The organism is Enterococcus canintestini (assembly GCF_001885735.1).
Taxonomy (GTDB): domain Bacteria; phylum Bacillota; class Bacilli; order Lactobacillales; family Enterococcaceae; genus Enterococcus_C; species Enterococcus_C canintestini.
In genome coordinates this window covers 1-57,671 of sequence record NZ_JXKG01000013.1, presented here as the reverse complement: position 1 = coordinate 57,671, position 57,671 = coordinate 1, and the positions used below count along the sequence as shown (strand labels likewise).

Here is a 57,671-nt window from a genome sequence, read left to right as displayed (position 1 = left end):
GGGGACAATCATTAATGCAGCTGTTGATCTGATGGTTAATTTCGCTAATGCTTTAGCCTCACGAATGGATGATATTGTGGGGGCTGCTGCCAATTTAATTGCTAGTTTTGTGAATGGAATTGCTAACCATTTAAATGAAATTATTGATGCAGCGGTTAACTTGATAGTGCAATTTTTGGAAGGAATTGCTAGTAAAATCGGCGATATTGTCAATGCAGCAATGGATCTGGTTGATGCAATGGTACGTGGTGTCGTCCAAGCCCAAAAAAGGTTAATGGATGCAGGTATCGAAATGATTAATGGTTTTGCTGACAATATTCGTAATCGTCAAGAAGATATTCGAAATGCGGCAATGAATTTGCTTGATGCTATTATTGGTGTTTTTGTACCAGATAGTTTAATGGATGCAGGTAAAGCAATTATTGATGGTTTTCTAGGTGGGTTACAATCTGGTTTTGAAAGCGTAAAAGATTTCGTTGGGGGAATTGCTGACTGGATTGCAGAACACAAAGGCCCGATTTCTTACGATAAAAAATTACTAATTCCAGCTGGGAATGCTATTATGTTGGGGTTAAATAAGGGACTGAAAAATAGTTTTTCTACTGTACAGGCTACCGTGTCTAGCATGGGAGATCAATTGTCAGATAGTCTTGAAACAGATTTATCTCCACTGAATATAGCAAATGTTTTACAAAAAGGAAATATAGGTAATGGTCGCGCTTTTGTTCAAGAAGAGCATACAACAACAAGTATCCATAATAATCCTATTTTTCATATGCAAGTGGAATGGAATAACAAAGAAGATATACGTAAGACTCTGCAAGAGATAGCGTGGGTAACGATGATAGATGAAAAGGGAGGAATGTAAATGATTCAATTCAACGGAAAAAACACAGATGATTTCCACTTGATTTTAAACCCTGATGTTTCGTTTACAGCTCCCAAGAGAAATGAACAACAAGAAAAAATAATCGGATTAGACGGAGAGATTTTTTATGGAGATGATACGTTCTCAAATGTGGAACAATCATTTCCTTTTCAATATATCGGAGATGATATAGATCGTGATTCAGTTCTTATATCCAATTGGTTGAATATGGATAATCGTTGGCATGAGCTGCAATTTAAAGGGAGACCAGATCAGGTGTATTTAGCCAAATATACAGAACAATTGAATATTCAACGGACACTAAAATATTATGGGAAAGCTATTTTGACTTTCACTATAAAGCCTTATTTTTTCTTGAAATCTGGACTTTCAGAGCTGAATTTGGGTTCGAGTATTACGAACCCTACTAATCGTTGTGCACACCCTCGATTAAAAATCATAGGTACTGGAAATATGACAATACAAATTGGGAAAGAAAAATTGTCATTAAAAAATGTTGATGGAGGAGTTATTGTGGATAGTTTGTATAACACAGTCACAAATCTAACTGGTACAAAAGCGGCATGGGATAAAGTGACTAGTTATCCGTTGCCTGTAATCTATCCGGGCAAGCAAAATATCCTAGTTACTGGAACTATCAATAAAGTAACAGTGATTCCAAGATGGGAGATGTTGGTCGGATGAAATATCCAATTTTGTATGAAGCAACTGAAACTGATTTTTTTCATTTAGGATTAGGGCCATTAACAAACGCGGTAAAAGCGATTGTAACGGAAGAGAGGAACGGAAATTTTATTTTAGAAGTAACTGTTCTGATAGAGGATACTATTTTTCCTAACATACAAGAAAATCAAATTTTAAAAGTTGATAGTGGACATTTTTTGAAAGATCAACAATTTAGAATCAAACGAATTGTTCCAAATCATTCTGGAAAAGCTGAGATATATGCGGAACATATCAGTTATCTTGCTTCGGAAATGGCATTAAAACCGGAAATGACATTGCACAATCTTACTGGGCAACAAGCGTTAGAATCATGGGCGAATGGGCTTATCGGCAATCATCCATTTGTTGTTCAAAGCGATATTGAAACCGTCCATTCGACAAATTGGAGAATCGATAAGGTGCAAAATGCTCGTCAAGCATTGGGCGGAGTGAAGGGGTCAATATTAGATACTTGGGGTGGCGAATACCAATTTGATAATTATCATATATCCCTTTTAAAGAAGCGTGGAAAGCCAGCTAATGCTGTTTTAGCGTATGGCCGCAATATTACAGACTTTGAGCAAGAAAAAAATATTACCAACACGTATACCTCTTTATATCCTTTTGCCGTAATACAAGAAGAGCAAAAAGAAAAAATTTTAACGGTACCGGGTTATATTGTGGATGCTTCAAATTGGAATAAGTTTCCAAACCGGAAAGTGTTACCAGTAGATTTTAGTTCTGAATTTAATGGACAAGAAAAAAATCCAACCCCATCAGAATTGAGAAAATTAGCAGAACAATACATTCAAAACAATGAAATAGGCCAACCAAAGACATCTATTCGGGTGTCTTTTTTAGATTTATCCAAATCGGTTGATTATAAAGAATATGCTCCTTTAGAAGAAATCAATTTATGTGATGAAGTAACAGTTATTTATCCTAAACTGGGTATTCATACGGTCGCAAAAGTTGTTCGCACAATATGGAATGTTTTAGATGAATCGTATGATGAAATAGAAATTGGGGAAAAACGAGCCTCTTTATCAACCATTCTTCAACAACAAGAAATTGCTATTCAAGAAGCTGTGGCACAGTCTGGGATGGCATTATCGTCAGCAGATGGTAGTAAAACTATATTTCATGGTTTGTTTGGTGAAAATGGACTAGGAGAACCTAAAGCAACAAAAGTTGGTGATGTCTGGTTTAAACCTAATGGGAATGAAATAGAAATGTATGTGTGGAATGGTACTATTTGGCAAGAAACACTAGGGAAAGATAAACTGGAAGAACTCGAAAAAGAATTTGAGCAACAACAATCTGAATTAGAAAAAGCCAAACAAAGTATTGTAGAAACCAATTCAAAAGCCCAACAAGCGTTAATTGATGCAGGCTTTGCTAAAAATGGCCTATCGGCAGTTGAAAAACAGGCAACGGAAGCCTTAAAACAAGCCGAAGAAGCCTATAATCATTTTTTAGCAACGGATGCAAGTATTACGGAATTGAAATGGACAACTTCACAAGTTGAAAAGGTGACCAACCAACTGACAGGGGAACTCTCACAAAAAGTGAGTCAAACCACTTTTGACCAGTTAAAAGGTACGGTAAAAAATCAAGAAACATTATTAAATCAGACGGCAGAAGGATTAGAAGCGAAGGCATCTATTACGTCAGTTGACGCGATCAACAAATTGGTCAGTCAACATACCACTAATTTAACGGTCCAAGGGGACAAATTACGTTCGTTAGTAACCGAAACAGATGGTGTGAAAGTAAAGCTGTCCCAACTTGAACAAACCTCTGCGGGATTCCAACGAACTGTTTTAGACCAACTAAAAGGCGTCACTTCCCAACAAACACAGTTAGCAGATCAATATACAAGCGTGATAGAAACAATCGGAGGGTTGAATGGCAAAACGAAAAATATAAATGCTGGCTGGGAAATTGGGTCTATTGCTCGTAATGGGGGGAAACCGTTTGATTTTCCTACAACTGTTCGTTCCACAGGGTTTATCGAAGTTGAAGCAGAAAAACCCTATATGGTTGTGGACGGTCAAGGCGATCTAGTGATAAGTATGATGGTATTTTACGATGAAAACAAACAACTTGTTGCCTATAGAACAGAACAAACGGTTTCAAGAGCAACGAGTAGGTCACGCTATTTGAAAGTTGTTGTTCCAAATAGAGAGCAACCATTAAATGCAATTGATTATGCCGTCATTCAAAGTGCACAACCACAGAAAGTAGATATACCGATTCGATCACAACTGTTACAAATGTCAGATCGTTTTAATATTACCGTACAAAAAGGTGATGTTATTGGTCAGTTGAACATAGAAGCAGGACAAACACTGATACAAAACAAACAGCTTGTATTGGATGCAGAAACAACCATATTAACTGGAAAAGCATTCATTCCAATGGCAATGATCAAAGATTTGCGCGTAGACGCTGCCACGATATACGGTACGTTAGATGCCTCAAAAGTCCGGACAATCAATCTAGATGCAGCAAATCTTAGTAGTGGCTATATCAACAATGACCGCCTGCGTTCACGGTCGATTACTGCGGATAAACTGGCAGTCAATGCGATTCAAGTTGGATTTAACAATTATAGTCAAAATTTGCAATTGGATCCGACTGCGTTAAGCTTTTATTCTGGAACCCGATTGTCGGGTAAATTGACGAGTGAGGGTATGGAGTTTTGGTATGGTACAAGAAAAATTGGACGTATGGGAGAAAACTCTAAAGTTGGTAACAACAATATTCGTGGTATTGCGATGGACTTGGAGTACACAGGTGACTATATTGTGTGGAGCTATCAGAAGAAAGCTAATGCCGATACGTATACCTCAATGATGTTACTTGATCCTAAAGGGAAGTTTACTGGAAAATCAGGCATTCATATGGATGCCGATGTTTATCTGTCGAGAATCAAACCTAATTATACTGATGCAAAAGAATTTTTAGAATTTTCAACGGTAAAATACAATAATTACTCCTATTCCGGTTTACTTAATGCTAGTGGAAAATCAGGAATATTTATGGGAGGTAACTGGTTATACTTGTTGCACAATAATTTGGTGATTCCTGTAGAGGATATTAGGAAAGTGATTTATACACTTAAAGGATTAGGAAGGGTGTCGATTCCAACAAATATCGCAAGGAATGGAACAGTAAATCGATGGAAAGATATTACTTTTTAGTGGAGGGAAAGAAATGAAATTAACGGTACTTCAAATTTTAGAATTAGAAACAGGCTTATTTGAACTAAGCGAAAAGGAATTGCCAATTGCGACAAGTTTAAAAATCAATCAGGCAATCACGAATTTAGGAGCAGTTACTCACTCGATTCGTGAGACTGCAAAACCTATCTTGGAATTGGAACAAAATCAACAAAATGAAAAGTTGAAAGAATTATATCAAGAAGAGATGGGGGTTGATCTTCCTCAAGTGAGTACAACAGATTTTGGAGAAATAACCATTCGTGCGAGAACACTGCATCAACTGTCGCCAATTTTAAAAGAGGAGGAAACATCCGATGAAAATTAGAATGACTGAAATGAACTATGTTTTTAACGAAGAAGACGAAACAGAAGCGATCGAAGTACAGTATCAAAGCTATGTAGATGGCAATAACTTTAGTGCACGTGTGGTTTTGACGGAAGGAAATTTTGACGAGATGACACGCAGCCAAGTAGATAAAGCAGCCAAAGAAAAAATTATTAGCTGGTTGCGACCGAAAGAATCCGAGTAATCGGGAGCTTTTTTATATTGAGAAAAGAAGGCGGTAACTATGGATATGTTTGCGTATTTTAGACACTTTTTAGAAACGGAAGATGCAAAAGTTTTGTTTATTTTGGCGCTCATTTGTGCAGCGATGACATTGGATTTTCTATTAGGAACGATTGCGGCAAAAATTAATCCTTCGATCGAATTTAAATCGAAGATTGGAATCAATGGGATTTTAAGAAAAATCGCCAGTATTTTTTTACTCGTTTTTTTTATCCCATTGTCGGTCATTGTTCCCGGAGGAACGGGGATTGCTTTGTTATATACCTTGTATTTGGGCTATCTTTTGATGGAACTGAAATCCATTTTAGAAAACTATCAAAAAATGGGTGGAGCAACAGATTTGTTTCAACGGTTTTTAGATAGTTTTAAATCGAATCATGATGGAAAGGATGGGCGATCCTAATGTGGGCTATTTTGATGAGTGATGTGACTTATTTTTTGGTTTCTTTCCTCTTTTTTTTGGTATTGGTGGCTTTGTTTTTGGCAATTTATCAATGCTTGAAAAGCTATCGTATTGACCGACTTGCCAATGAATTGTGGTTGAAACAACGTTATACAGAGATTTTTATTCATTCTTTACCGGAAGACTGTGATTGTGCGTTAGTCAAATCACAGTTAATGGATACATTTAAGAAAGAGCGCATCCCATTTACATTTGAAGAAATTGACAAACTGATTGAAGCTGCTAAACAAGATTATTTGAAAGGGGAATGAACATGCTGAACGGTATTGATGTTTCAAGTTGGCAAGGGGATATCCAAGTTCAGAATATGGACTTGGATTTTGTGATTGTCAAAGCTACGGGAGGAACTGGTTATATTAATCCATATTGTGATAAAGTGTATCAACGGGCAAAAAAAGCAGGAAAACTCCTAGGATTTTATCATTATGCACATGAGATTGGTTCACAAGGAACTGCGGTACAAGAGGCGGAGTTCTTTGTAAAACAGACAAAAAATTACTTTGGAGAGGCGATTCCGATTTTAGATTGGGAATCGGATAATAAACATGATGTGAAGTGGGCGAAAGCATTTTTAGATCGAGTATATGCTAGAACTGGAGTTAGGCCACTGTTTTATACCTACACAAATATAATCAATAGTTATGATTTTTCAAAAATAGCAAGAGCAGATTATGGACTTTGGATTGCCAACTATGGATTGAACGCTGAAACAAGTGGATTTAAACAACCACAACCGCCAAAATCGAATGGGTGGTCTACAACGGCTATGTTTCAATATAATACGCAAACCCGATTGCCAGGCTATGGTGGACTTTTAGATGCCAATGTATTCTATGGGGATGTGAACGCATGGAAAGCTTATGTAGCAGTTAATGGTAAGCCAGAAAAGCCAACCCCAACGTCCGAACCACCAAAACTTAATCCTACACCAATAGGAGGAATTAAAATGAAAGAATTTACGTTAAATACAAATGTCAATTTGCGTACAGCTGCGACAACATCAGCGCCTATTATCGCACTTTTGAAAAAGGGACAAAAGGTCAAGTTTAATGATATTGTGTTAGCTGGCGGCTATCTGTGGGCTGTTCAACCCCGGACAGATCAATTCAAAAAAGGGTATATCTCTCTTGGGGAAATTAATTCGTATGGTTTGATTAGGTAAAAAAGTTTAGCTCAGGTCTCTTTAATGAGGTCTGAGCTCTTTTTTTGTTAATGAGTTGAATGATGCCTCAGAAAAACAAGGAATTAATTTTTCGAATATTCTTCAAACAGCTTTAAAAGACGAGCTAGGAATAAAAAACTAGTTTTTGAAAGAGAGTTGGACTTGATTCTTTTTTGTACATCAAGTATATTAACTATAATGATGAGTAAAGTGTTCATATTTATTCTCTCAGGCCCACGTTTTGTGGGTCTTTTTTATTAATATGTACGCCCCACGTTAGATGAGAATTTTCTCATAAATTGACCCAGACGAAACTGGGATTTTTCTATTTTGACCCAGATTTGACCCAGATAAGTTGAAATTCTATGAAATTTAGAAAAATACGAATTTCTAAAAATGTTGATGTATCAAGGGTTTTGAATGTTGTTAAAATTATAAAAGTGAGCATTTCCGGCTGACCAAGCTAAAGAAGCTTTAGCTAAATAATAAAAATAAGACCCCTCGTTGTGAAATAGATCTCCTAAGTTAGCAAGAACTAGCTTAGTGAGGTATTTCTACGAGGAGTCTTTTTTATTAACCTAGATTAACTGAGTAATCCGCAAGATGCGTACATACTATTTTCCTTACCCCTCTGACCTAGAAGCGCGACTTACTACTAGTAGTAAAAAAATGAAGATAATACTTACGGTAAGATAAACATGATGATACCCTGCGATATGTTGGTTTTGTGCTAGAAAACTGCGCTGGTTAATGACACCTAAAATTGTTACTAGAAAACTTTGACCTAAGGTGCGGCAAAGTGTAATAAAGCCAGAAACGCTACTTAAATTTTCTTGAGTCGCATAAGCTTGAGCGGAAATTACACTGACAGTAACCCCTGTGCCAATGAAAAAGCCAAGAAAACTTGATAGTAACAATAAAGCACTGTAACCAGTTGAATTGGGTAAGAAACTGAGAATTAAAAAGCCAGCCAGAGCACCCGCTAAGACAAGTTGCAGGAGCTTTTTTTGTTTATAACGTAAGAGTAATTTGCCTGAATAATAAGAACCAAGTATAAAAAAGATAGATGATGGTAAGAGTGCAAGACCACCTAATGTAGCGGATAGATGTAATTCAGTTTGTACCCACAGCGGTAGATAAACTTGAAAGCCAATTAAAGCGCCATTAATTAGGAAGACACAAATTGTAAGTAAACGAAAATTACTAATCTGAATGGTTTGAATTGGGACAATCGGAACCGTTGTTTTCGTTTCTTGTCGATAAAAAAGAAAAAGTGTCAGCAATCCTAAAATTAAAAGTGCGCTCCCTATAAATATTTGGCTCGCCATCAACTGGATGCCACTTAAGGTAATCAGTAGACTGACAATAAGTGCACTATATTGCACAAGACTATTTTGAGGAGAAGGAGCATAAATTTTTTCTTCTTGATAAAATAGTTGAACTAACGTTAAAACAATTAAGATAAAGGGAATATTAATAAAAAAGATCCAGTGCCAGCTAAGTTGACTTAAAATGACTCCACCCAGTAAAGGCGCAATAAGCGAGGCAATTCCCCAAGCTGAATTATTTAAGCCCATCACTTTTCCGCGGGTTGAAAGGTCAAATAACTCACCAATTAACGCAAAAGTCATCGGCATGATTCCACCTGCACCAATTCCTTGGATAACACGAGCTGTCAGTAAAAACCAACTAGAAGGGGCAAAGCCACATAAGGTTGTACCTAATAAAAAGAGTAATAAACCAGTTTGAAAAATTCTTTTTTTACCATAATTATCTGCCATTCGTCCAAAAATTGGCGTTGCTAGGGCGCTTGAAAAAAGATACGTTGAAAAAATGAGAGCAGTGAGATTGGGATTTCCCAAGTCATTGGTAATCGCTCTGGTGGCAGTTACTACAATCGTGGCTTCAATTGCAGTTATTAATGTAGCGATATAAATTGCGACAATCATCCATTTTGTCTTTGTTTGGTTCAATTCCAATTCCTCCTGTAAAACAATTTATTTGACGAAGTTCATTATATGATTTATTATTTGCTTGCGCAAGTAAATAAACTGAAAAAGGAAGTGCCGCCGATGGAGAACGATAAAAATGAAAGTGATAGCTTAAAACAATTAGCTAGTGTTAGTCGTCGCTATATTAAATTAGTAGATAATTATCTTGCTCCACATCAATTAAACTCCAGTTTATATTATTACATTTTAAAACTACATGACTATGGAGATTTGCCACAAGAAAAGTTGGTTCAACTGACAGGGGTCAATGCGAGCAATGTCACACGAGCTATAAAAAAACTAATCGATAGCCAGTATTTAAAACGAAAAGAAAATCCCAATGATCGTAGAGGCTATGTTCTTTCCTTAACACAAGAAGGACACGCGATATATCCGATTATTATTGAAGCATTACAACAAGCAAACATAGCTTTTTTTGCTCCTTTAAACGCCGAGGAACAAAAATCGTTTATCGACTCACTTAATAAGTTAAGTGATTAGGTTGAAAGGATGATTACCATGAAAAATACAGAATTACTAAATAAAATTGTCACAATTCCAGATGACTATCAATTAGCAGAAGAACGACATGAAACCCGTAATCGCCACAAGGTAACTATTTTGCGATATCAAAAAAATGGGATTTTTGAACTAAATGGTCCTCGGATTATTGCGGTTTTTTTGAAAGATACTTTAGTGAGTGTTAAAAATCTTGCGGTAGTTCCTGAAGGTAAATTACCGTCACCTGAACGCGCCCGTGCCCTTGCCGAAGATATTTTTGCTAAAAGTAATCGTAGTTATGCAAGAGGATTGTCATTTATTCGCATTGAACACCAACAACGGGAATTTATTGGAGAAGATAAAAAAACTCATCAATTTCCGGTTTTATGGATTAAATTTAGTCATACCAATGGTAGCTACAATTGGGTAACGTTAGCAGCAAATGGTCAACTAATTGAGATGGAAATTGATTCACGCTGGGATTATTTCCGTGGTCGTCGTAAAACTGAAATGTGGGATAATGACGATTGGGTGTTAGCCAGAGAAGGAAAAGGACCGCAATTAAATAGCCCAAATGCATTAGCTTAAATGAGGTGAGTAAGATGAATGAATTGCAGTATGAAAACAACTTAGCGCTTTTAGGGCAGTTACGCGATCAGCTCCAACGACTAGAAGAAACAGGTTACATGACAGCTTACTATAAAGGCTACAGTGCTAGCGGAGCCACATTAGAAGAAATTAAAGAAGAAATGCAAATGCTGGAAGCGCAAATTCATAAGTTAGAAGAAGAACTAGATGATTTTGAATGGTAAGAAAGAAGGCATAACCATGGATTATTGGGAAATGATTGCAGCTGTAGTTACGATACCGGCAGATTATCAAATTGCAGAAGAAGAAAATCAGATTCGTAATGGTAAGTTGGTGCATATTTTTCGCTTACAACCAGAAGGAAAGTTTAGTCTGAATGGCCCGCGTATTATTGGCATCTTTGAAGATGATAATTTAATAAGTTTAAAAAATTTAAGTACGTTGCCTAATGGTGAATTATTAGAAGATGATGTCGCTGTAGAACGAGCCGAAGAAATAATTGCAGAGGTAAACTGGGAATATGGAAGTGATAATATATTTTTGCGGGTAGACTACCAAGAGCGCAATTTTTATGCAATCGATGGACAAGAACAATTTTTCCCTGTTCAGTGGGTTAAGTTTGCAGCCTCATCTGGTAATTATGCATGGGTAACATTAGGTGCAGCAGGGGAAATTATTGAAGTGGAATACGAGTCAGAATGGGATTATTTTCGTGGTCGTCGTAAAACTGAAATGTGGGATAATGACGATTGGGTCCAAGCCTATTATGGTCAAGGGCCACAATTAGCCAGTCCCAACGCATTAGCGTAATGAAAATGAAAAGAATTTCTTGGTGCAAAAAAGTTTAGAATCACACATAACAGGAAAAAAAGAGAATTCTCAACTGTAACAAGTTAGAGGATTCTCTTTTTTTGTAGCTAAAGAAATCAGAATAGGCTGAAATCTGAAGAACAATTGATTAAATTCCAGCTTATTACTTGATCGCTAAGCGAGTTCATTTAACTTTTCATTTTATTTTTGAAATGACAGTAATGTTAGTTTTTTGATAGTTAAATAAATGTCACGTTTTTTGGTCAAGTTTTATAATAAAAATGTAAACGAAAGGAAGGAAAGATATGAAAAAATTACTAATTGTTCTGGTGGCACTATTAGGGATCGGTTTTATTGGTCTAAAAGTTGCTGACTACTTTATTATGGGTGGCGAACAATATTATGTAAAAATCACAACCGATGGACAAAGAGAAGACGTAAAAGCTGATAACGGTGAAAATGTCACACAATATAAATACTCTTTACCTGGTTATGATAAAGATGGCAATGAAAAACAAATGGACTTTAATGCATTTAAAGATCGTCCTTTAAGAAAGAATGCCTATTTAAAAATTACTTGGAATAAAAATAAAGGCGTGACTTCATATGAAGAAGTCAAAGAATCTGAATTACCCACAGCAGCAAAAGAAAAATTAGAGTAGGAGAAGTTATGGAAAATATAGTAGAAATCAACAACGTCAAAAAAACTTATGGTACAGGTAACGAAAAGAAAACAGAAGCATTAAAAGGAATTTCCTTTGATGTAAGAAAAGGTGAATTTGTTGGAATTATGGGAGCCTCAGGTTCTGGTAAATCAACATTATTAAATATTTTATCCACTTTAGACAAACCAACAGCTGGCAAAATTACAATCAATCAAAAAGATGTAACGAAATTAAAAGGCAATCAATTAGCAGATTTCAGAAGTGAGGAAATTGGCTTTATCTTCCAAGATTTTAATTTATTAGAAAATATGACTGCAGCCGAAAATATTGCAGTGCCCTTGTCATTACAAGGTGTAAAACCAAAAGAAATTAAACAACGAGTGAAAAAAATTGCGGAACGATTGTCCATTACGCATATTTTAGATAGTTATCCTGCTGCCATTTCCGGTGGACAAAAACAACGGGTTGCTGCGGCACGGGCTTTGATTACCCAGCCAACAATTTTACTAGGGGACGAACCAACTGGTGCCCTTGATTCCAAAAGTGCCCGGGATTTATTGGATACGATGGAAGAATTAAATGAAAAAGATCGCGTTTCTATTTTATTAGTCACCCATGATCCTTTTTCAGCAAGTTATTGTCAACGTATTTTATTTATTAAAGATGGTGTGATACACCAAGAACTAAAACGAGATCTTCAGACGCGAGAAGAGTTTTATCGTGAAATCTTAGCGCTTCTAGCGGAACAGTAAGGGGGAATTTAAATGCTTTTTAAATTATCTCTTACAGGAATTAAAGGAAAATTGCGAGATTACTTAGTGCTATTTTCCGGCTTGGTAATGGCTTCGGCGATATTTTACATGTTTGAATCAATGGCAACTAACAAAGCCTTTTTAGAAAGTAACTCAATTATCTCATCGGTTGTAATGATTTTTCATCTCGGTTCGGTGTTATTGGCTATTATTACCTTAGTCTATATTCTATATGCTAATTCATTTTTGATGACGATGCGGCAAAAAGACTATGCGATGTTTATGATGTTAGGCGCAAAAGGACGAAAAATTGCCCAACTCATTTTTGTGGAAACTCTATTTATTGGTATTTTAGCGACAATTGCTGGTTCTGCAATTGGGATTGGATTATCAAGTATCGTTAATCAGTTATTAACCAAACAATTAGATGTAAAAGTAACACACTTTTCACCCTTTAATACAGAAGCTTTAATGATTACATTCATTTTTTTCATCATCTTATTTTTAGTATCTGCGGTAATTAACGCTGGCTCAATGATTAAAAAACCGATTTTAACTCTCTTACGAGCAAGTGAAACACCAACTAAGAGTCAACGCAAAAATAGTTTATTATTTGTTGAAACTTTTTGTGGGATTGCCTTTTTAGCAGTCGGTTACTGGATGATGGCACAAGTAAATACATTAGGGTTTATAGCGTTAGTAATTGCATTAGTGACGATTATTTTAGGAACCTATCTAGTTTTCCATGGTGTTTTGATTTTCATTTTGCAACTTTTAAAACGCTCTGACCGCTTAGTTTTGAAAAAATTAAACGGCTTTACTTTTTCTCAGTTAAGTTTCCGTATTCAAGATTATACACGCATGTTATCAATGGTTGCTATGTTATTTGCTTTGGCGTTAGGTGCTTTGACGGTGGGGCTAGGTTTCCGCAATGAGATTCCTAAAATGACCGACCAAACTTCATCTTATGATTTAGTATTAAATAATGCTCAAAAAGCAACGCAAGATCAAGTAGATGCGTTAAAACCAACTGAAAATACCACATACTTGCAAAAAGAAGATGATAAAACTGTTTATTATCTAAAAGATGAATTTAATTCACACCCACTGACTGCGGTAGTTTATGAAAAAAATAAAACTAGAAAAACAGAATATGATGGGGATAAATTAGCTGCAGACGTACAAGCAATGGATGGTTTACGTTCTTTAGAATTACCAAGTCAAAGAACCAAAGAACATCAAGTTATTGACCGTCAAAGTTTTGAAGCACTCAATTTACCAGTAACGAAATTACAAGTGGTAAAAGTGAAAGATTTCATGACTGCTTTGCCACAATTAAAAAAACTAGCAACTGAAAATGTGACGAATAATAAAGAATTGAGTGATCCAGCATCAATGGGGAGTCTTAGCCAAAAAGTGGACGCCTACACAGCTTTTAATGGGATGTTTTCTGGCTTTGAATTTATGGGCTTTTTCTTAGGCATTGCCTTTTTGACTATGCTAGCAAGTTGTTTAATGTTTAAAATCTTATCTGGAGCTAATAGTGACGTTCGACGTTATGCGATGCTAAATAAAATCGGTACCCGAAAAGGTTTATTAAAAGCATCTCTACGCAAGGAAATTGGAGTTTTGTTCCTTGTACCAGGAATTCTTGGTGTAGTACATGTACTGTTTGGTTTACAAATGTTTACGACTTTATTAAGTGAACCCTATGGCGATATCGCACTGCCATTCACTATTTTCTTTGTCCTATATTTTCTATATTATGTACTCACAATTTGGTTATATAGTGGGATCGTTTTGAAAAAAGTTAAATAGTTCTAGCAAATTTAAAGACCGGGATAAGTGATATTGACCTCAAAAAGCTAGATTTTTAAAGAGGGTATGACAAAAGCAGGTTGCTTCTGTCATACCCTCTTTTTTGCAATAAATATTTAATAATGAAGTGAATTTTTTAGGAAAAATAAAAGACTAAAGGAACACTTTGAATGTTTCCTTTAGTCTTATTTTAAAAATACTAGCCAAAAGAAGTCGGCTAGCGCTAAAAAGCAACTTTTTAATAAGGTTTTATAATATTTTGCGCGGTAAAAAGCCAGAGTTTGTGCACTAGTCTTTCTACTTGCATATTTAAAGTGGGAAAAACTAGTATGCCAACTAGTAACATAACAAAAATGCTGGAAATAATGATAAAAGATAAATGTATTTTTTTGTGCATGAGAATGACTCCTTTTAATTACAACTTATTATAAGGAGTTTTCTCATATTTGGGTAGGAACAATAGTGTAAGAAAAAACTATGTTAAAAGTCATGCTGCCCTTATGTTAAAAGGTCATAGATAGGAAGCAGACTAGTGTAAGTTTCTTCAATATATTGCATTGCTTTAGCCGGAGTGTGCCACAAAGGGCTGTCTTTTTTTATGACTCGGCCAATTTGAAACTCAGCTTTTTTGACAGTATTTAAGCGGATTAGAGCACTTTTTAAGTTTTCAGGAGTTAATGGTAATATTTCTGGCTTCGTATGATCTAAACTAATCACGCTGTCTTTTGGTAATGAATCAAAAATGGTAGGATGTTGTAGTAAAATTTCTGCCATTTCTTTTTGATTTTTTGGTTGATCAATAATAGCTAACCACATAAAAACATATTCTGGCCAAATGCCTATTTGAAAATGAGCGTTCATTTTATAGCCTCTTTTACCTTCACTCATAGCAGCCCAGGTATTTTCAGGCGGATGAACAGTTCTTCTGCGATGTTGGGCAATGTGTAGGTAAAAAGGTCGGTTAAAATTTTGTGATAACATTTCGCAAATTGGTTGTCCAATGGTAGTAAAAACAGGTTGAATTTCACTGCGAATAGCGTTCATTCGCTCATCCAGTCCAGTAACAGTAAAGACATTAAAACTATTTTCGTTAAACATTTAGTAACTCCTTTTTTATAATGAATAAGTTAAAGATAGCATATTAAAAAGTAGACATAAAATAATCTAATTTCTTTGCAGATGATGTTTATAAAAGTTTGTTTATTGTTAACTTTGTTTAGTATTTGCTCTTAAAAAGTGAAGTCTAGCAATCTATTCGCTATGAGGTGTTTAATTTATGTTAGTTCAAAAAAAGTTCTTGAAAGTGTTTACATTTGTTTTATATTATGATAGATTGAATATATAAATAAAGTGTGGATTGTTACTAATACGATTAGGCAAGAACCGCAAATATAGAAAAAGATAGTGCCTATCTTTTCTATATTTGCGGTTCTTTTTTGGTAAAGGAGTGAGGAGATGTATGAAATAGCACAGATACTAAATAATAATGTAGTTATTATTTGGGATCATGGGCGCCAAAAGGCTATTGCGATGGGAAAAGGTATTGCATTTCAAAAAAAGAAAGGAGACTTTATTGCAAAAAAAGATATCCAAAATTTATTTGTTTTGCGAAATGAGCAATCAGAACAAAATTTTTCAGCGTTACTAAAAGATGTTCCAATTGATTTTATCACAACGAGTTATGAAATTATTGAGCATGGAAAACTAAAGTATCGATTTCCTGTCCAAGAATATATTTATGCAACGCTCACTGATCATATTTATTTTAGTTATCAACGGATTATGAACCATGAGTACGTAACGAGCATGTTACCGGATTTAAGTGAACAATATCCAGTTGAATATCAAATCGCAAGAGATGCATTAACAATAATAAAAAATAAACTCGCTATTATTATGCCAGCTGGAGAAGTTGCAAATATTGCATACCACTTCATTAATGCAAAAGGGATAACGACTCAAGGCCGTTCTTCAAAGTTATCCGTTATAAAAGATACATTGACTGAAATTAGTCAGTTTTTACAAGCGCAAGATATTTCACGAGATGAAGACGGTAATTTATATGATCGGCTAATGATTCATATTAAATATGCTATCGATCGTGAACCTGAAGAATTAAGTAGCGATGATTTAGCGGAACATTTTCGCGAAAAATTAATCAGTCAATATCCACAAGCTTATCAAATTGCTGGACAAATTTTTAATATTATTACAAGTAAAGCTGGCATTATACTGAGCTCTAATGAACAAGTCTATCTAACAATTCATTTACAACGATTATTACAAAGAAAGCAGGAAAAAAGATGAAAAAAGACGAAGTTGCCATGATTGGTTTTGAAATTGTTGCTTATTCAGGAGATGCACGATCAAAATTATTAACTTTATTAAAAGAGGCTAAGTTAGGAAATTTCACTGAAGTTCAACCCACAATTGAGATCGTCGATGACTTACTAAAAAAAGCACATGAATCACAAACAAAAATGTTAGCCACAGAAGCAGGAGGTGAGGAAGTAGAACTAGGCTTTATCTTTGTGCATGGACAAGACCATTTAATGACGACCTTATTATTGCGGGATGTTGTAATGGACATGATAGAACTTTATCAGCGAACAAATGTATAAGAAAAGAGTATGGAGTATTTTTAGTAACCAAATTGGGAGGTAAAAAAATGAATAAAATCATTCAGACGATTGAAAAGTGGAAACCTTTTTTTGAAAAAGTGTCAAAAAACAGCTATTTATCCGCCATAAAAAATGGTTTTGTCTCTTGTATGCCAGTAGTTATCTTTTCAAGTATTTTTTTATTAATTGCCTATGTTCCTAATATTTTTGGCTTTTATTGGTCTGAAAATACAGAAGCAATGATTATGACCCCTTATAATTTTACCATGGGATTTTTAGCGGTTGGGGTTGTTGCGACTACGGCAAAAGCACTAACGGATAATTTTAATCGAGACATGCCTAAAACAAATCAAATTAATATTATTGCGCCAATGGTAGCTTCTATTTGTGGCTTATTATTATTAGCAACAGATCGGCTTGAAGGTGGAATTTCAACTGGATATCTAGGTTCCAGTGGATTGTTAGCAGCTTTTATTGTCGCATTTGTTACCGTAAATGTTTATCGTTTTTGTGTTAAGCGTAATATTACAATTCGCCTACCAGAAGAAGTTCCGCCTAATATTTCTCAAGCTTTTAAGGATATTATTCCTTTTGGGTTTGCGATTATCATTTTTTGGGTATTTGATTTCGCCTTTCGTTCGGCTTTTGAAATGAATTTTGCTCAAGGTGTTATTACTTTTTTCCAACCGCTATTCACGGCAGCTGATGGTTGGATCGGGCTAGCTATTATTTATGGCGCGATGGCTTTCTTCTGGTTTATTGGTATTCATGGACCATCCATTGTGGAGCCCGCCGTATCAGCCATTTATTATGTTAATATTGCAGCCAATGTGAGTGGTTTTCAAGCTGGAGAACACGCAACCAAACTATTAACACCTGGATTACAATATTTTGTAGCAACGTTAGGAAGAACAGGTGCTACGTTTGTTGTACCTTTCTTATTTATTTTCTTTGCTAAGTCAAAAGCTAATAAAGCAATTGGGAAAGCAGCTGTTGTTCCAACTTCTTTTGGTGTGAACGAACCTATTTTGTTTGGTGGACCACTTGTATTAAATCCTGTTTTCTTTATCCCTTTTATTACAGCACCAATAATAAATGTATGGCTGTTTAAGTTTTTTGTTGATTTTTTAGGAATGAATAGTTTTCTCTATGTACTTCCGTGGACTTTTCCAGGGCCAATTGGACTGATTTTAGGTACAGGCTTTAGTCCATTATCTTTTGTCTTAGCAGTAGTGTTGCCACTTGTAGATGCTTTAATCTATTATCCTTTCTTCAAATCCTATGATTTACAACGATATGAAGAAGAACAAGCTGAAGTAAATAAGGAAAAAATAGTGGAATCTGATGAAGACGCTATCGTAACACTGGTTTCTGATACAGTAATTTCTGATGAAAAAAATGTATTAGTTTTATGTGCTGGTGGTGGAACGAGTGGATTACTGGCCAACGCCTTAAATAAAGGAGCCCAAGAATTTAATGTAAATGTTAAAGCTGCAGCGGCAGCTTGGGGTGCTCATCAAGATATGTTAGCGGATTATGATCTGATTGTTCTAGCACCACAAGTTGCAACTAATTTGCCGGATTTACAAAAAGATTGTGATCGTTTGGGAATTTCTTGTATTGCAACAGAAGGAGCAGAATATATTGCCTTAACAAGAGATCCGAAGAAGTCACTAGAGTTTGTTTTAAATATATTAAAACACAAAGGAGGAAATACAGATGATGTTGTCATTGCCTAAAGAATTTGTTTTTGGTGGGGCCACTGCGGCTTATCAGGTAGAAGGGGCTACAACAGAAGATGGTAAAGGTCCTGTTTGTTGGGATGTCTTTTTAAAAGAGCAAGGGCGCTTCTCACCAGACCCTGCCAGTGATTTTTATCATGAGTATCCAACAGATTTAGCTCTAAGTAAAGAATATGGCGTGGATGCAATTCGTGTTTCGATTGCATGGACCAGAATTTTTCCAAATGGTACTGGTGAATTGAATAAAAAAGGTGTGGCGTATTATCATGCTTTGTTTGCCGAATGCTTAAAAAATGGCATTACACCATATGTGACATTGCATCATTTTGATACACCGTTAAATTTACATCAAAACGGGGACTGGCTAAATCCTAAAACAATTGATGCCTTTGTGGCATATGCTGATTTTTGTTTTGCTGAGTTTGGTAGTCAAGTGAAAAAATGGATTACTATTAATGAACCAGCTTCTATTGCATTTGGACAATATGTAGTAGGAAATTTTCCTCCTAATATTCAATATGATTTACCAAAAGCAATCCAAGCAATGCACAATCAAATGGTAGCTCACGCCAAAGTTGTTAATCTTTTTAAAGAAAAAGATTACACTGGCGAAATCGGTATTGTGCATATTCTTGAATCATATTATCCAGCGGAAGATGCAGTAGAGAATTTAGCTGCTGCAAACACATGTAATGTTTTGTACAACCAATTCATGTTAGATGCTATTTATAAAGGGTATTATGATAATGATACTATGTTTGTTATCAATGAGATATTAAAACAGAACGATGGCAAGCTAACTATTTTACCAATGGATTTAACAGAACTTGCAAAAGCAGCAAAACAAATCGATTTTCTAGGTCTGAATTATTATCAAAGTCATTTTGTACAACCATTTCACGGTGAAAGTTATATTCATCATAATGGTACCGGTGAGAAGGGGACAGCTGTCTTTCGTTTAAATGGTGTGGGGGAAAGAATTTACAATCCCGCTATTCCAAAGACTGATTGGGACTGGGTGATTTATCCTAAAGGTCTCTATGATATGATGCTTTATATCAAAAATCGTTATCCAAACTATCAAAAAATTTATGTTACAGAAAATGGTTTGGGAGATAAAGATCAGGTAGTAAACGGAGAAGTTTTGGATCAGTCCCGAATAGATTATGTTGCTATTCATTTAAAAGCAATCGAACAAGCTATTTCATCTGGAATTGAAGTAAAAGGGTATTTTATTTGGTCCTTACAAGATATGTTCTCTTGGACAAATGGATATAATAAGCGCTATGGGTTATTTTATGTTGACTTTGATAGTCAAAAGCGAATTCCTAAAAAAAGTGCACAATGGTGGAAAGAATTATCGGAATCTACTAAAAAAGGATAGCTAATCGATTATGAAAAGAGGAGTTATGACAAGTGAAAGTCGTAGCTTCTTTTTTATTAAAAAACTCCTTTCATTTTTCAAAACTAATGTTACAATTATGTTACAAAAAATATTCGTAAATAAAAGTAAAGAAGTGATAATAGTGAAAAAAGTGTTAGGGATTTTAACTTTAGCAATCTTATTGGTGGGACCAAATGTATATGCCGCAGAAGAAACAGTGACAAGTGTGACAACTACTTTGGAAGTTTTAGAAACATCAAACAGTAACGAAAGTATGACTACAAATTCTTCATCAACGGAAGCTAGTGAAGTGTCAACAGATACAACAATAGAAGCAAAGGAAGTTGGCGAAGCAATTAAAAATGGGATTGAAGAACAAACCGGGATCCCAGCGGCGACAGACAATAAAGCAGTAAATCAAAACGTATCAGAAATTAGAAATGAATTAGCCACTGGACAGTATAATATCTCAGCTGAACAGCTAGCAAGTTATACAGATGAGCAATTAGAGGATGCCTTACAAATATTTACGCGGGTAAATCAAGACTTTTATGGCATGGATTTAGGGGCTTATGTTCGTTTGTTGACTGCTTTATATCAAGATAAAACAGTTAATGTTGCAGCAGCAAATGCAGCACTAAGTTTTGATCCTACCAGTCTTTCACTAGCAGAATTAAAAACTCAAGTGGCGGACTTACAAAACTATTTACAAAATCTTTATCCCCCAAATAGCAGTTTTATCCCAATTCGCCAGTTGAGTAATGATGAATTGGTGGCCATTTTGAATTTTGTCACACCTTTACAAGAAAAAATGCTTACAGAAGAAGGGCGCTTTTTTCCTGGGATTGTAGCTTGGATTGCACGTTATGCATCTGAGGGTATTCCGCAAGCGCGAGGGGATTTGGCTAAACCAGTTGCGACAAACACTACTGAAACAACAAATAATTCTTCTAATCAAGATACAAGCTCTAAAGAAACAGCAACTACAAAAACCACGGACAGTACCAAAGCAGCTACTGGAATCCTTCCAAAAATGGGAGATAAGCCAATGTTTTATCTCTCTTTTGTTGGTCTTCTGGTAGTCATAATAGTGGCAATTATTTTTTATCGACGTAAAAAGAAATAAAAATAAAAGATCCTTGTGAGATGGACTGAAGATAAATAATCAGTTCAAAATCACAAGGATCTTTTAATCGGGAAAACAGGATTTGAACCTGCGACCCCTTACTCCCGAAGCAAGTGCTCTACCAAGCTGAGCTATTTCCCGTCAACATTTCTAACGTTACTGCTAAAAAATGATTTTTGCAAAAGAAAGGCTTAAAAACAGAGACAAAACGATTGTTTCATGACAGAGAAGTGTGCATCAGGTATACTAATTAAAAGTAGATGGGAAGCTAAACTTTTGTAGGAGGTTTTTATGGATTTTGCTAAGCAGGATTTTTCATATTACGAGCGTACGATTGCGTTAATGTATCGTAAATTTTTTATGAAGCGGATTGTTTTAACGCTGGTAGCGTTATTCATTGTCGTTATTTATAGTTTTATTTTTAAAGAACATCTTATTATGAATAGTGTTATTATTGTACTACTTTTAGGTTTGGTTATGCTGCTTTTTAAAAAGTTGCAGGAATTTCCTGAAGTGTACGGGAATTTTCTAGCTCAAAATGAACCGCTTGCTCAAATTGTTCAAATTGAAGAAGCAGAATATAGCTATAATGTTTTAAAAGACAATAACTTTGTCGTAGCAATTAATAAAAAAGGGGCGCGTAATTTACCGGCTAGTAACAAACAATATACTTTACTAGTAGGCTTTGCGAAAAACTTTTTTACTATGCAACCGCTGGCGATTTATTATTATGATATGTTGGAGTTGACTTATGAAGAGAAGTTTCGCTTAAAACGCAATGGTTACAATAATGTTCCCCGATTTTTGCGGCGTTTTACTTGGACTAATTTAAAAGCAACTGCCGGTAATGGCGTGAATTTTGTGTTGGGAAATCTATTCTTTCTCTTTATTTTATACCGCTTGTTACGTTATTTATGGCGCTTTTTGCAACTGTTGTTCTAATTGTTATTTAAAAAAATAATTGTTGACAGCAATTTACCTGCAATGGTAGATTGATATCAAATTTAGGAAAGGGGTCATGTAGACATGGCACAGCGAACTGTTTTAATTGCAGATTGTTGTTGTATGGTGCAAAACATTGCAGCATACCATTTTGTCATGCCTATTAATAGACCTAATTTCTAAAACATTCGCGAACAGTTCTGTGTGCACCAGTAACTATTTGTGTATATTTTTAGAGTATTCGAGGTACTGATTAATAGTCAGTACCTCTTTTTTTATTTCCCAATTTAAGCTAAGGAGCAAAAGCATGATCATTAATCAAATTAAAGAAGCCATTGGAAATACGCCACTGTTACGCTTTACCAGTTCACAATTACCAATTCCAAACGAGACAGAAATTTTTGCTAAATTAGAATTTTTAAATCCTGGCGGTAGCATTAAAGATCGTTTGGGGCAGTATTTAGTCAGTAGCGCTATCCAAACAGGAAAATTAAAAGCTGGTGGCACTTTAATCGAGCCTACCGCAGGAAATACAGGCATCGGACTAGCGCTAGCGGCCCAAGCCTATGGTATTCAAACGATTTTTGTGGTGCCAGAAAAATTCAGTTTAGAAAAGCAAGCGTTAATGCAGGCACTAGGGGCAACCCTTGTACACACACCTACCAAAATGGGCATGACAGGAGCAATAAAAAAGGCAAAGGAACTCGCACAAGAAATACCCAATAGTTATCTACCGCTCCAGTTTGAAAATGAAGGAAATCCAAAAGCTTATTACGAAACACTGGGTCCTGAAATTGTGGCAGATCTTCCGGAAACAATTACAGCTTTTGTAGCAGGTGTTGGCTCTGGTGGAACGTTTGCAGGCACGGGGGCTTATTTAAGAGAAAAATATCCGGAAATTTTATTGTATGGTGTTGAACCGGCAGGCTCTATTTTAAACGGAGGCTTAAGTCATGCCCATGAAATTGAAGGTATTGGGGTCGAGTTTATCCCACCATTTTTTGAAAATTTACCTATCGCAGGTTATGAAACAATCAGTGATGAAACAGGTTTTTCTTATACTCGCCAACTAGCAAAAGATTATGGGGTTTTAGCAGGTAGTTCAAGTGGGGCAGCTTTAGCGGCGGCTATTAATGTGGCCCAAAAATTACCAGCGGGTAGTGTGATTACGACTGTCTTTCCCGATGCTGGCGATCGTTACTTATCAAAGGATATTTACACACGTACTAAGTATTAATAAGAATTTATTAGACCAAATTTTTAGGAGGAACTTTTATGCATCGCAATACAAAATTAATTCATGGTGGCATTAGTACTGATTCGGTGACAGGAGCAGTGAGTGTACCAATTTATCAGACTTCAACTTACAAACAAAATGGCGTGGGAAAACCTAAGGGCTATGAATATTCCCGCTCAGGCAATCCGACTCGTTTTGCACTAGAAGAATTGATTGCCGATTTGGAAGGGGGGGTTAAAGGCTTTGCTTTTGCTTCAGGCTTAGCTGGTATTCATGCCGTATTATCAATGTTCAAACCAGGAGATCATATTTTATTAGGCGATGACGTATACGGGGGAACTTTCCGGTTATTAGCGCAAGTTTTTGAAAAAAATGGGCTGGATTATACAACTATCGACACGAGTGATTTAAATAATATTGCTGAAAATGTTCAAAAAAACACCAAAGCACTGTATTTGGAATCCCCAAGTAATCCGTTATTGAAAATAACCGATATTAATGGCGCTACAGCACTGGCAAAAGCCAATCACTTAATCACAATTGTAGATAATACTTTTGCTACCCCATATTTTCAACAACCTTTAGACCTTGGTGCAGATATCGTGGTTCATAGTGGGACTAAATATTTAGGGGGACATAGCGATGTAGTATCTGGCTTAGTTACGACGAACAGCCCTGAGTTGGCAGAAAAAATCGGCTTTTTACAAAACGCAATTGGTGCGGTTTTGGGGCCACAAGATAGCTGGTTAATTCAACGGGGTATCAAAACACTCGGGGTTAGAATGCGGGAACATCAAAAAAATGCCTTGACTGTGGCGCAGTTTTTACAAAATCATCCAGCAGTAGCAAAAGTCTATTATCCTGGTTTGACTAATCATCCTGGTCATGAAATTGCTTTAAAACAAATGCAAGGTTTTTCGGGGATGGTCTCTTTTGAACTTTCAGCTGAAGAAAAAACAACAGAATTTGTAGAAAGTTTAGCCTTATTTACTTTAGGAGAAAGTCTAGGTGGCGTCGAAAGTTTAGTTGAAGTACCCGCTGTCATGACCCACGCTTCGATTCCAAAAGACAAACGGGAAAAAGCTGGTATTAAAGATGGTTTAGTCCGTTTATCCATCGGGTTAGAAGATGAAAGAGATTTATTAGCAGATTTAAAAGCAGCTTTTGAAAAGGTGGGAGCATAATGGGGTTAGAATTTATTCCGATTTTTAAGGAATGGGCCAAGGAATACGATGAAACTGTAGCAGGACATGATCCAGAATATGCTGAAGTTTTTGCTAATTATTCAGAAATGTTAACTATGATTACTGAAAAAGCTGGCCAAAATGTGTTAGAATTTGGCAGTGGCACAGGAAATCTAACCATTGCTTTGTTAAAAGCTGGGAAAACTGTTTTCCCAGTTGAGCCCTCTGCAGAAATGCGAGACCTGGCTAAAGAAAAGCCAGAACTTGCCGGTATTGATTTTTTAGCCGGCGATATGGAGAATTTTCCGTTACCCGCGGGGAATATCGATACAATTGTCGCTAACTTTGTCTTTCACCATTTAAATGGAATTGAAAAAAAGCGAGCGTTGCAAAAATATGCGGTCCTCTTACCAAAAGGTGGCAAAGTAATTATCGGCGATACGATGTTTGTTTCGCAAATGCGCTTTGATGATACCATTACCACAGCTATTAATACTGGCAAAAAGACACTGGCAGCAGATTTACAACGGGAATATTATCCTTTATTGCCCAATTTGGAAAATTATTTTCACGAAGCTGGTTTTACGGTAAAATTCTGGCAAATTAATTCTTTTGCTTGGATTGCTGAAGCGGTGAAACGCTGAGAAATTTTTTGGTAACAGTAACATGACAATTTTAAGCATTGCAGCCGTGATAATAAAAAAATGAAACAAAAAATGTCTTCCCCAAAAACAATTAAGAAGGAGCAAAAAATATGAAGATGAATGTCGAAAGTTTTAATCTAGATCACACGAAAGTAAAAGCACCTTATGTCCGCGTAGCTGATCGCAAAACAGGTGGAAATGGTGATACGATTATTAAGTATGATGTCCGTTTTAAACAACCAAATAAAGAACACATGGAGATGAAAAGTCTTCACTCCCTAGAACATTTGACAGCTGAATTAATTCGTAACCACGCTGATTATATTGTGGACTGGTCACCAATGGGATGCCAAACTGGTTTTTATTTAACGGTTTTAAACCACGATGATTACGATGAAATTTTAACTGTGTTGAAAAAGACGATGGAAGATGTGTTAAATGCAACAGAAGTTCCTGCCAGTAACGAAAAGCAATGTGGCTGGGCAGCAAATCATACGTTAACAGGAGCCCAAGAACTGGCGCGTGAATTTTTAGCAAAAGAAGATGAATGGTCCACTGTTTTTGCAGCAGAATAATTCATTCATATAATAGTAGACAAATAAAAAGCGTACCCAACAAATGACTGTGGGTGCGCCTTTTATTTATTTTTGTTTTATAAACTAGCATAATCACTAAATAGTTGGTGAAAAGTGGGGTTTGCTTTTTTTAGCTGCACCAAACGTCCAGTTTCACTTTTTAAAAAGCAGTGCTGACTTTCACCAGTTGTAAGAATTTTGGTTTCATCTGATACCGGTGTAATCTGATAGGTGAAATTTAGACGCGTACCGGTGTATTTTTCTACGTTGACGTGGATCTTGACCGTCTCACCGTAATGAATCATCTCTTTATATTGGCAACTCACGCCTAGAACTGGCACAATAATCCCACTTTCTTCTAACAAATGATAGGGCAGTCCCAAGTGTTCCAATAAAGCAACTCGGGCTTCTTCAAACCAACGAATATAATTGGAATGATGAATAATCTGCATTTGATCAGTTTCGTAATAATGGGGGCTACGGATATAACCAGCGTATTTTTCCATTTTGTCTCCTCGTCTTACTTGTTAACTTAGCAATAATCTTTCTTTTACTAAAAGATTAAAAGCGGAATAAGTCATCGATTAATTCATAATCGTCATTGTTAATCCGAATATCTGTTGCTTTGGCATTTGCCACCATTTGCTCAACATTTCTTGCGCCGGGAATAACAGCAGCAATATTTGGATTTTTTAAATACCAGGCTAAGACAAGTTGGGTCACAGTTGCATCATTGCGATGGGCGATAATCTTCATTTCTTCCATAGTAGCAATAATTTTTTGATAACGGTCCCCTGTGAAATCAGGATTTTTGCTGCGGGAATCATTTTCGGCAAATTTTTGGTCAGCAGTATATTTTCCTGATAATAAACCTGACGCTAATGGAAAATATGGAATAAAGCTAATTTTGTGTTTAGCTAAGTAAGGGAAGAGTTCGGTTTCAGCTTCTCGATGCAATAAATTATAATTGTCTTCAACTACATCCACATAACCGTCTAAATTGGCTTCTTTAATTTGAGCTAAAGAAAAATTAGAAACACCAATTGCTCGAATTTTACCTGCTTCTTTTAATTCATGAAGTGCTTTTACTGCTTCATTTTTTTTCGTTACTTCATCAGGAAAATGGATATAAAAAATATCAATATATTCTGTTTGTAGTCGTTTTAAGGCATCTTCCACTGCATTTTGTAAAAACTCAGGACTATTATCTAATTGCTCTTCATTACCGGGGACTTGAGCGGCTTTGGTGGCAATAATTACGCGGGCGCGGTCAAATTCAGCTTCTTGCAAAACTTCCCCAATTAATTTTTCCGATTGTCCAAAACCATACGCATAAGCGGTATCTAAGAGGGTGACACCATTGCGTAATGCAGTCCGTAAGACTTCTTTGCCTACTTCGTCATCCAAGTTTTTAAATAGGTTGTGACCACCAATTTTATTGGTACCTAATCCTAATGTGGATGCGTAAACTTGTGATTTGCCAATTTGTACATCTGCCATGAAAAAAACCTCCTATATGTTTTTTACTCTAATACAAGTCTAAATCAAACTGCCAAAAAGCTGAATTGAAACGTCTTATCAGTAAAACTTTTAAATGAAAGTAAGGAAATTTTGAAAAGGACTTTGAAAAATCTTGACATTTTCACGTAATTCTAGTAGCTTAACATTAATAGTAAAAATCAGTGAAAGAAAGAGTAGCAAATAAGATCCTTTTAAGAGAGAACTGCCTTGGCTGAAAGTAGTTTAAGCCTTATTTGTCAAAGACATTCTGGAGATGAGCGCGTGCAAAGCCGCTTCCGTTTTACCAACGTTATCGGTCTTGAGGAAAGTTTAACTTTCAAATTTAGGTGGTACCGTGGATTGATCATTCGCCCTTGTGAGAACAAGGGCTTTTTTTGTATTCCAAAAACGGCCAAAAGCTGATTAAAAAAGAGTTTGATGGAGGGTAAAAAATGGCAAAACGAACTGTATATTGTGGTTTAGTTTCAAAAGCTGAGTTAGAACAAACTGTAACCTTAAAAGGTTGGGTACAAAAGCGTCGCGATTTAGGTGGCGTAATTTTTATTGATTTACGTGATAGAGAAGGCATTGTACAAGTGGTCTTTAATCCTGAATTATCAAAAGACGCCTGGGAAGTTGCCGATAAATGTCGCAGTGAATATGTGATTGAAGTAACAGGTAAAGTTATTTTACGAGAAGCAGCAGCAATTAATCCCAAAATGAAAACCGGCGAATTTGAAGTTATCGCCTCTGAAATTACTGTTTTAAACAAAGCCAAAACACCACCATTTGCAATTGAAGATGATCAAGAAATCAGTGATGAAATTCGTTTGAAAAATCGCTCACTTGATTTACGTCGTCCTAAAATGACGCAAAATATTATCATGCGTCACAAAACAACCCAAGCCATTCGTCATTATTTAGACGAAAAAGGTTTCTTGGATATTGAAACACCTTATTTAGGTAAATCTACGCCAGAAGGTGCGCGGGATTATTTGGTACCTTCACGAGTACATCCGGGTCACTTCTATGCTTTGCCACAATCACCGCAATTGTTCAAACAATTGTTGATGAACGCAGGCTTTGATCGTTACTATCAAATTGCGCGTTGTTTCCGGGATGAAGATTTAAGAGGCGACCGCCAACCTGAATTTACGCAAGTCGATATGGAAATGAGTTTTCTAACGGTAGAAGAAATTCAAGAGATTACAGAAGGTATGATTGCAAAAGTCATGCAAGAAGTAAAAGGAATTGAAGTGACGTTGCCATTTCCCCGCATGACTTATGATGAGGCGATGAATCGTTACGGTAGTGATAAGCCAGATACTCGTTTTGCGATGGAATTAGTGGACTTAGGTGATGTGGTAAAAGATGTCGATTTTAAAGTCTTCCAAATGGCATTAACTTCTGGTGGTGTAGTCAAAGCACTAAACGCAAAAGGTGCCGCTAGCAAATATTCTCGTAAAGATATGGATAACTATGCCCATTATGTTGGTCAGTTTGGTGCAAAAGGACTAGCTTGGGTTAAAGTAGAAGAAGATGGCTTAAAAGGGCCAATTGCCAAATTTTTAACAGAAAAACAAGCGGAAATTATTGCTGCTACAGATGCTGAAGTTGGCGATTTAATTATGTTTGGTGCAGATTCCTTTAACGTGGTAACAGCAGCTCTTGGTGCGGTTCGGAATAAAATGGCCAAAGAATTAGGCTTAATTGATGAAAGCAAGTTTAACTTTTTATGGATTACCGATTGGCCTCAATTTGAATATAGTGAAGAAGAAGGTCGTTATGTTTCGGCCCATCATCCTTTCACTTTACCAAAAAAAGAAGATATTCAATATCTAGCAACTGATCCAACCAAAGTACATGCCGAAGCTTATGACATTGTTTTAAATGGTTATGAACTAGGTGGGGGCTCATTGCGTATTCATGAACGCGAATTGCAAGAAAAAATGTTTGCTGCTCTAGGTTTTGGCCGCGTAGAAATGCAAGAACAATTTGGTTTCTTATTAGACGCCTTAGACTATGGTTTTCCACCACTAGGCGGAATTGCCTTAGGTTTAGATCGTTTTGTTATGTTACTAGCAGGTGAAGACAATATTAGAGAAGTAATTGCCTTTCCAAAAAATGGGAAAGCAGCTGATCCTATGACGCAAGCACCAAGTACCGTCTCACCATTACAACTATTTGAATTAAATATTGAAGTCACTGCAACCGAAGAAGACTAAAAGAATCTTAAAAGGACACTCACTTTAGTGGGTTGTCCTTTTCTTTTTGCATCAGACTTCGTATAATGTACACAGCGAGAAGAAAGTTGAATTACTGCGATGGGCTTTGATTTGGCTTGCCTCTTAGTTATAGGCATAAGGAGCTTTTTTTATCATGAAAAATATTGCGCAAAAAGTCACTATTTCAGACTATTTGCAAAAGTTTTCGTTTTCTGTTGTTTACGCAATTTTAGCCTCAATTGCAGTAAACTTTTTCTATCAACCAGGAAAGATTTATTCTAGTGGAATTACCGGCGTGGCACAAATTATTACCACACTTTCAACAGAGTGGTTCGGGTTTAATCTTCCGGTTTCGGCCAATTTATTAATTTTAAATCTGCCTTTGTTTTTAGTCGGATGGTTTAAAGTTGGGCATAAGTTTACGATTTTCACCGGTATCACCGTTGTTTTAGCTTCTTTATTTATGCAGATTATGCCAGAAGAAGTCTTAACAACAGATCCAATTGTTTGTGCCATTTTTGGTGGGGCTGTGATGGGCGCAGGAATTGGTTATGCATTAAGAAGTGGCTTGTCTTCAGGTGGTTTGGATTTTGTTAGTATTGCAATCCAAAAAAAGACGGGAAAGACAGTCGGCTCGATTTCGATTATTTTTAATATTATGATTATGTTCGCTGCCGGGTTACTGTTTGGCTGGCAGTATGCGTTATATAGTGCCATTGCCATCTTTGTAAGTGGCAAAGTAACCGATGCAGTTTTTACAAAACAAAAGAAAATGCAGGTAACCATTATTACGCGTCATCCTGATGCGGTGATCCATCATATTCAAGATAAGATGCGTCGGGGAATTACGATTATAAATGAAGCAGAAGGTGCCTATAAACATGATAAACAGACAGTCTTGCTGACTGTTTGTACACGGTTTGAATTACCTTTGATGCGTCAGGCAATGAGAGAGTCAGATCCAAAAGCTTTTGTCAGTATCGCTGAAAATGTTCAAATTTTAGGACGCTTTTATGAAGAAGAATTGTAATAAAAATTTATAGAATCTAGTGGGAAAAGTGGCGAAGTCATGGAACAAAAAACAAAACGACGATATATTACTGGCCTAGATGGTGTCCGCACTCTGGCTGTTTTAGGCGTTATCTTTTATCACCTTTTACCAGATAAAGTTAAAGGAGGGTATTTAGGGGTAGCGATATTTTTTGCGATTTCCGGTTATTTAATTACGGATCACTTAAATCAAGAGTGGCAAGAAACGGGGAAAATTCGCTTGCTAACTTTTTATAAAAAAAGAATTAAACGCCTATGGCCTAATCTAGCTCTTGTCATGGTGCTTTCTACGGCCTATATTACTTTATTTCAGCGCAATCTTTTAAATAATTTGCGGGGCGTATTTTTTAGTAGCCTTTTATTTTTTAATAACTGGTGGCAGATTCAAAACGGGGCTTCTTATTTTGATCGTTTCAATAACGAGTCGCCTTTTACGCATATCTGGTATACAGCAGTTGAAGCGCAGAACTATTTAATTTGGCCGATTTTATTTATTATTTTGATGCTGCTATTGAAAAAAAGAGGCAAAATTTTTATCGCCGTCATGATTGGCGCACTAGCTTCTGCCATTTGGATGGCAATTTTATTTAAACCTGGCAGTGATCCAACTCGTGTTTATTATGGCACAGATACGCGGGTCTTTGGTATTTGGATGGGCAGCGCGCTAGCTTTTATTTGGCCGTCCAATCACTTAAAAGAAAGAATTCCTAAAGAAGCAAAACGACTATTAAATGGTGTGGGCTTAACTTCTTTATTCCTTTTAATTTTAAGTTTCTTTTTCTTAAGTGATCAAAATAGTTTTCTTTATTATGGTGGTTTCTTTTTAATTAGTATTCTGTGTGTCGTTTTACTGGCGGTGGTAGTTCATCCTGGTGCGAGCCTGAACAAATGGCTAACTAATCCGCTCTTTAAGTATATTGGTAGCCGCAGTTATTGGATTTATTTATATCAATATCCTGTCATGATTTTTTATGAAGCAAAAATCAAAAATTTAGCAGACAACGTTTTGTTACACACTGTGGTTGAAATATTTTTAATTATGTTACTAAGTGAATTATCTTATCAATTCTTTGAAAAACCATTGCGACACTTTGATTATTCTAAGACGTGGCAAGTAGTCAAAGGTTGGTTTAAAAAACCAATTCTTAGTTGGCAAAAACCAGCTTTTCTTCCAACAGTTGCAATCTTAGGTATCACGGTAGTCGGGCTTATTATTGCACCGGTCAATCATGTGGATGCCAATCAACAAAAAATGAAAGAACAAATTTTAGCCAATCGTAAAATTGCAGCAGAGTCTAAAAAGACAGCAAAAGAAAAAACCACTAACACAACGACAAGTACAACAGACGATAAAGCGGCTAATGCCAAAAAAGCGGAGCAACATTCAGAATTAGCCCAAAAGTATGGCGTGACCGACAGCCAAGTTAAAAAAGCTGATGCAGCTAAATTTACTTTCTTTGGTGATTCCGTCATGTTAGGGGCGGCAGCGGGATTAAATGAAATGTTTCCTAATTCTGTAGTAGATGCCGAAATCAACCGCCAAGTTTATGCCAGTGTTGATTTACTCCAAAAATTAAAAGACGATAAATTGTTACATGACACTGTGATTATCGGATTGGGGACCAATAGTCCATTTACGGATCAACAATTTGCCGATATTATGGCGATTATGGGCCAAGAGCGCAAAGTTTATTGGATTAACATGCGGGCCCCAACTGTGCGTACCCAAGGAACGGTAAATGCAGCCTTAACCAGTATGGCCAAAAAATATAAAAACTTAACGATTATTGATTGGTATGATTATAGTATTAATCATAATGAGTGGTTTTATGAAGATGGTACCCACATCAATCCCGATGGTTTAACTAACTATGTTAAATTAATGGTCGATAGCCTGATTAAGTCTTAAACTTTCACTAGTTTTATAAAAAGAAGAAAACTCCTTTTGCTACAAAACGAACCAGTTACCGAAACTGTCTGTCGTTTGTGCAAAAGGAGTTTTTTGGTTAGAAAATCACTTAAAGACGTTCAAATCATCAGATTTACTAGATTGTGTTACCATTAAACTATGAAAAACAGTTTTTTAATCTGAAGTAGGTTGTTGCATTTTAAAATTATGTGTAAAAACAATAGGTTTTATTTACCGGTTGTTTTAAAAAATAAGCGTTACGCTTAGTAAAAAAGGAGTAGGACAATGACAGTAGATTATAATTCAAAAGCCTATCTAGAAAAAGTTGATGCTTGGTGGCGTGCGGCTAATTATATTTCAGTAGCACAAATTTACTTAAAAGGAAATCCTTTATTAAGAAGAGAAATCCAACCTAAAGATGTTAAAGTGCGCCCAATTGGTCATTGGGGAACGATTGCTGGTCAAAACTTTATTTATGCCCATTTAAATCGTGTTATCAATAAATATGATTTGAATATGTTTTATATTGAAGGTCCTGGCCATGGTGGACAAGTAATGGTTTCAAATGCGTATATTGATGGTCATTATTCTGAAATTTACCCTGAAGTTACCCAAGATGAAGCAGGACTAGAAAGATTATGTAAAATTTTCTCATTTCCTGGTGGAATTGCTTCTCATGCAGCGCCAGAAACGCCAGGATCAATTCATGAAGGTGGCGAATTAGGTTATTCACTTTCCCATGCTACAGGAGCTATTTTAGATAATCCTGATGTGATTGCCGCAACTGTTGTTGGTGATGGTGAATCAGAAACAGGACCACTGGCAGCTTCATGGTTTTCAAATGTTTTTATTAATCCAGTCAATGACGGAGCTGTGTTGCCAATTTTACATTTAAATGGTGCCAAGATTGCCAATCCAACCATTTTAGCCCGTAAATCAGATGAAGATTTGCAGAAATACTTTGAAGGAATGGGCTGGGATCCAGTCTTTGTTGAAGGAGATGATCCAGCAATTTTACATGAACAAATGGCAACAGTTATGGATGAAACGATTGAAAAAATTAAAGCAATTCAAGCAAAAGCGCGCCAAGACAAAGCCGAAAATGCAACGATGCCCCATTGGCCGGTGATTATTTGCCGCACACCTAAAGGCTGGACAGGACCAAAAAAATGGGATGGCGAAGCAATTGAAGGTAGTTTTCGCGCCCATCAAGTACCAATTCCAATTGATGAACAACACATGGATCACGTTGATGCGTTAACGAACTGGTTAAAATCTTATCGTCCGGAAGAACTTTTTGATGATAAAGGGACAATTAAGGCAGAAATTCAAGCACTTGCACCAAAAGGCGCTAAACGTATGTCAGCCAACCCGATTACAAATGGTGGCATAGATCCAAAACCTTTAAAGATTACCGATTGGAAAAAGTATGCCGTAGATACGAAAAAACCTGGTGCCGTAATGGCGCAAGATATGATTGAGTTTGGTAAATTTGCTCGGGATATTATCACCGCTAATCCCCATAATTTTCGAATTTTTGGACCAGATGAAACAAAATCAAATCGTTTGAATGAAGTTTTTGATGTTACCAATCGTCAATGGTTAGAACCAGAAAATACAAAATATGATGAATGGTTAGCGCCAGTCGGCCGAGTAATTGATTCACAACTATCAGAACATCAAAGTGAAGGATTTTTAGAAGGTTATGTTTTAACCGGACGGCATGGTTTCTTTGCCTCTTATGAAGCGTTCTTGCGCGTGGTAGATTCTATGATTACCCAACACTTTAAATGGATGCGAAAAGCTAAAGAACAAGCGTGGCGGAAAAATTATCCATCTTTAAATTTGATTTCATCTTCGACTGCTTTTCAACAAGATCATAATGGTTATACGCACCAAGATCCTGGGGTGTTAACGCATTTGGCGGAGAAAAAACCAGAATTTATTCGGGAATATTTACCAGCTGATACTAATACCTTACTGGCAGTAATGGCAGAAACTTTGGCATCAGAAGAAAAGATTAATTTGATTGTTTCATCTAAACATCCTCGTCCACAATTTTATTCAGTGGCAGAGGCAGAAGTTTTAGTAAAAGATGGGTTGAAAATTATTGATTGGGCTTCAACTGATGGCAATAAAGAACCAGATATTGTTATTGCGGCAGCTGGCACTGAACCTAACTTAGAAGCCTTAGCAGCAATTACAATTTTGAATCAAGAATTTCCACAGTTGAAAATTCGCTTTATTAATGTCGTCGACTTATTAAAATTACGTCACCCAGATGTTGATCCAAGAGGACTAAGCGATGAAGAATTTGAAAATTATTTTACCAAAGATAAACCAATTGTTTTTTGTTTCCACGGTTATGAAGGTTTGATTCGTGATATTTTCTTTAATCGTACCAATCGCAATGTCCGCATCCATGGTTATCGCGAAAATGGTGATATCACTACACCGTTTGACATGCGGGTTTACTCTCAAATGGATCGTTTCCATGTAGCGCAAGATGTCGCACTGGCAGTTTATGGTGCACAAGGAGCTGAATTTAGTCAAAAAATGGAAGATAAACTTAATTTCCATCATGATTATATTCGTGAAAATGGCGTCGACATTCCAGAAGTTGAAAATTGGCAATGGCAAGAGTTGAAATAGTTTATTAAACAGTAACAGCCCCTTTTTCCTAACTGCAAATTAGAGCAGCAAAGGAGAAAAGGAGCTGTTTTTTTAGGTAAGAAAAAAGTTAATCTTTGTTACTAAAATACTGCATATAGTGAGGTAAAGCAGCACTGATAGTGGTTGGTAAAACCACATAATTATCTTCTGCCAAGAGATCGCCAATATAGCTGTGGAGATAAACGGCCGTACAGATTGCATCACTTTTATTTTGAAATTGCGCCAAAAAGCCAGTCACCATTCCGGCTAAAGTATCACCAGTACCACCGGTTGCCATAGCAGGATTACCTAAAGGACAATGATAGCACTCTTTTATAGTATAAATTTCGGTGCGATGACTTTTAACGATTACATTGGCCTGAAGCTTTTGTTGAAAAGTAGCATTAGTCTGCTCATTTTGTTGCTCTATTGGAATACCACTGAGGCGCTGCCATTCCATTTGATGCGGTGTAAAAACGGTGTGAGAAGGATGAGTTAGTGACAATGCTTCTTGGGCAAATAAACTAATCCCAGAGCCGTCAATAACTAGCCACTGATTTTTTGTTTGTAGCGATAAAACGATTTTTAATAATTTAAGACTGTGTTCATCCAATCCTAGTCCTGGTCCGATTAAAATGACAGTTGCACTTTCCAGCACTTGAAAAATAAGTTTTTCATCCTCCCAATCCACGACCATAACTTCTGGTAAACGAGCGTGCAAGGGGGCGTGGTTGTCTTTTTGAGTAATCACAGTGACTAAGCCCGCCCCACTTTTAACGCAAGCTTCAGCACTCATCATAATTGCTCCGCCATATTGCTTGTTGCCCCCAATTAAAACAGCACGACCAAATGTACCTTTATGGGAAATAGCTGGCCGTTTTTTGATGACGTTAGTTAAAATAGCTTCTGATAAAATTTCCATAGGCTCTCCTTTTTGTTCTTTAGTTTTATTATAACCAATCTTTTTTATTTCAACCAAAAATCAGTCAGCATCCTTTGTCAAAAAGTTGCTAAAAGTGGTATGATAGTTGAGAATAATGCAGTTTTATACATAGACTTAATATTTATGACAGATGTCTAATTAAGTTATGTAATTGTCAGGAGGAAATGTAGATGGATATTAATTGGCAAAAAGAAGTTGATGCTAGAAAAGACGATTTACTTAAAGATTTATTTGATTTATTACGCATTAACAGTGAACGAGATGACAGTAAAAAAACAGACGATGCACCTTTTGGACCAGGGCCAAAAGACGCTTTAAAACACATGCTGGCTTATGGTCAACGCGACGGCTTTACTGTAAAAAACGTCGACAATTATGCGGGGCATATCGAATTTGGTGAAGGAGATGAAACTTTAGGTATCTTCGGTCACATGGATGTAGTACCTGCTGGTGATGGTTGGGACACAGATCCCTATGAACCAGTCCTAAAAGATGGCAAAATTTTTGCTCGCGGTTCTTCAGATGATAAAGGTCCAAGTATGGCAGCATATTACGGCATGAAAATCGTCCGTGATTTAGGTTTACCATTAAGTAAAAAAGTACGCTTTGTCGTAGGTTCTGATGAAGAATCAGGGTGGGCCGACATGAACTATTACTTTGAAAAAGAAGAAAAACCTGATTTTGGCTTTTCACCAGATGCAGAATTTCCAATTATTAATGGTGAAAAAGGGAATATTACTTTAGGTGCTCATTTTCATGGTAACAACGAAGGCACTTATGTTTTGAAAAACTTTGCCGCGGGTCTTAGAGAAAATATGGTGCCAGGTGCAGCAACAGCAAAAATGTTAGTACCAGATGAAGAAGCTGCCTTAGCAATGGAAAAAGCTTTTTATGACTTTGTTGAACAAAATCCTGTTACTGGTACGATTACTGTTGAAGATGTGGAAGTTTCAATTGAATTAGTCGGTAAAAGTGCTCATGGTGCTAGTCCCCAATCTGGGATTAATGCCGGAACATTCTTAGCTCTATTTTTAGATCAATTTGAATTTGGTGGCGGCGCCAAACAATTCTTACATGTGGCAGCTACAATTATTCACGAAGATTTTTATGGTGAAAAATTAGGTGTAGCGTATGAAGATGAAAAAATGGGTAAATTGACAATGAACGCCGGACTGTTTGCTTTTAAAGAAAATGAAGAAGGCTTCCAAGCAGATAATTTTATTGCAATGAACTTCCGTTATCCAAAAGGTGTGACAGCAGAAGGACTAGAAATTTCTGTTGATGGTAAATTAGGCATGGAAGGTGCCTCTATTACCCACAATGAACGCAATATGTTACCTCATTACGTACCAGAAGATGATCCATTGGTAGCAACTTTACTAGCCGTTTATGAAGATCATACTGGCGAAAAAGGACATGAAAAAATCATCGGTGGTGGCACGTATGGCCGTCTATTAGAACGAGGTGTCGCTTATGGCGCTATGTTCCCAGGTTATGTTGATACTATGCACCAAGCCAATGAATTTATGACATTAGACGATTTATTGCGGGCGACAGCTATCTACGCTGATGCTATTTATCGTTTAGCGAAGTAAGAATTAACAACACTTAGTAAAAGTCTTATTAAAAAGTACCTGAACAGAAGTTTGATGTATTTGCTTATAGCTTACATTCAAAAGCATTTAAAACGTGCATATTCTTCTGCTTTAGGTGCTTTTCTTTTACATTTGATTCTTAATAAAAGGAGGGGTTAGATGAAAAAGAGTTGGATTATTTTAGGCAGTGTTTTATTCATTATTATGGTAGGAATTGGGTATAACGTTTATCAAAATGATAGTAAAAAAGCCAATGTTCTAAAAACAAAAGAGCAACAATTGACGATTTTAAAAGAATATCCTGAAGTTAAAGCGGCACTGCTTCCAGCAGATGATCCTAAAGCAGGGATGTACCCTATCCCAGGTCTTTTTGAAGGGGAAAGTATCGCGTTAAAAAACGGTGAAAAATCTTTATGTCACGATTTAACACCACAAGGGATTGCTATGAGTGCTGATAAAATTTATATAAGTGAGTATTGTCATTTGCATGAACATCATTCTGTGGTACAAGTAATCGATAAAAAGACGAAAAAATGGGAAAAAACAATTGTCGTACCAGGAGAGCCTCATTTAGGTGGGATAGTTTATCGCAAAGAAGCACAGCAGTTGTGGTTGGCAACTGAAACAAATAAAAAAGCAAGTTTATCTTTGTTATTAACAGATACATTGGCCGATTATGATTTAGCTGAAAAAAGCCAGCCAATCCGCTATGATATGACAATTCCAATCGGAGATATTCCGAAAGCCTCTCTTTTGGCTTATTTGGATCCCTTTTTAGTTGTCGGCTATTTTTCTAATAAAAAAGAAGGTAAATTAGCGATGTTTCCTTTTGATACTAAAGGGGATCTAGTTTCTGTTGTTACCCAAACGCAGTCACTTAATGACTTAGGGGCAGCAGATGATTTAAATTCTGAAGATACCACTCATATCTTGAAAAAAATTCAAGGAATTTCTTATTGGAAAAATTACATGTTTATGTCGCAATCTTTTGGTAATCGTGATAGCAAATTATATGTTTTTGATTTACAAGATACAAAAGGAGGCTTTAATCCTGAGTCAGCAAAACTTGTACTGGATTTCCCGCCTTATCTTGAGCAGATCAATACCGATGGAGATTCGTTATTTGCAATGTTTGAAAGTGGTGCCAAGGCGTATCGTCATCACACCAATAAGAATATCGAGTACGCTATCCAGTTAGATATTAAAACGTTATTAGGTAATTTAAAAATAAAAGAATAATTTTCATTGTTACTAATGACCACAAAGATAATAAAAGTCACTTGTGGATACGAAAAAAGACTGAAAGCTACAGTTAACGTGTAACTTTCAGTCTTTTGGTGTAGATAAAGAACTTAGTTTTTGTGTCAAATAAAATTAATTGATTTTAACCCGTTTGATGTCTAAAACAGTACCTGTTTTAGCGTCAGCCAAAAACTCATAGGTGACTAACTGATCGTCTTCTAAACGTGTAATGCCACCTTCATAGCCTTCAGAATGGACGGCAAATTTACGTAAAGGTTGTTTTTCAAAGTTAATCCAAGAGCCTTCAATTGGTCCTTCTTTTAAAAACTCATCTTTAACGATTTGTAAAACATCATCCGCTCGTAAATTTTTTTTGCGTTGTAGCCAAAAAGCAGAAGCCATCCCACTCACTAGACCAACGCCCATTCCTAGCGCCAGTCCGCCTTTAAAATATGAAATTTCATTTTCGTTGTTCATTAGGCGCCCTCCTATATTTTTCATCTAATCTCTGCTAGTAAGTTGCAGAGGATATCTTCTTTTTTATCCACTTTTATTCTATCACAAAGTAAAAAAATACATAGAAAAAACTACTTTTGGCGTGAATGAATTTGTCTGGGAATTTGTTATGCTATAATAGGCACGTAAAGATTTTTATGAAAGAAGGGTTAGCCTCCGGGCGCAAATAGATGGAAGAAAAAACATTTGCACGTATTAAAGAATTAACAGAACTACAAGGAACAAGTGGCTTTGAACATGAAGTCAGAGCGTATATGAAAGAAAAAATGACGCCACTTGTAGATGAAATGCAACAAGATGGTTTAGGTGGGATTTTTGGTATTCGTCATCATGAAGATGAAGATGCTCCCCGCGTAATGGTCGCAGCGCATATGGATGAAGTTGGTTTTATGCTAACAGAAATTACTCCGACTGGCTTATTTAAAGTTGTACCATTGGGTGGTTGGAATCCTTACGTAGTATCAGCACAACGTTTTACTTTGAAAACTTCAACAGGGCATAATTATCCTTGTATTTCAAGCTCTGTTCCACCACATTTATTAAGAGGAACGAGTGGTCAACAAAATGTTTCAGTTGAAAGTATTTTATTTGATGCTGGTTTTGCTTCAAAAGAAGAAGCACTAGAATATGGTGTTTTACCAGGAGACACTATCGTACCGCAAGTAGAAACAATTAAAACAGCTAATGGTAAAAATATTATTAGTAAAGCTTGGGATAATCGTTACGGTTGTACCTTAGTTTTAGAAGCATTAGAAGCTTTAGAAAATGAAAAATTAGGGCATACTTTAATTGCCGGTGCAAATGTGCAAGAAGAAGTTGGTTTACGTGGTTCAAAACCTTCTGTTTCAAAATTCAAACCGGATTTATTCTTTGCCGTTGATTGTTCTGCTGCCGATGATACCGTCACAAAAAATGGAACATTTGGTCATTTAGGCGAAGGTACTTTAATGCGTATTTATGATCCTGGTTTGATTATGTTGCCTCGCTTAAAAGAGTACTTGTTAGATACAGCCGCAACCCACAACATTCCATATCAATACTTTGTTTCAAAAGGTGGTACAGATGCAGGTGCAGCTCATACAACAAATGAAGGTGTGCCAAGTACCGTTATTGGTGTTTGTGGTCGCTATATTCATACTCATCAAACGATGTTTAGTATCGCTGATTTTGAAGCAGCACGGGAAATGTTAATCCAAACTTTAAAAGGTTTAGATAAAAGTACAGTGGAAACGATTATTGGTGGTAAATAGTCAGTAATTCCGAAAAAATGGCGTTAAAAAGAGGAGAGACCCATGATTATTCCTAAAAATTTAGAAGAATTAGCAACTTACGTAGATAAGGGGCAAAATGTCTTTTTCTTCACAGCTGATTGGTGTGGCGATTGTCGGTTTATTAAACCTGCATTACCAGAAATTGAAGCTGATTTTCCGCAGTATAAATTTATTGAAGTTGACCGAGATAAATATATTGATGTTGCAGCTAAGTGGAATATTTTTGGTATTCCTAGTCTAGTGGTCATAAAAGATGGCAAAGAACTAGGACGTTTGGTTAATAAAGATCGTAAAACAAAAGCGGAGATTGAAGATTTTTTGAACAGTTTATAAGCTTTGGAAAAGAGGAGATTGCAATGAGTAGACAGGTGTATCAAAACATTTTAGTCGGCATTGACGGTTCTGAACAAGCAACGCAAGCATTTCAAAAAGCAGTGGAAGTTGCTCGACGTAACGATGGTAAAGTTTATGTGGCAAATGTCATTCAACAAAATGTCCCCGTTTTAATGGGGTACAGTTCATTGAATCAAAATATTGTCGATCAAGAAACTGAGGCAGCCAAAGTGTTGATTGAAGAATGTAAGGACTATGGCAAATCAGTTGATTTTACGAATATTGAAGGTATTGTAGCTTATGGCTCTGCCAAAACTGCAATGGCGACACAATTACCAGAAAAGTATGATATTGATTTGGTGATGGTAGGACAATCAGGCTTAAATGCAGTCGAACGCTTTATGACCGGAAGTGTGGCAAGTTTTGTTATTCGCGAAGCTCCTTGTGATGTTTTAGTGGTAACTTATGAAGAAAAGAACGAAAAAGCATGACGATTCCTTGCTTTTTTGGTAAGATAGCTAGCGGAAGTTTTAAAACTTCCGCTACTAATTTTTAAAAGTGTTTTTAAGGAGGAAACGTTGTGATTTTTGCATACAACAAAGCCCATGTTGGCGATACTTTACTTGTAATGATGGCTGACGATCAGGGATTGGAACAAACGGTTGAACGAAAATTCAATATTGCGCAAATTAAAAATAGCGCAGGTACAATTGTCGGCTGGAACTTTTTCCACGTTTCTGAATTTCTAGAATTAACTGGCAATGGCGCCATTTCATTAACTGATGAACAAATCGATCTTTTAAATGAAAAATTAGCAATTTCAGGTTTTAATGAAAAATTACCTTATGATCATGAACCTCATTTTGTAGTTGGTTTTGTCAAAAGTTGTGTGCCACATCCAGACAGTGATCATTTATCAATCACTGAAACGGAAGTAGACAATGGTGAAGTTTTACAAATTGTTTGCGGCGCACCAAATATTCGGGAAGGTTTAAAAGTCGTTGTAGCAAAACCTGGTACAATGATGCCTGATGGAATGCTAATTTGGCCAGGCGTTTTACGTGGGGTTGAAAGTTATGGCATGATTTGTTCAGCTAAAGAATTAGAGTTACCCAATGCGCCACAGAAAAAAGGTATTTTAGAATTAAGCCAAGATGCAGTCGTTGGTAGTGAATTTAAACGCGCATAACTCTTTTGGTTTAGGGTAGCATGATAAAAATTATTTCGCATATTTCTTGTTATTTTGATTCAATGTGCGCAGAGTTCGTGTGTAAAGCTAGACAACAAGAAAAGCTTCTTACATTAAGTAGGAAGCTTTTTTATTGTGCTAAATTTTTGTAGTTGAATAGTGTGTGCAATTGGTTAAGAATTAAAAATTATCAGTCTTTCGACAAAAACATCCGCAACCTTTTCTAAAGGCTGCGGATGAAATCCTGTTTAAAATTAATTATTTTGCTTTAAAGCAGATTGGTCGATTGTTAAGGCGACTTTTGTTGTGTGTTCTTTGCTACCACGGTAATAGGTAATTTCAATGGAATCGCCGACTTTTTTCTTATATAAAGCAGATTGTAAATCAGAAGTAGAGTCGACTTCTTTGCCATCAATTTTAGTGATCACATCATATTGTTTTAAGCCAGCTTGTTCTGCTGGAGTTGCATTTTGAACCGTCGTGATGACAACCCCATTTTTAAGTGAGCTAGGTACTTTTAAGATTTGTTCTTGTTGTTGTGATGTAACAGCTGATAAGTCTACCATAGTAATACCAAGAGCTGGGCGAGTAACTTTGCCATCTTTTTCAAGTTGATTAATAATAGAAACTACGTCATTACTTGGAATGGCAAAGCCCATACCTTCAACGCTAATGTCAGAACTAGAAGAGTTCGTTGAGGCAATCTTACTTGAATTAATACCAATTACCTGACCGGCAATATTAACTAAAGGACCACCAGAGTTACCAGGGTTAATTGCAGCATCAGTTTGAATTGCACTGATATTTACGCCAGTTTGTGAATCAGAGACTTGGCGATTTAAAGAAGAAATAATCCCAGAAGTAACAGAGTTAGCGTATTGAGAACCTAAAGGCGAACCAATTGCAATCGCAGGTTCACCAACCTTCAAGGCTGAAGAATCACCAAAAGTAGCTGTTTTATCAACTTTATCACTACTAATCTTTAGAACTGCTAAGTCAGTATAAGTATCTGTTCCAACTAATTCGGCTTTAATTTTTTCGCCATCTTTTAAAACAACTTCTAATCCATCTTGTCCTTCAACAACGTGATTATTAGTAACTACATAAGCAGTATTGCCATCCTTTTTATAAATGACACCACTACCTTCACCGACTGCTTGTAAGTCACCAGACCCACTATCACTGTCTGATTCTGACTCAGATTGTCCTTGACCAAATAAGTCTCCAAATGGATTACTTGAAGAGGCTTGTTGTTTTTGTAAATTAATAACTGATACGACAGCATCTTGAACTTTTTCTACGGCAGAAGTAATATCTGTATCTGCATCGACTTTTACATTTGATACTTTTGTTTCACCACTCGCGGTTGTTGTTTGTTCTGAGGTATTACTTGGTTGTAAATTGGAGCCATTGGCGAGATAAAAACCACCACCTACTAAGGCTGCTCCTAATACACCACCTAATATCCCGATGAAAAAGCGACTAAGCGCGCCACCTGATTTTTTTCTTTGCATGTTTGTTTCCCCCTTGTTGTGGAATTCTTATAATTATAGTATATGATTTATTGCTGAGTTTAGTCTAATTATAGACTTTGAATAAAATATGAAAAAGTTGGTAGGAAATATTTCACAAATGAAGAAATTTTATCTTTCCCTTTGAAAATGATTGTTATTGCACTTTTGTAAAAATTGGGGATTAGTTATCCACAGACTTGTGAACAATGTGGATAAAAATGTGGAAACGTATGTTTGCTATGCTTTGGTAGGATTAACTCGCCATTTTTGCGTAATAAATATTTAGTGAAAAGAAAAATGAATGTGTAAAACTTTGTGGTAAACTAAAACAGACTTATGAACATTTGGGGAAAAGAGGTAAAATATGCAAATTAAAATTATTGCAGTCGGCAAATTAAAAGAAAAATATCTCGTGCAAGGGATAAAAGAATACATGAAACGTTTAGGCGGTTATACAAAAATCGAGTTAATTGAAGTAGCCGATGAAAAAGCACCAGAAAATTTAAGTGCAGCTCAAATGCAACAAGTAAAAGACAAAGAAGGAGAGCGAATTTTAGCTAAAATCAAAGAACAAGATTATGTTTTTGCCTTAGCAATTGAAGGTGAAAATCCAACCAGTGAGGCTTTTGCTAAGCAAATGGCCCAGCTAATGGTACAAGGAAAAAGTAATTTTGTTTTTGTCATTGGTGGCTCACTAGGGTTAAGTACTGCTGTTATGAAACGGAGTAATGCAGCAATTTCATTTGGCAAAATGACGTACCCGCACCAATTAATGCGACTGATTTTAGTAGAACAAATCTATCGCGCCTTTCGGATTAATCATGGGGAACCGTATCATAAGTGATGCGGTTTTTTGCTGTCTTTTTTATAGAGTCGATTTAATGAAAGCCAAAAGCTGGCTAATTTATCTTCTTACTAACTACTTCTAAATGCTAACAATCCGTGCTTTGTAAGTAAGCGATCAGAGTTTACTCTTCGTTGAAAACGTTTGCTGTAAAAAGCGACCTAATGATACACTTATAAGGAAAGGTGGGGAAAATTGTGAAGAAAATTTTGTTAGGGTTAGCAATTAGTTCTTTGTTACTGGTGGGTTGTTCAAATAAGTCAGAAGAAGCGTACCAATCTGCAATGACAGACGGTATTCAAGCAGTGGCAGACCAGAATTATCCTAAGGCAAAAGGCTATTTTGAAACAGCTTTGAAAGAAAAAAATGATGATAAAAAAGCGGAGAATTACTTAGCTGCAGTAAAAAATTATCAAATCTTACTTAAATACCAAGAAGAAGAGGATTTGGAGAAAGGTTTGGATTTATCAACTAAACTTTCGAATGATAAAAATGTACCAGATACCATTAAGAAACATGTTCAAAAAGTTGGTGAAGAATTTAGTGCTATTAAGAATACGCTTGATGAGAGTATGAAATTGTATAATGAGGCGGAAAAATTGTCTGAGGAGAAGAAGTATACTGAGTCAAATGAGAAACTGAAGGTTATTCAAAGTGAAAAACTACAAGGTACATATTACAAAGATTTACTAGCTAAGACAGTAGAACTTTCCCAATTGAATTTAACAGAGATTGAGAAAATAGCGTTAGCTGAAAAAGAAGCTGCTGAGCAAAAAGCAAAAGAAGAAGCTGAAAAAAAGGCAGCTGAAGAAAAGATAGCAAAACAAAAAGCTGAAGAGCAACAACTAGCTTCTGGAAACGAAATGGATTCCACTTTTTCAATTACAGAAAGACAGGCATTAGATATTGCAGAGAACTTTTATAGTTTCAACTCAGATGGTCAACAAGTTAGTTTTCAAAATATGAATCCGGGTAAGATCTTTTTAAATGAGGATGGAAGTGGGTTTTATAATATCTATGTAATGGTAGAGGGCGCCCCAAGTGCAGCAATTTCTGTTGACGCTAATACTGGAGAAGCCAATCACAGTATTATGCATTTTCGTGGATTAGGTGTAGAAATTAGAACTGTGGATGCACCTTGAGGAAGTTCCAAAATTGCTTTAATTACTGTGAGTTTAAAAGAAAATGTAGTGTCTTTTTGGTTTTAAAGGAGAAGGGTAAGAAAAAATAGCTATAGATATAGTTGATTGTTTACTTTGAACGATTGAAGTGTTATTAAAAGTAAAGCCTGCTACAACTTTAAACGCAAAATAAATCTGCATAATTTCTAGTTTTCTAAAGCAGGGGATGTAATTTCTTGCTATTTATGCTAAGTTGAAACTTATTAAATAAAGTTATGCTTAAAGTAAGTAATAAATAACAAGTTAGGGGAAATAAATGAATAACAATGATAGATTATTGCGATTGCGTTATGCGATTGATTTAAAAGATTCTGATATGATAAAAGCGTTTGAATTGGGCGGGGTACCTGTAACCAAAGAAGAGATGCGGACGATATTGACAAAAGTTCAAGATAAACACGAAGATAATAAGGGAAATAATGTTTATGAAAAAGCGATAAATAATCAAGTTTTTGATGCGTTTTTAAATGGCTTAATTCTTCTTGCACGGGGACCACAAAAGGATAAACCTGTAGAAGAAAAATCGCAAAAAAGTAAGGAAATAAAACATATTAATAACGTTATGTTAAAAAAGGTGAAGATTGCCCTTTCGATGACTACAGAAGATATCTTAGCTATCTTTGCAGAAGTTGCGCTTTATCCATCAAAAGGAGAGATTGGGGCTTTTTTACGAAAAGAAGGCCAGCGAAATTTCAAACCTTGTGGCGATAAATATATGCGTAATTTTCTTAAAGGGTTAGGGATATATAATAGAAAAGTTTAGTTGGATAGAAACAACTTTTCCCTCTAGATTCCGCGCAAGTAAGGAAGCAGTTTATGCTTTACAAACTTGGGCGGTAAATTTTTGTTTATTGAACAATGTATTTATTAGATAACTAGAAACCTGATTATTGTTAGTGGTAAACTATAAAAATTTCTTGATTCGTACGCTATCTTATGCATTGTTGCCTTCAAGTTTTCTAATAGTACCAATCAAATGATTTTACATCTTCTTCAACCCTCTTCTATAATCAACTTATGATGAAACAAAATCATAAGTTGATTAATGGAGGTGCAACATGGAAAAATATGAAAATATTATTATCGGTTTTGGTAAAGGTGGTAAAACATTAGCCAAAACATTAGCGGCTAAGGGACAATCTGTTTTAGTAATTGAAAAATCACAGCGGATGTACGGGGGAACTTGTATCAATATCGGTTGTATTCCGTCAAAATCCCTCATTATAAATGGTGAGAAAAAGTTGGATTTTACCACAGCAGTTGACCATAAAGAAAAATTGACTGGTAAGTTGCGCAATAAAAATTACCACATGATTGCCGATGAACCAACGGGGACAGTTTTGGATGGCACTGCGAAGTTTATTTCCGATCATGTTTTAGAAGTAACCTTACCTGATCAAACAACTATGCAAGTTGAAGGGGAAAAAATCTTCATTAACACTGGCGCCTTGCCAATAATTTTACCAATTCCTGGTTTAGCTACGAGTAATTATTTACTTGATTCAACTAGTGCAATGGATCAAAATACATTGCCAGAAACATTAGTAATTATTGGAGCAGGATATATCGGTTTAGAATTTGCGGCCATGTTTGCAAATTATGGTAGTAAAGTTGTCGTTTTAGATGCCCATCAAGAGTTCATTCCAAGAGAAGATGATGATGTATCAGAAATGATTTATCAAGATTTAACCGCTGCTGGTATTAGCTTTCATTTAGGGGTTTCAGTTGATAAAGTTGAAGATGGTGAAGATTTTGTCAGTGTCACCTTTACAGAAAATGGGGCAGAAAAGACAATTAAAGCAGACAAAGTATTAGCTGCTACTGGTAGAAAACCAAATACGGCTAATTTAGGATTGGAAAATACAAACATTAAAGTTGATGATCGTGGCGCAATTGTGGTAGATGATCTTTTAAAAACGACAGCGGAAAATGTTTGGGCAATTGGGGATGTAAAAGGCGGTTTACAGTTTACTTATATTTCATTAGATGATTATCGGATTATTTTAGATCAATTAGTAGGTGAAAGTAAACGCCGCGTATCTGATCGCAATGTAGTACCATACAGCGTCTTTATTACACCACCGCTATCTAATGTTGGCTTAACGGAAAAAGCAGCTAAAAAAGCGGGCGTACCATATAAATTGTTTAAATTTATGAGTGCAGGTGTGCCAAAAGCACAAGTGTTAGAAGATCCAAAAGGGATGTTCAAAGTATTAGTAGATCCAGAAAATGATCAAATTTTAGGTGCTAGCATTTATGCTGAAGAATCTCATGAAGTCATCAACTTAATTGCCCTAGCTATGAAAGGACAATTACCATATACTTTATTACGAGATCATATTTATTCTCATCCAACTATGAGTGAAGCATTAAATGATGTATTGAAGTAAGTTAAAAAAGCAGTATGACAAAATTCTTGTCATACTGCTTTTTTTATCGGTGTGTTCCAGAAGTGAATTTTTTTAATAAGTCATGAGCTGAAATTTCGCTAAAATTTGAACAACGATTTTCTTAAAACTCATTCTTATTCTTGAAGCCGAATACTTCTGTTACAATCGGCTTTTAAAATAATGACGTTTCATAACAATAGCTATTATGTGATTTGTATACATCGCGAATTATTTTAATAGTAATCCTGCTTTTTTGACAAAATCAGTTACTTCATAACGGGGTTTTTGATTAATGGCATGGCTGCAACGTTCTACCCAGTTGTACTGATCAACACCATTTGTTAAGTGGTAGAAAAAGTCGCTAACGGTTTGGTTATAAGTTGCAATACTCATACTTTCATCTGGGTAACTATCTTTACCAACGACGAATGCTTGTGGCAACCGTGGTTTTTGCACAGCAGGTTCAGCGGGATAACCGATACATAAAACAAAAAGTGGTACCACTTTAGCTGGTAAGTTGAAAAGAGTCGCTAAGTGGGGCATATCATTACGAATACCTCCGACTGTAATGCCACCTAACCCCATACTTTGTGCAGCAATTAGCGCTTTTTGTGCCGCTAGTGAAGCATCGACTACTGCCACGGTATAAAGCTCAGTGTTTTCAAAAACTGCCTCATCAGAAACTTCTAATAATGTTTCACTTCGATGTAAATCGGCACAGAAAACCAAGGCTAACGGCGCTTTTGTAACCCATTCTTGTCCACCAGAAATTTCGCTTAAGGCATTGCGTTTTTCAATATCGGTGACTTCGATAATCGAGTATGCTTGCAAATAACTGGAAGTTGGTGCCATTTGTGCACAAGTGAGAATGGTTTGTTTTGTATTTTTATCGATTTTCTGTTCGGTAAAATTTCGCACAGAGCAGTGATTTAATAATGTTTGAATCATATCATTTTGTTCTGCCATATTATTATCTCCTTTAGTAATCTGAGTTGAGTAAATGGTAGCTTTTATAGTTTTATTTTACAAACGAAACAGCTTGACGGCACTTTCCATCATCAGAGCTACTGTAAGTGTAAAACTCAAGGAAAGTAAGAAAAAGTTATTCGGTAGCATAGCCGTGCTAAGAAAAGTCATCATTGCAATGACAACAATCAATTTCCAAAAAACAGAAGCGTGATATGCCAGTTCTTTTGCAAAAGGTATAATCCAGATGTTTTTTGTTTCTTGACTGGTTTCTTTCAAGCGATTCCCTAGGGTACGGACGCCAATTACGCCACAAATGAACATGAGTAACCAGATAAGCCATGTTACACCAGTATTATGCAGTAAAGAAAAGCGATTAGCTAAAAGCCAGATAATCAATGCCGCTAAATAACTCAAAGTTGTAGTGGCCGTCATTTCCAATAAGAGTGTTGTCTTTGTAATAGCGCGTTTTTCGGCACGACGGATTAAAAATAGTCCAATGAATACTAAGATAAATAATAAACTAGTTGTTATCATTTTCGTACCTCGTTTTTTGAATCATTGGTCATTTGCAAAATAATTTTACCTTTTGCTCGTCCAGATTTTGAATAGGTAAGTGCTTTTTCAATTTCTGTAAAAGGTACCACTCGGTCAATAATAGGCTTAATAGTTTCTGTTTCAATCAATTGGCCTAAAATATCCAGTTGTGCACCACTGGGTTTCATAAATAAGAAAGTATAAGAAGCACCTGTTTGTTTTTCCAATTTGGTTAATTTATGGGTAGCCAAACCAAAAGCCAATTGTTTCCACAATGGCACGCCATATTCTTTACCAAAGCGTTGGTTTGGTAATCCAGCAATGCTAACTACTTTGCCACCGGGTTTAACAATTTTAAAGGCATCTTCTAATGTTTTGCCGCCACGAGTATCAAAGACATAATCATAATCTGAAAGTACCGTAGAAAAATCTGTTGTCCGATAATCAATAAGATAATCAGCGCCTAGAGATTTAACCAAGTCAAAATTATCTGCGGAAGTGGTCGTGGCAACATAGGCACCGAGATATTTGGCGATTTGGATAGCAATGGTACCAATACCACCAGAACCTCCTTGAATCATAACTTTTTGTCTGGGCTTAATTTGCATAATATCATGTAGTGCTTGATAGCTAGTTAAGCCTACCAAAGGAATTAACGCCGCTTCTTCAAAATTGATATTATCCGGTTTTAAAGCGATGTCTCCTTGGTCAACGGCGATATATTCTGCAAAAGTACCAATCCGATTTTTTTGGACGCGCCCATAAACAGCATCACCAACTTGATATTTGGAAACATTTGCCCCAACTTTTGTAATAACGCCTGAAAAATCACTGCCCATAATCATCGGCATCTCATATTTAAGTAACATTTTCAGTCCGCCGTCTTTGGTTTTTAAATCAATCGGATTAATGCTGGCGGCGACAATTTTTACCAATACATCGTTTGTGCGAATATTTGGCACATTGACTTCCTTTAGTTTTGGCATGGGTTGTTTATAGTGATCAATTACAGCTGCCTTCATTTTCTTTGTCATTTTCTTTTCCTCCATTTTTTGTGAATTCGGTTTTGAATTTATTGGTTTATTTTTTTAAACGGTTGCTTTTCTGAGTTTAATTTGTTGGTTTAAAAATGTCAACCAATAAGATTGTAAATAAAATTTGACGTTTAAAATTTTGTAAATAAACGAGCAAAGATGTTAGTGAGGAGTTTAAGAAAATAATCGGAAAAACTTAAGCATGATACTGTTAAGGCAAGATAAAAAAGCCATCGCCTAAAGTGTAGTGAAGTGCTCCTAAAAGTTAGCTTTTTTGGTCTAACTCTTGCGACTCGCTTCATAAGGCAATGACTTTTTTATTTCGGAAATATATGCTATTTTTCTTCGCTATAGTCATAAGATGTTTGTAAAGTACCATCTTGTTTATAAATTTTTAAGGTGGATTTCTTATTAGCTGCAATTTTTCTGCCGCGAGCAATGGCATCTTCTTTTTTATCAAAGGTATCACTGGCTCGTTTGGCACCAGTCGAAAATACCTCCCACATATCACCGGAATATTTTACATTAACATCAGCATCCAGTAATTTCGTCGCATTTTTATCTTTGTGATGGGAATCGTCTTTTTGCGGATTAGCTGTTTGTTTAAATGTAGCCTTTTCTTTTTCACTCGCTTCGTTATACCATTTCTCTGCTTGACTGATTGCAATTGGAATGGCACGATCTTCTGGATAATCATCAGCGAGTAGGGCATTGGCAATTTCAATTGCCTTCTTTTTGACAAGCGTATCCAAATTTTTCATTGATGTAGGGTAGTCTTTCATGTTCCAAGCCATAAAACCGCCTCCAATTTTTATTGTTATTTTCATCATACTACGATAAAAATTTTTTTGAAATTGAGAAGATTGGAGCGCGTTTAAAGTTACGTATATAGATTGTGACGGTATAGTAAAAAAAGCAACTTTTTTATTCAAAAATGAAATGGTTATTACGTAAGATTATTATCTTCGTTAGGCTGTTGAGTGAATTGATCGGCAATAACTTGTTGAATAAGTTTTTCAATTTCTACCACATCATACTGATTACAACAATCGGAAAAAACATAATAATAACTGCTATTTGTTGCAAAATTTTCATTATAGATATTTGACAATAAAATGTCATGAGATGCTTCATCATCATACACTGTTAAATCGAGTTCATACTTATTGCCTAAGGTATTTTTTAACAACTGAATCGTTAGTGCTGTTAAAAATGGATTTAAACTATGGTGAACGGCAATGGCAATATGTTTATTGGCTAAATCTTGTGCAATATTTAAGATCGATGAATAGTTGATTTCAGATAAGACATTCCGATAACGTTGTAAAGGGTCATTTGGATAAAATTGTTTTTGACAAAAATCCATAAACTTGTGTACATCATCAAAATTAAAGGGCTCCCTTAAGTTTTGGGCGGTTAAAAATAAGCCCCAAGAGTCAAAATTAAGAATGAAACCGTCAAAATAATAGAGTTGCGAGTGGTACTGATACAAATAATGTGACAAAATACGGTGCCGTTTCGGGAAAAATTATTTTGTAGATAGCCAATTTGATTTAAGTAATTTAAAATTTGCTGATTTTGATAATCCAAATATGTTTTCTCTTCACGTTGTTGCTGTGCTAAACGATATGCAAAAGGTGAGTAAACCGAAAAATTTCGTAGACTGCAAAAGAAATCGTAAAACATCAATCCTTCATAAAGCGTATAAGGACGATCGTAGTTTTTCATATAATGAAACAAAATTTGATTTAGTTCATCAAAGAGGGGGCGATCTTTACGTTCGAAATCTGCCGCAAAAGTATATTCTCGAGTTTGGTTCAGTCGCGTGAATGTTATTTTCATCCACAGTTTAATCTGAAGTTCTTCCAAGTGATCAAAAGTAATATTCAATGCTTCTGTTAGTTCATCAATTAATGGAATATATAATTTGTTGATTTCTTGATCTAAGTCTTCTTTGTTTTCACGCAAAAACCAGAAGTAACAATAGTAAAAGTAACGTATTTGATTTTCATTTCCGATAATTTTTCCTCGTCTAAGCGAAAGTTGAAATTCTTCTAAAAGCGCATTCAATTCCGTAACTCGCCGATAGTAAGTGGCTGAGCTGATATTAAAATAATCTTGAAATACCGGTCCATTAATCGATCCATTGGTAAATAACCATTTTATTATTTGATATTTGATAGAGCGTTCCAAAAACTTCAGATAACATAATTTTAAGGGAAAAGTAGGCTTTTTTTGCAAAAATAACGTTTGAGTATCTTCAATAATCGTAATATCAGCTAAAAAATCGTTTTCTACAATAAAGTTTTGTAAAAGAGCGGTATATTCACTTAGCGTATTAGGCGTAATCACTAAGTTGCGGCAAAGATTTTCCTTAGTACACTGACCGCCATTATTGTACAGGTAGACTAAGATGTCATTCATTAAATCGTATGGTTTTTCGAGCAATTCTCTTTTTAACAAATTATGCCCCCTTGTAATTTAAATAATTGGTGTATAACAAAAAATAAGATTTTGGTCTGTTGCATCATCTTTATAATATTAGAAAAAACAAAAAAAATGAAGTAAAATGAAAAGAAAAGGAGGCTTGCTGATGAAAAAAACGATAATTATTGGTGCTTCACATAGTGGTCAAATGGTAGCACGGGAATTAAAAAGATTTGATGCAGATCATGAAGTGATTTTGATTGAAAAAGAAACGGTGACACCTTTCATTGCCAGTGGGATTAATCTGGTTTTAAAGCAAGCCGTTGGTAAACTACAAGAGGCCACAGCACCGATTGCCGATTTAAACAAAATCGGTGTTAAAAGCTATTTTGGATATGAAGTAATAAAAATTGACTGGCAACAGAAAATCGTTTTTTTTACTGACGGTGTTAAGAAATTAGCGGAAACTTATGAAAATTTAGTTTTAGCAACAGGCTCACGTCAATACGTATCAAAAAAGTATGCGGAGTTTAGTGAAATTTATTGTTATAAATCATTTTTTCAATCACAAAAGTTAATGGATGCTTTGGAAACAGCACAAACGATTGCGATTTCTGGGCTCGGACATGCTGGAGTTGAGTTAGCTGAAGCGTTGCTTCAAGATGGGAAAAAGGTAGTTTTGTTTGGTCCCAATCAGCGATTATTACAGGCGTATTATGATAAAGAAATTAGTGATTTTCTCTTGTCACAATTTGAACGAAAAAAGACTGCTGTTTTGTGTGCTGATCATCTCATTGAAGTAACTAAAAAAGACAAAGGATTAAAACTACAGTTAATCGAGTCTTCAATAGATTGTGACCTGTTAGTAATTGCAAATAATTCTCGACCGAATAGTGAGCTTTATTGGGATGGGGTAACTCTTTTACCAGATAAATCAGTGGCAGTTAACTCTTATTTACAAACTACTCGGCCAAACGTTTATGCGGTGGGAGATTTAATTGGAATACCAGAATTAATTACCAATAAAAAAGTACGCCTATCAAAAGTGACACATGCACGTCAAACTGCTCGGACTGTAGCAAGCAATATCAGTGGCAAGAAATTCCCGCAGCCGAAGTATCTAAATACTTCATCTACCGAACTTTTTGGTTTTTATCTAGGTTCAGTAGGACTAACCAAGGAACAAGCGCAACAAGAAAGAAAGAGTATTACGACTGTAAAAGTAGGCACATTGGCTTCAACTGAAGGGAGTCAAATTTTTTTACATATAGATTTAAACGAGCAAATAGTTGGGATGCAAATATTAAGTAAACAACCAGTTCAAATCTTTTGTGACTTATTAGCAATTGTGATTCGCAATCGTTGGCGGATTACCGATTTATATTACAATGCTACTTCGTTTTTTCCGATGAGCGTAACACTTACGCCGTTATTAAACGAAGCTGCGGCTGATTATTTTGCTAACCTTGATGAATTAAAAAAGAATTCTGACCAAAGTTAATTGGTTAGAATTCTTTTTTGTTATAGGGTCTTAAACTGATTTTGCAGTAATTAAAATTTGAAGTAAATTACTGAGGGCGGATAAGTGTTAACACTTCGCCAAATAAAGAATAGTTATTCCCTGCTAAGCGTGCAACCGGCCGTAATTTTTCGCTTAGGATATACTCTTTAGTGACATCAAATATTTTTTCAGCAAAATAATAATCTAAAACTTTTAAAATAAATAAGTCAGAAACAATATTGCCGTTATCATCAGGTAAAGAAATTTCTTGTTGTAAGCGAACTTCTAGACGAATTAAAGGATCAACAAGACCAGGTGGGGTCACGCTATGACTTTTCACCGTCGGTAGATTGATTAATGCGAGTTCACTTTCGTCAGGCTTTAAGTTGGCTGCTGTTTCATTCATCTGATGTAAGACATTTTCATCTACCACGTGAATAACGCCTTCTTTTGTTTGACTCAAATTGTTAGCAGTGTCTTTTTTTTGCCCATTTTTACGAGTTGTTGCAATTAAAACGTAAGGTAAATCACTAGATACAACTGTAAAAAAGCTAAAAGGCGCAAGGTTGACGATACCACTCTCTTTGTTTTGCGTGGTTATCCAAGCGATTGGACGAGGGGAGACGGCTCCTGTTAAAAATTTATAATTTTGTTTTGCTCCCAAGTCAGCGGCGGAAAAATGAATCATAATTAGGCCTCCTATAATAAAAAAATACCCGAACAACTTCAAATATAGATTAAATGTCCGCAGATTAAAATAGCTTGTGGACAATGAAGCAACTATACTGTGTGTTCGAGTAATTTATCAAACTAGAATGTAGGCATAGATACGAGATGTTCAAACAAAAGATTATGCGCGTTTTTTGTTAGCATCACTTGTATCAAATGGTCGTACGTAGTCTTCAATTTCTTGACGTTTTGGTTCTAAGAAAGGTGGTAATGATAAGATTTCACCAGCTGTTTCATACGTTTCATCTTCTAAGAAACCAGGACCGTCCGTCGCCAGTTCAAATAAAACATTTGGTGCAGCCATAAAGTATTCAGAAGCAAAGTAAAAACGTTCTGTAAAACCAGAGTTAGGAAATTCTAATTCGTTAATGCGTCCAATCCACCATTCTAAAGCCTCTTTATCTGCTACACGTAACGCTAAATGATGGACGTTGCCAAAACCTTCTGTGGCGCGAGGAATATCATCGCGATGCTCTACGATAATGCTAGCACCGTTACCACCTTCACCGATTTCAAACAAATGAAAATCACCATCACTAGCAATTTCTTTAAAACCTAAAACATTTGTTAGAACCAAAGTCATATGTTCTAAATTTTCAATGGTTACAAAAGCAGGGCCTAAGCCAACAATAGCATGTTCACTTGGAACATTACTATTTTTCCAAGGTGTACCACCGGCTACGCCTTGATTATTTTGGTCAGAAATTAATTGATAGCGTTGGTTGTCAAAGTCTTCAAATTCAAGATATTTTTTACCAAAACGTTCTTTAATTTCACCATGTTCAACCTTGTTATCGTCAAAACGTGATACCCAATAAGTTAAAGCATCATCATTTTTTACACGAAAAGAAGTGCGGGAAATAGTGTTTGTTCCCTTTGTTCCCTTTGGAATACCAGGAAAATCAAAAAAAGTCATATCTGTACCAGCTGAACCCAAGTCATCGGTAAAATATAAGTGATACGTTTCAATATCATCTTGGTTAACAGTTTTTTTGATTAAACGTAAGCCTAAAATATCAGTAAAAAAGCGATAGATTTTTTCAGCGCTAGAAGTCATTGCTGTCACATGATGAAGCCCTCTAATTTGTGTATCCATTTTAATTCCTCCAAAGTGTTCAATTATTATTCTTACTAAAAGTAAGTATAGCGAGTAATTGTTTTTTCAGCAATTAATATGCTTATCTATTAGAAGATTAAAAAAGAGTCAATTAGAAAAGTAAGGATTAAAACATAAGTAAGCACATAAAACTTCAAGCTCATACAAAAAAAGTTCACAATAACCCATTTTTTTGGAGTAGACTAATAGTAGAAATAGAAAGGATGCGTCTGTTTGCAACAAAATCATTTGTTTTTTGATCTGGATGGTACAATCATCAATTCGCAAAAGGGAATTTTTTCTTCTATTCGTTATGCATTAAAGAAAATGAACCTTACTGATTTGCCAGATGAAAAATTACTTTCATTTATCGGACCACCATTAATTACCTCTTTTAAGAAAATTGGCATGACAGAAGAACAAGCAGTACAAGCAGTTGCTTACTATCGTGAATATTATCAAGCTAGTGGCATGTTTGAAATTACACCTTATATGGGTATAAAGGAAACCCTTGATCAACTTGCTACCAAGAAAAAGTTATATTTAGCTACTTCCAAGCCAGAAATTTTTGCTAAGGCAATTTTGGACTTTTTAAAATTTACCCCTTATTTTACAGGAATCTATGGAGCAGACATGGATAATAAACGGGCAGAAAAAACAGAGGTTTTAGCATATGCTATTGCGTCTTCTGGTTTGAAGGATAAAAATGATGCAGTAATGATTGGTGATCGAGAAAACGACATCTTAGGAGCAAAAGAAAATGCTGTTTTACCAATCGGAGTCTTATATGGTTTTGGTACCATCGAAGAACTAAAGGACGCAGGTGGCGAGATTTTAGTAGAAAGTCCGCTTAAATTGTTAGAATTGTTCAGTTGAAAAGTGCCAAAGTTGTAACTTTGGCACTTTTTTTTTATGAAAATTATCCGAATTTACTAAGGGGCTTTGTTCAATAAAAGTCATTAATGAAGTTGATTTTATTTTATTAACTGAAGGTTAAATTTTTGTATACGTTATAAAGCCGAACAATCGTTAGAAATAGCTTTGTTTAGCTTTTTTTGTAGTCGAAATTTTTTTCTGTTTTTATGTTGACCAACCCTTGATTACGTGGTAAATTAATCAACGTTGACGAAGCAGTCACACAGTTGAAAACAACTTGAAATATTCTTGAAAAAAAGTTGTTGACAATTGTAACAATGATTGCTAAACTAACGAAGTTGCTTAGTGAGCAGCGCTTTTATGAAATATTATTTCAAAAAACTTTTAAAATTTTTTGAAAAAAACAGTTGACAAACAAAACGTCAGTTGATAAGATATAAGAGTTGCTGAAATATTTGAAAAGCAACAATCAAGCGCGTTAAATAAATGAGAAATGACAGTATGTTGATTTCTAAATACATTCTTTTAACAGCTAATGTAGACCTTTGAAAACTGAA

Annotated in this window: 56 protein-coding genes, 1 tRNA gene and 1 other annotated feature (1 of these 58 running past the window's edge); of the genes, 41 read left to right on the top strand and 16 right to left on the bottom strand. The window is 35.8% G+C overall.

Features of this window, described 5'->3' with window-relative positions; all coding sequences use genetic code 11:
* From RU96_RS08620 to RU96_RS08585, 8 genes are all read left to right on the top strand, one after another.
* Positions 1 to 868, top strand: the 3' end of a protein-coding gene (locus tag RU96_RS08620; protein ID WP_071865125.1) for a phage tail family protein. 2,117 nt of this gene lie to the left of the window's left edge; only the last 868 of its 2,985 coding nucleotides appear in the window; the start codon falls outside the window, past its left edge; its stop codon occupies positions 866 to 868.
* Positions 869 to 1,573: a distal tail protein Dit gene (locus RU96_RS08615; RefSeq protein WP_071865124.1), complete on the top strand. Its 705-nt coding sequence runs from the start codon at positions 869 to 871 to the stop codon at positions 1,571 to 1,573. It begins immediately after the preceding gene.
* Entirely contained in the window at positions 1,570 to 4,800 is a 3,231-nt protein-coding gene (locus RU96_RS08610; protein ID WP_084035480.1) for a phage tail spike protein, read from the top strand. The genes RU96_RS08615 and RU96_RS08610 overlap by 4 nt, the downstream gene beginning before the upstream one ends.
* A 13-nt stretch (positions 4,801 to 4,813) precedes the next feature.
* Entirely contained in the window at positions 4,814 to 5,146 is a 333-nt protein-coding gene (locus tag RU96_RS08605; protein ID WP_071865123.1) for a hypothetical protein, read from the top strand.
* Positions 5,136 to 5,351, top strand: coding sequence for a hypothetical protein (locus RU96_RS08600; protein ID WP_071865122.1), 216 nt, complete (start codon positions 5,136 to 5,138; stop codon positions 5,349 to 5,351). The genes RU96_RS08605 and RU96_RS08600 overlap by 11 nt, the downstream gene beginning before the upstream one ends.
* Positions 5,352 to 5,396: 45 nt before the next feature.
* Complete coding sequence (locus RU96_RS08595) at positions 5,397 to 5,792, top strand: phage holin family protein (protein WP_071865155.1); 396 nt, start codon at positions 5,397 to 5,399, stop codon at positions 5,790 to 5,792.
* 77 nt (positions 5,793 to 5,869) lie between these two features.
* The gene (locus RU96_RS08590) at positions 5,870 to 6,103 is read left to right on the top strand and encodes a hypothetical protein (RefSeq protein WP_249024169.1); all 234 of its coding nucleotides are present in this window, start codon (positions 5,870 to 5,872) and stop codon (positions 6,101 to 6,103) included.
* Positions 6,104 to 6,105: 2 nt separating this feature from the next.
* The gene (locus tag RU96_RS08585) at positions 6,106 to 7,014 is read left to right on the top strand and encodes a GH25 family lysozyme (protein WP_071865121.1); all 909 of its coding nucleotides are present in this window, start codon (positions 6,106 to 6,108) and stop codon (positions 7,012 to 7,014) included.
* Positions 7,015 to 7,637: 623 nt separating this feature from the next.
* Here RU96_RS08585 and RU96_RS08580 read toward each other — a convergent pair.
* A complete protein-coding gene (locus tag RU96_RS08580; RefSeq protein ID WP_071865120.1) occupies positions 7,638 to 8,987 on the bottom strand; it encodes an MFS transporter in 1,350 nt (449 codons plus the stop codon).
* A gap of 99 nt (positions 8,988 to 9,086) precedes the next feature.
* Here RU96_RS08580 and RU96_RS08575 point away from each other — a divergent pair, with 99 nt between their 5' ends.
* The 7 genes from RU96_RS08575 to RU96_RS08545 all read left to right on the top strand — a co-directional run bounded on the left by RU96_RS08575 (position 9,087) and on the right by RU96_RS08545 (position 14,139).
* Entirely contained in the window at positions 9,087 to 9,506 is a 420-nt protein-coding gene (locus RU96_RS08575) for a MarR family winged helix-turn-helix transcriptional regulator (protein WP_071865153.1), read from the top strand.
* A gap of 18 nt (positions 9,507 to 9,524) precedes the next feature.
* A complete protein-coding gene (locus RU96_RS08570) occupies positions 9,525 to 10,094 on the top strand; it encodes a hypothetical protein (protein ID WP_211269906.1) in 570 nt (189 codons plus the stop codon).
* 14 nt (positions 10,095 to 10,108) lie between these two features.
* Positions 10,109 to 10,318 (top strand): hypothetical protein, encoded by a 210-nt coding sequence (locus RU96_RS08565; RefSeq protein WP_071865118.1) that lies wholly within the window; start codon positions 10,109 to 10,111, stop codon positions 10,316 to 10,318.
* A 16-nt stretch (positions 10,319 to 10,334) separates the two neighbouring features.
* Entirely contained in the window at positions 10,335 to 10,904 is a 570-nt protein-coding gene (locus tag RU96_RS08560; protein WP_143350958.1) for a hypothetical protein, read from the top strand.
* A gap of 305 nt (positions 10,905 to 11,209) precedes the next feature.
* Positions 11,210 to 11,566, top strand: coding sequence for a YxeA family protein (locus RU96_RS08555; RefSeq protein WP_071865116.1), 357 nt, complete (start codon positions 11,210 to 11,212; stop codon positions 11,564 to 11,566).
* 8 nt (positions 11,567 to 11,574) lie between these two features.
* A complete protein-coding gene (locus RU96_RS08550) occupies positions 11,575 to 12,321 on the top strand; it encodes an ABC transporter ATP-binding protein (RefSeq protein ID WP_071865115.1) in 747 nt (248 codons plus the stop codon).
* A 12-nt stretch (positions 12,322 to 12,333) separates the two neighbouring features.
* The gene (locus RU96_RS08545; RefSeq protein WP_071865114.1) at positions 12,334 to 14,139 is read left to right on the top strand and encodes an FtsX-like permease family protein; all 1,806 of its coding nucleotides are present in this window, start codon (positions 12,334 to 12,336) and stop codon (positions 14,137 to 14,139) included.
* A 498-nt stretch (positions 14,140 to 14,637) separates the two neighbouring features.
* Here RU96_RS08545 and RU96_RS08540 read toward each other — a convergent pair whose 3' ends face one another.
* Positions 14,638 to 15,237 carry a DUF1054 domain-containing protein gene (locus RU96_RS08540; RefSeq protein ID WP_071865113.1) on the bottom strand — a complete coding sequence of 200 codons (600 nt, stop codon included), beginning with the start codon at positions 15,235 to 15,237 and terminating at the stop codon, positions 14,638 to 14,640.
* A gap of 357 nt (positions 15,238 to 15,594) precedes the next feature.
* On the opposite strand from RU96_RS08540, the gene RU96_RS08535 reads away from it, so the two are divergent.
* From RU96_RS08535 to RU96_RS08515, 5 genes are all read left to right on the top strand, one after another.
* Positions 15,595 to 16,446, top strand: coding sequence for a PRD domain-containing protein (locus tag RU96_RS08535; RefSeq protein ID WP_071865112.1), 852 nt, complete (start codon positions 15,595 to 15,597; stop codon positions 16,444 to 16,446).
* Positions 16,443 to 16,760 (top strand): PTS sugar transporter subunit IIA, encoded by a 318-nt coding sequence (locus RU96_RS08530; protein WP_071865111.1) that lies wholly within the window; start codon positions 16,443 to 16,445, stop codon positions 16,758 to 16,760. The genes RU96_RS08535 and RU96_RS08530 overlap by 4 nt, the downstream gene beginning before the upstream one ends.
* Positions 16,761 to 16,807: 47 nt before the next feature.
* Positions 16,808 to 18,499: a lactose-specific PTS transporter subunit EIIC gene (locus RU96_RS08525; RefSeq protein WP_071865110.1), complete on the top strand. Its 1,692-nt coding sequence runs from the start codon at positions 16,808 to 16,810 to the stop codon at positions 18,497 to 18,499.
* Entirely contained in the window at positions 18,483 to 19,886 is a 1,404-nt protein-coding gene (lacG, locus tag RU96_RS08520) for a 6-phospho-beta-galactosidase (RefSeq protein ID WP_071865152.1), read from the top strand. Before RU96_RS08525 ends, lacG begins: the two co-directional genes overlap by 17 nt.
* 142 nt (positions 19,887 to 20,028) lie before the next feature.
* The gene (locus RU96_RS08515) at positions 20,029 to 21,012 is read left to right on the top strand and encodes an LPXTG cell wall anchor domain-containing protein (protein ID WP_249024168.1); all 984 of its coding nucleotides are present in this window, start codon (positions 20,029 to 20,031) and stop codon (positions 21,010 to 21,012) included.
* A gap of 67 nt (positions 21,013 to 21,079) precedes the next feature.
* Here RU96_RS08515 and RU96_RS08510 read toward each other — a convergent pair.
* Positions 21,080 to 21,153: transfer RNA gene (locus tag RU96_RS08510), tRNA-Pro, on the bottom strand.
* Positions 21,154 to 21,303: 150 nt separating this feature from the next.
* Here RU96_RS08510 and RU96_RS08505 point away from each other — a divergent pair.
* The 5 genes from RU96_RS08505 to RU96_RS08485 all read left to right on the top strand — a co-directional run bounded on the left by RU96_RS08505 (position 21,304) and on the right by RU96_RS08485 (position 25,594).
* Positions 21,304 to 21,954: a hypothetical protein gene (locus RU96_RS08505; RefSeq protein ID WP_071865109.1), complete on the top strand. Its 651-nt coding sequence runs from the start codon at positions 21,304 to 21,306 to the stop codon at positions 21,952 to 21,954.
* Positions 21,955 to 22,261: 307 nt separating this feature from the next.
* A complete protein-coding gene (locus RU96_RS08500; protein ID WP_071865108.1) occupies positions 22,262 to 23,191 on the top strand; it encodes a PLP-dependent cysteine synthase family protein in 930 nt (309 codons plus the stop codon).
* A 38-nt stretch (positions 23,192 to 23,229) separates the two neighbouring features.
* On the top strand, positions 23,230 to 24,375 hold the full coding sequence (locus tag RU96_RS08495) for a cystathionine gamma-synthase (protein WP_071865107.1): 1,146 nt from the start codon (positions 23,230 to 23,232) through the stop codon (positions 24,373 to 24,375).
* Positions 24,375 to 25,019 carry a class I SAM-dependent methyltransferase gene (locus RU96_RS08490; RefSeq protein ID WP_071865106.1) on the top strand — a complete coding sequence of 215 codons (645 nt, stop codon included), beginning with the start codon at positions 24,375 to 24,377 and terminating at the stop codon, positions 25,017 to 25,019. The genes RU96_RS08495 and RU96_RS08490 overlap by 1 nt, the downstream gene beginning before the upstream one ends.
* Positions 25,020 to 25,129: 110 nt before the next feature.
* Positions 25,130 to 25,594, top strand: a complete 465-nt coding sequence (locus RU96_RS08485; protein WP_071865105.1) for an S-ribosylhomocysteine lyase — start codon at positions 25,130 to 25,132, stop codon at positions 25,592 to 25,594.
* Between the two features lie 77 nt (positions 25,595 to 25,671).
* On the opposite strand, the gene RU96_RS08480 is transcribed toward RU96_RS08485, so the two are convergent.
* On the bottom strand, positions 25,672 to 26,100 hold the full coding sequence (locus RU96_RS08480) for an acyl-CoA thioesterase (protein ID WP_071865104.1): 429 nt from the start codon (positions 26,098 to 26,100) through the stop codon (positions 25,672 to 25,674).
* A gap of 55 nt (positions 26,101 to 26,155) precedes the next feature.
* On the bottom strand, positions 26,156 to 27,094 hold the full coding sequence (locus RU96_RS08475; protein ID WP_071865103.1) for an aldo/keto reductase: 939 nt from the start codon (positions 27,092 to 27,094) through the stop codon (positions 26,156 to 26,158).
* A gap of 173 nt (positions 27,095 to 27,267) precedes the next feature.
* Positions 27,268 to 27,473 (top strand) — a binding site (T-box leader).
* 73 nt (positions 27,474 to 27,546) lie between these two features.
* Between RU96_RS08475 and aspS the strand changes: the two genes are divergently transcribed.
* From aspS to RU96_RS08455, 4 genes are all read left to right on the top strand, one after another.
* On the top strand, positions 27,547 to 29,319 hold the full coding sequence (aspS, locus tag RU96_RS08470) for an aspartate--tRNA ligase (RefSeq protein ID WP_071865102.1): 1,773 nt from the start codon (positions 27,547 to 27,549) through the stop codon (positions 29,317 to 29,319).
* Positions 29,320 to 29,473: 154 nt separating this feature from the next.
* Positions 29,474 to 30,349 carry a YitT family protein gene (locus RU96_RS08465; protein ID WP_071865101.1) on the top strand — a complete coding sequence of 292 codons (876 nt, stop codon included), beginning with the start codon at positions 29,474 to 29,476 and terminating at the stop codon, positions 30,347 to 30,349.
* 39 nt (positions 30,350 to 30,388) lie between these two features.
* Positions 30,389 to 32,278 carry an acyltransferase family protein gene (locus RU96_RS08460; RefSeq protein WP_071865100.1) on the top strand — a complete coding sequence of 630 codons (1,890 nt, stop codon included), beginning with the start codon at positions 30,389 to 30,391 and terminating at the stop codon, positions 32,276 to 32,278.
* A gap of 285 nt (positions 32,279 to 32,563) precedes the next feature.
* Positions 32,564 to 34,930, top strand: a complete 2,367-nt coding sequence (locus RU96_RS08455) for a phosphoketolase family protein (protein WP_071865099.1) — start codon at positions 32,564 to 32,566, stop codon at positions 34,928 to 34,930.
* Between the two features lie 88 nt (positions 34,931 to 35,018).
* Here RU96_RS08455 and RU96_RS08450 read toward each other — a convergent pair whose 3' ends face one another.
* A complete protein-coding gene (locus RU96_RS08450; RefSeq protein ID WP_071865150.1) occupies positions 35,019 to 35,852 on the bottom strand; it encodes an NAD(P)H-hydrate dehydratase in 834 nt (277 codons plus the stop codon).
* 191 nt (positions 35,853 to 36,043) lie between these two features.
* Here RU96_RS08450 and pepV point away from each other — a divergent pair, with 191 nt between their 5' ends.
* Both pepV and RU96_RS08440 read left to right on the top strand, forming a co-directional pair.
* A complete protein-coding gene (gene pepV / locus RU96_RS08445) occupies positions 36,044 to 37,468 on the top strand; it encodes a dipeptidase PepV (protein ID WP_071865098.1) in 1,425 nt (474 codons plus the stop codon).
* 159 nt (positions 37,469 to 37,627) lie between these two features.
* Positions 37,628 to 38,707, top strand: a complete 1,080-nt coding sequence (locus tag RU96_RS08440; protein ID WP_071865097.1) for a YncE family protein — start codon at positions 37,628 to 37,630, stop codon at positions 38,705 to 38,707.
* Positions 38,708 to 38,842: 135 nt separating this feature from the next.
* Here RU96_RS08440 and RU96_RS08435 read toward each other — a convergent pair whose 3' ends face one another.
* Entirely contained in the window at positions 38,843 to 39,187 is a 345-nt protein-coding gene (locus RU96_RS08435; RefSeq protein WP_071865096.1) for a PepSY domain-containing protein, read from the bottom strand.
* Between the two features lie 209 nt (positions 39,188 to 39,396).
* Between RU96_RS08435 and pepA the strand changes: the two genes are divergently transcribed.
* The 4 genes from pepA (at position 39,397) to ytpR (ending at position 42,019) form a co-directional block, all read left to right on the top strand.
* Positions 39,397 to 40,476, top strand: a complete 1,080-nt coding sequence (pepA, locus tag RU96_RS08430) for a glutamyl aminopeptidase (protein ID WP_071865095.1) — start codon at positions 39,397 to 39,399, stop codon at positions 40,474 to 40,476.
* A 42-nt stretch (positions 40,477 to 40,518) separates the two neighbouring features.
* Positions 40,519 to 40,830, top strand: coding sequence for a thioredoxin family protein (locus RU96_RS08425; RefSeq protein WP_071865094.1), 312 nt, complete (start codon positions 40,519 to 40,521; stop codon positions 40,828 to 40,830).
* Between the two features lie 23 nt (positions 40,831 to 40,853).
* Positions 40,854 to 41,321, top strand: a complete 468-nt coding sequence (locus RU96_RS08420; protein ID WP_071865093.1) for a universal stress protein — start codon at positions 40,854 to 40,856, stop codon at positions 41,319 to 41,321.
* An 89-nt stretch (positions 41,322 to 41,410) separates the two neighbouring features.
* A complete protein-coding gene (ytpR, locus tag RU96_RS08415) occupies positions 41,411 to 42,019 on the top strand; it encodes a YtpR family tRNA-binding protein (RefSeq protein WP_071865092.1) in 609 nt (202 codons plus the stop codon).
* A 254-nt stretch (positions 42,020 to 42,273) separates the two neighbouring features.
* On the opposite strand, the gene RU96_RS08410 is transcribed toward ytpR, so the two are convergent.
* On the bottom strand, positions 42,274 to 43,533 hold the full coding sequence (locus tag RU96_RS08410) for a S1C family serine protease (protein ID WP_071865091.1): 1,260 nt from the start codon (positions 43,531 to 43,533) through the stop codon (positions 42,274 to 42,276).
* 364 nt (positions 43,534 to 43,897) lie between these two features.
* On the opposite strand from RU96_RS08410, the gene rlmH reads away from it, so the two are divergent.
* The 4 genes from rlmH (at position 43,898) to RU96_RS08390 (ending at position 47,948) form a co-directional block, all read left to right on the top strand.
* Positions 43,898 to 44,377, top strand: coding sequence for a 23S rRNA (pseudouridine(1915)-N(3))-methyltransferase RlmH (gene rlmH / locus RU96_RS08405; RefSeq protein WP_071865090.1), 480 nt, complete (start codon positions 43,898 to 43,900; stop codon positions 44,375 to 44,377).
* A 197-nt stretch (positions 44,378 to 44,574) separates the two neighbouring features.
* Complete coding sequence (locus RU96_RS12955; RefSeq protein WP_071865089.1) at positions 44,575 to 45,519, top strand: hypothetical protein; 945 nt, start codon at positions 44,575 to 44,577, stop codon at positions 45,517 to 45,519.
* Positions 45,520 to 45,814: 295 nt separating this feature from the next.
* Positions 45,815 to 46,321 (top strand): YehS family protein, encoded by a 507-nt coding sequence (locus tag RU96_RS08395; RefSeq protein ID WP_071865088.1) that lies wholly within the window; start codon positions 45,815 to 45,817, stop codon positions 46,319 to 46,321.
* Between the two features lie 295 nt (positions 46,322 to 46,616).
* Positions 46,617 to 47,948: an FAD-dependent oxidoreductase gene (locus tag RU96_RS08390; RefSeq protein ID WP_071865087.1), complete on the top strand. Its 1,332-nt coding sequence runs from the start codon at positions 46,617 to 46,619 to the stop codon at positions 47,946 to 47,948.
* Positions 47,949 to 48,176: 228 nt separating this feature from the next.
* Here RU96_RS08390 and RU96_RS08385 read toward each other — a convergent pair whose 3' ends face one another.
* The 6 genes from RU96_RS08385 to RU96_RS08365 form a co-directional block, all read right to left on the bottom strand.
* Positions 48,177 to 48,914, bottom strand: coding sequence for an NADPH-dependent oxidoreductase (locus RU96_RS08385; RefSeq protein WP_071865086.1), 738 nt, complete (start codon positions 48,912 to 48,914; stop codon positions 48,177 to 48,179).
* Positions 48,915 to 48,971: 57 nt separating this feature from the next.
* Positions 48,972 to 49,451, bottom strand: coding sequence for a hypothetical protein (locus RU96_RS08380; RefSeq protein WP_071865085.1), 480 nt, complete (start codon positions 49,449 to 49,451; stop codon positions 48,972 to 48,974).
* The gene (locus tag RU96_RS08375) at positions 49,448 to 50,485 is read right to left on the bottom strand and encodes an NADP-dependent oxidoreductase (protein WP_071865084.1); all 1,038 of its coding nucleotides are present in this window, start codon (positions 50,483 to 50,485) and stop codon (positions 49,448 to 49,450) included. The genes RU96_RS08380 and RU96_RS08375 overlap by 4 nt, the downstream gene beginning before the upstream one ends.
* Positions 50,486 to 50,820: 335 nt before the next feature.
* Positions 50,821 to 51,279 (bottom strand): DUF2188 domain-containing protein, encoded by a 459-nt coding sequence (locus RU96_RS08370; protein ID WP_071865083.1) that lies wholly within the window; start codon positions 51,277 to 51,279, stop codon positions 50,821 to 50,823.
* 152 nt (positions 51,280 to 51,431) lie between these two features.
* Positions 51,432 to 51,851, bottom strand: a complete 420-nt coding sequence (locus tag RU96_RS13200; protein WP_249024167.1) for a hypothetical protein — start codon at positions 51,849 to 51,851, stop codon at positions 51,432 to 51,434.
* 50 nt (positions 51,852 to 51,901) lie between these two features.
* Entirely contained in the window at positions 51,902 to 52,948 is a 1,047-nt protein-coding gene (locus RU96_RS08365) for an AcpB/EbpR/MafR family transcriptional regulator (RefSeq protein ID WP_249024166.1), read from the bottom strand.
* Positions 52,949 to 53,078: 130 nt separating this feature from the next.
* Between RU96_RS08365 and RU96_RS08360 the strand changes: the two genes are divergently transcribed.
* The gene (locus tag RU96_RS08360; RefSeq protein ID WP_071865082.1) at positions 53,079 to 54,413 is read left to right on the top strand and encodes an NAD(P)/FAD-dependent oxidoreductase; all 1,335 of its coding nucleotides are present in this window, start codon (positions 53,079 to 53,081) and stop codon (positions 54,411 to 54,413) included.
* 67 nt (positions 54,414 to 54,480) lie between these two features.
* Here RU96_RS08360 and RU96_RS08355 read toward each other — a convergent pair whose 3' ends face one another.
* On the bottom strand, positions 54,481 to 55,101 hold the full coding sequence (locus RU96_RS08355; RefSeq protein WP_071865081.1) for a flavin reductase family protein: 621 nt from the start codon (positions 55,099 to 55,101) through the stop codon (positions 54,481 to 54,483).
* A gap of 162 nt (positions 55,102 to 55,263) precedes the next feature.
* The gene (locus RU96_RS08350; protein ID WP_071865080.1) at positions 55,264 to 56,238 is read right to left on the bottom strand and encodes a ring-cleaving dioxygenase; all 975 of its coding nucleotides are present in this window, start codon (positions 56,236 to 56,238) and stop codon (positions 55,264 to 55,266) included.
* Positions 56,239 to 56,472: 234 nt separating this feature from the next.
* Here RU96_RS08350 and RU96_RS08345 point away from each other — a divergent pair, with 234 nt between their 5' ends.
* The gene (locus RU96_RS08345; RefSeq protein WP_071865079.1) at positions 56,473 to 57,114 is read left to right on the top strand and encodes an HAD-IA family hydrolase; all 642 of its coding nucleotides are present in this window, start codon (positions 56,473 to 56,475) and stop codon (positions 57,112 to 57,114) included.
* Positions 57,115 to 57,671 lie beyond the last annotated feature (557 nt).

What these genes read in the sequence shown, in the direction of transcription:
- RU96_RS08615 (WP_071865124.1), top strand. Translation starts at nt 869, where the DNA reads ATGATTCAATTCAACGGAAAAAACACAGATGATTTCCACTTGATTTTA.
- RU96_RS08610 (WP_084035480.1), top strand. Translation starts at nt 1,570, where the DNA reads ATGAAATATCCAATTTTGTATGAAGCAACTGAAACTGATTTTTTTCAT.
- RU96_RS08605 (WP_071865123.1), top strand. Translation starts at nt 4,814, where the DNA reads ATGAAATTAACGGTACTTCAAATTTTAGAATTAGAAACAGGCTTATTT.
- RU96_RS08600 (WP_071865122.1), top strand. Translation starts at nt 5,136, where the DNA reads ATGAAAATTAGAATGACTGAAATGAACTATGTTTTTAACGAAGAAGAC.
- RU96_RS08595 (WP_071865155.1), top strand. Translation starts at nt 5,397, where the DNA reads ATGTTTGCGTATTTTAGACACTTTTTAGAAACGGAAGATGCAAAAGTT.
- RU96_RS08585 (WP_071865121.1), top strand. Translation starts at nt 6,106, where the DNA reads ATGCTGAACGGTATTGATGTTTCAAGTTGGCAAGGGGATATCCAAGTT.
- RU96_RS08575 (WP_071865153.1), top strand. Translation starts at nt 9,087, where the DNA reads ATGGAGAACGATAAAAATGAAAGTGATAGCTTAAAACAATTAGCTAGT.
- RU96_RS08570 (WP_211269906.1), top strand. Translation starts at nt 9,525, where the DNA reads ATGAAAAATACAGAATTACTAAATAAAATTGTCACAATTCCAGATGAC.
- RU96_RS08565 (WP_071865118.1), top strand. Translation starts at nt 10,109, where the DNA reads ATGAATGAATTGCAGTATGAAAACAACTTAGCGCTTTTAGGGCAGTTA.
- RU96_RS08560 (WP_143350958.1), top strand. Translation starts at nt 10,335, where the DNA reads ATGGATTATTGGGAAATGATTGCAGCTGTAGTTACGATACCGGCAGAT.
- RU96_RS08555 (WP_071865116.1), top strand. Translation starts at nt 11,210, where the DNA reads ATGAAAAAATTACTAATTGTTCTGGTGGCACTATTAGGGATCGGTTTT.
- RU96_RS08550 (WP_071865115.1), top strand. Translation starts at nt 11,575, where the DNA reads ATGGAAAATATAGTAGAAATCAACAACGTCAAAAAAACTTATGGTACA.
- RU96_RS08545 (WP_071865114.1), top strand. Translation starts at nt 12,334, where the DNA reads ATGCTTTTTAAATTATCTCTTACAGGAATTAAAGGAAAATTGCGAGAT.
- RU96_RS08540 (WP_071865113.1), bottom strand. Translation starts at nt 15,237, where the DNA reads ATGTTTAACGAAAATAGTTTTAATGTCTTTACTGTTACTGGACTGGAT.
- RU96_RS08535 (WP_071865112.1), top strand. Translation starts at nt 15,595, where the DNA reads ATGTATGAAATAGCACAGATACTAAATAATAATGTAGTTATTATTTGG.
- RU96_RS08530 (WP_071865111.1), top strand. Translation starts at nt 16,443, where the DNA reads ATGAAAAAAGACGAAGTTGCCATGATTGGTTTTGAAATTGTTGCTTAT.
- RU96_RS08525 (WP_071865110.1), top strand. Translation starts at nt 16,808, where the DNA reads ATGAATAAAATCATTCAGACGATTGAAAAGTGGAAACCTTTTTTTGAA.
- lacG (WP_071865152.1), top strand. Translation starts at nt 18,483, where the DNA reads ATGTTGTCATTGCCTAAAGAATTTGTTTTTGGTGGGGCCACTGCGGCT.
- RU96_RS08505 (WP_071865109.1), top strand. Translation starts at nt 21,304, where the DNA reads ATGGATTTTGCTAAGCAGGATTTTTCATATTACGAGCGTACGATTGCG.
- RU96_RS08500 (WP_071865108.1), top strand. Translation starts at nt 22,262, where the DNA reads ATGATCATTAATCAAATTAAAGAAGCCATTGGAAATACGCCACTGTTA.
- RU96_RS08495 (WP_071865107.1), top strand. Translation starts at nt 23,230, where the DNA reads ATGCATCGCAATACAAAATTAATTCATGGTGGCATTAGTACTGATTCG.
- RU96_RS08490 (WP_071865106.1), top strand. Translation starts at nt 24,375, where the DNA reads ATGGGGTTAGAATTTATTCCGATTTTTAAGGAATGGGCCAAGGAATAC.
- RU96_RS08485 (WP_071865105.1), top strand. Translation starts at nt 25,130, where the DNA reads ATGAAGATGAATGTCGAAAGTTTTAATCTAGATCACACGAAAGTAAAA.
- RU96_RS08480 (WP_071865104.1), bottom strand. Translation starts at nt 26,100, where the DNA reads ATGGAAAAATACGCTGGTTATATCCGTAGCCCCCATTATTACGAAACT.
- RU96_RS08475 (WP_071865103.1), bottom strand. Translation starts at nt 27,094, where the DNA reads ATGGCAGATGTACAAATTGGCAAATCACAAGTTTACGCATCCACATTA.
- aspS (WP_071865102.1), top strand. Translation starts at nt 27,547, where the DNA reads ATGGCAAAACGAACTGTATATTGTGGTTTAGTTTCAAAAGCTGAGTTA.
- RU96_RS08465 (WP_071865101.1), top strand. Translation starts at nt 29,474, where the DNA reads ATGAAAAATATTGCGCAAAAAGTCACTATTTCAGACTATTTGCAAAAG.
- RU96_RS08460 (WP_071865100.1), top strand. Translation starts at nt 30,389, where the DNA reads ATGGAACAAAAAACAAAACGACGATATATTACTGGCCTAGATGGTGTC.
- RU96_RS08455 (WP_071865099.1), top strand. Translation starts at nt 32,564, where the DNA reads ATGACAGTAGATTATAATTCAAAAGCCTATCTAGAAAAAGTTGATGCT.
- RU96_RS08450 (WP_071865150.1), bottom strand. Translation starts at nt 35,852, where the DNA reads ATGGAAATTTTATCAGAAGCTATTTTAACTAACGTCATCAAAAAACGG.
- pepV (WP_071865098.1), top strand. Translation starts at nt 36,044, where the DNA reads ATGGATATTAATTGGCAAAAAGAAGTTGATGCTAGAAAAGACGATTTA.
- RU96_RS08440 (WP_071865097.1), top strand. Translation starts at nt 37,628, where the DNA reads ATGAAAAAGAGTTGGATTATTTTAGGCAGTGTTTTATTCATTATTATG.
- RU96_RS08435 (WP_071865096.1), bottom strand. Translation starts at nt 39,187, where the DNA reads ATGAACAACGAAAATGAAATTTCATATTTTAAAGGCGGACTGGCGCTA.
- pepA (WP_071865095.1), top strand. Translation starts at nt 39,397, where the DNA reads ATGGAAGAAAAAACATTTGCACGTATTAAAGAATTAACAGAACTACAA.
- RU96_RS08425 (WP_071865094.1), top strand. Translation starts at nt 40,519, where the DNA reads ATGATTATTCCTAAAAATTTAGAAGAATTAGCAACTTACGTAGATAAG.
- RU96_RS08420 (WP_071865093.1), top strand. Translation starts at nt 40,854, where the DNA reads ATGAGTAGACAGGTGTATCAAAACATTTTAGTCGGCATTGACGGTTCT.
- RU96_RS08410 (WP_071865091.1), bottom strand. Translation starts at nt 43,533, where the DNA reads ATGCAAAGAAAAAAATCAGGTGGCGCGCTTAGTCGCTTTTTCATCGGG.
- rlmH (WP_071865090.1), top strand. Translation starts at nt 43,898, where the DNA reads ATGCAAATTAAAATTATTGCAGTCGGCAAATTAAAAGAAAAATATCTC.
- RU96_RS08395 (WP_071865088.1), top strand. Translation starts at nt 45,815, where the DNA reads ATGAATAACAATGATAGATTATTGCGATTGCGTTATGCGATTGATTTA.
- RU96_RS08390 (WP_071865087.1), top strand. Translation starts at nt 46,617, where the DNA reads ATGGAAAAATATGAAAATATTATTATCGGTTTTGGTAAAGGTGGTAAA.
- RU96_RS08385 (WP_071865086.1), bottom strand. Translation starts at nt 48,914, where the DNA reads ATGGCAGAACAAAATGATATGATTCAAACATTATTAAATCACTGCTCT.
- RU96_RS08380 (WP_071865085.1), bottom strand. Translation starts at nt 49,451, where the DNA reads ATGATAACAACTAGTTTATTATTTATCTTAGTATTCATTGGACTATTT.
- RU96_RS08375 (WP_071865084.1), bottom strand. Translation starts at nt 50,485, where the DNA reads ATGACAAAGAAAATGAAGGCAGCTGTAATTGATCACTATAAACAACCC.
- RU96_RS08370 (WP_071865083.1), bottom strand. Translation starts at nt 51,279, where the DNA reads ATGGCTTGGAACATGAAAGACTACCCTACATCAATGAAAAATTTGGAT.
- RU96_RS13200 (WP_249024167.1), bottom strand. Translation starts at nt 51,851, where the DNA reads ATGGATTTTTGTCAAAAACAATTTTATCCAAATGACCCTTTACAACGT.
- RU96_RS08360 (WP_071865082.1), top strand. Translation starts at nt 53,079, where the DNA reads ATGAAAAAAACGATAATTATTGGTGCTTCACATAGTGGTCAAATGGTA.
- RU96_RS08355 (WP_071865081.1), bottom strand. Translation starts at nt 55,101, where the DNA reads ATGATTCATTTTTCCGCCGCTGACTTGGGAGCAAAACAAAATTATAAA.
- RU96_RS08350 (WP_071865080.1), bottom strand. Translation starts at nt 56,238, where the DNA reads ATGGATACACAAATTAGAGGGCTTCATCATGTGACAGCAATGACTTCT.